This window comes from Pseudomonas sp. FW305-28, from assembly GCF_017351395.1.
Lineage (GTDB): Bacteria > Pseudomonadota > Gammaproteobacteria > Pseudomonadales > Pseudomonadaceae > Aquipseudomonas > Aquipseudomonas fluorescens_AA.
Map to the genome: position 1 here is coordinate 1 of NZ_JACNDD010000026.1, position 52,714 is coordinate 52,714.

At 61.4% G+C, this 52,714-nt stretch carries 55 protein-coding genes; 51 read left to right on the forward strand and 4 right to left on the reverse strand.

What is annotated here, in order from left to right; all coding sequences use genetic code 11:
- The 15 genes from bamA to ispD form a co-directional block, all read left to right on the forward strand.
- Positions 1 to 1,100: outer membrane protein assembly factor BamA (gene bamA / locus J4E53_RS08645; RefSeq protein WP_207268125.1), on the forward strand; the 1,100-nt coding region annotated here is incomplete at its 5' end.
- Positions 1,101 to 1,145: 45 nt separating this feature from the next.
- Positions 1,146 to 1,649: an OmpH family outer membrane protein gene (locus J4E53_RS08650; protein WP_003184901.1), complete on the forward strand. Its 504-nt coding sequence runs from the start codon at positions 1,146 to 1,148 to the stop codon at positions 1,647 to 1,649.
- A 3-nt stretch (positions 1,650 to 1,652) separates the two neighbouring features.
- Positions 1,653 to 2,708, forward strand: coding sequence for a UDP-3-O-(3-hydroxymyristoyl)glucosamine N-acyltransferase (gene lpxD, locus J4E53_RS08655; protein ID WP_060738995.1), 1,056 nt, complete (start codon positions 1,653 to 1,655; stop codon positions 2,706 to 2,708).
- A gap of 105 nt (positions 2,709 to 2,813) precedes the next feature.
- Positions 2,814 to 3,254 (forward strand): 3-hydroxyacyl-ACP dehydratase FabZ, encoded by a 441-nt coding sequence (gene fabZ, locus J4E53_RS08660; protein WP_003184897.1) that lies wholly within the window; start codon positions 2,814 to 2,816, stop codon positions 3,252 to 3,254.
- The gene (lpxA, locus tag J4E53_RS08665) at positions 3,251 to 4,027 is read left to right on the forward strand and encodes an acyl-ACP--UDP-N-acetylglucosamine O-acyltransferase (RefSeq protein WP_053118863.1); all 777 of its coding nucleotides are present in this window, start codon (positions 3,251 to 3,253) and stop codon (positions 4,025 to 4,027) included. The genes fabZ and lpxA overlap by 4 nt, the downstream gene beginning before the upstream one ends.
- A 2-nt stretch (positions 4,028 to 4,029) precedes the next feature.
- The gene (gene lpxB / locus J4E53_RS08670) at positions 4,030 to 5,160 is read left to right on the forward strand and encodes a lipid-A-disaccharide synthase (protein WP_060738994.1); all 1,131 of its coding nucleotides are present in this window, start codon (positions 4,030 to 4,032) and stop codon (positions 5,158 to 5,160) included.
- Positions 5,157 to 5,810 (forward strand): ribonuclease HII, encoded by a 654-nt coding sequence (gene rnhB / locus J4E53_RS08675; protein ID WP_060738993.1) that lies wholly within the window; start codon positions 5,157 to 5,159, stop codon positions 5,808 to 5,810. Before lpxB ends, rnhB begins: the two co-directional genes overlap by 4 nt.
- A 201-nt stretch (positions 5,811 to 6,011) precedes the next feature.
- Positions 6,012 to 9,533, forward strand: coding sequence for a DNA polymerase III subunit alpha (gene dnaE / locus J4E53_RS08680; RefSeq protein ID WP_060738992.1), 3,522 nt, complete (start codon positions 6,012 to 6,014; stop codon positions 9,531 to 9,533).
- A 149-nt stretch (positions 9,534 to 9,682) separates the two neighbouring features.
- Positions 9,683 to 10,630, forward strand: a complete 948-nt coding sequence (locus J4E53_RS08685; RefSeq protein ID WP_060738991.1) for an acetyl-CoA carboxylase carboxyltransferase subunit alpha — start codon at positions 9,683 to 9,685, stop codon at positions 10,628 to 10,630.
- A 135-nt stretch (positions 10,631 to 10,765) separates the two neighbouring features.
- Positions 10,766 to 12,094 carry a tRNA lysidine(34) synthetase TilS gene (gene tilS, locus J4E53_RS08690; RefSeq protein ID WP_060738990.1) on the forward strand — a complete coding sequence of 443 codons (1,329 nt, stop codon included), beginning with the start codon at positions 10,766 to 10,768 and terminating at the stop codon, positions 12,092 to 12,094.
- Between the two features lie 274 nt (positions 12,095 to 12,368).
- Positions 12,369 to 14,000, forward strand: a complete 1,632-nt coding sequence (locus J4E53_RS08695; RefSeq protein ID WP_003184880.1) for a CTP synthase — start codon at positions 12,369 to 12,371, stop codon at positions 13,998 to 14,000.
- A gap of 4 nt (positions 14,001 to 14,004) precedes the next feature.
- On the forward strand, positions 14,005 to 14,850 hold the full coding sequence (gene kdsA / locus J4E53_RS08700) for a 3-deoxy-8-phosphooctulonate synthase (protein ID WP_060738989.1): 846 nt from the start codon (positions 14,005 to 14,007) through the stop codon (positions 14,848 to 14,850).
- A gap of 246 nt (positions 14,851 to 15,096) precedes the next feature.
- Positions 15,097 to 16,386, forward strand: a complete 1,290-nt coding sequence (gene eno / locus J4E53_RS08705; RefSeq protein ID WP_072408299.1) for a phosphopyruvate hydratase — start codon at positions 15,097 to 15,099, stop codon at positions 16,384 to 16,386.
- A gap of 171 nt (positions 16,387 to 16,557) precedes the next feature.
- Positions 16,558 to 16,836, forward strand: coding sequence for a cell division protein FtsB (gene ftsB / locus J4E53_RS08710; protein WP_003184873.1), 279 nt, complete (start codon positions 16,558 to 16,560; stop codon positions 16,834 to 16,836).
- Entirely contained in the window at positions 16,833 to 17,540 is a 708-nt protein-coding gene (gene ispD / locus J4E53_RS08715; protein ID WP_103308753.1) for a 2-C-methyl-D-erythritol 4-phosphate cytidylyltransferase, read from the forward strand. The genes ftsB and ispD overlap by 4 nt, the downstream gene beginning before the upstream one ends.
- A gap of 161 nt (positions 17,541 to 17,701) precedes the next feature.
- Here the strand turns inward: ispD and J4E53_RS08720 are convergent, their stop codons facing one another.
- Positions 17,702 to 18,598 (reverse strand): LysR substrate-binding domain-containing protein, encoded by an 897-nt coding sequence (locus J4E53_RS08720; protein WP_060738986.1) that lies wholly within the window; start codon positions 18,596 to 18,598, stop codon positions 17,702 to 17,704.
- A 107-nt stretch (positions 18,599 to 18,705) separates the two neighbouring features.
- On the opposite strand from J4E53_RS08720, the gene J4E53_RS08725 reads away from it, so the two are divergent.
- The 8 genes from J4E53_RS08725 to rpoS all read left to right on the forward strand — a co-directional run bounded on the left by J4E53_RS08725 (position 18,706) and on the right by rpoS (position 25,829).
- Entirely contained in the window at positions 18,706 to 19,818 is a 1,113-nt protein-coding gene (locus J4E53_RS08725) for an S-(hydroxymethyl)glutathione dehydrogenase/class III alcohol dehydrogenase (RefSeq protein WP_060738985.1), read from the forward strand.
- A gap of 8 nt (positions 19,819 to 19,826) precedes the next feature.
- The gene (gene fghA, locus J4E53_RS08730) at positions 19,827 to 20,672 is read left to right on the forward strand and encodes an S-formylglutathione hydrolase (protein WP_060738984.1); all 846 of its coding nucleotides are present in this window, start codon (positions 19,827 to 19,829) and stop codon (positions 20,670 to 20,672) included.
- A 43-nt stretch (positions 20,673 to 20,715) separates the two neighbouring features.
- Positions 20,716 to 21,189 (forward strand): 2-C-methyl-D-erythritol 2,4-cyclodiphosphate synthase, encoded by a 474-nt coding sequence (gene ispF / locus J4E53_RS08735; protein WP_003184863.1) that lies wholly within the window; start codon positions 20,716 to 20,718, stop codon positions 21,187 to 21,189.
- The gene (gene truD / locus J4E53_RS08740) at positions 21,186 to 22,244 is read left to right on the forward strand and encodes a tRNA pseudouridine(13) synthase TruD (protein ID WP_103308750.1); all 1,059 of its coding nucleotides are present in this window, start codon (positions 21,186 to 21,188) and stop codon (positions 22,242 to 22,244) included. The genes ispF and truD overlap by 4 nt, the downstream gene beginning before the upstream one ends.
- The gene (surE, locus tag J4E53_RS08745) at positions 22,232 to 22,981 is read left to right on the forward strand and encodes a 5'/3'-nucleotidase SurE (RefSeq protein ID WP_103308749.1); all 750 of its coding nucleotides are present in this window, start codon (positions 22,232 to 22,234) and stop codon (positions 22,979 to 22,981) included. The genes truD and surE overlap by 13 nt, the downstream gene beginning before the upstream one ends.
- 41 nt (positions 22,982 to 23,022) lie before the next feature.
- Positions 23,023 to 23,658 carry a protein-L-isoaspartate(D-aspartate) O-methyltransferase gene (locus J4E53_RS08750; RefSeq protein ID WP_161796107.1) on the forward strand — a complete coding sequence of 212 codons (636 nt, stop codon included), beginning with the start codon at positions 23,023 to 23,025 and terminating at the stop codon, positions 23,656 to 23,658.
- A 211-nt stretch (positions 23,659 to 23,869) separates the two neighbouring features.
- Positions 23,870 to 24,715 carry a peptidoglycan DD-metalloendopeptidase family protein gene (locus J4E53_RS08755; RefSeq protein WP_060738980.1) on the forward strand — a complete coding sequence of 282 codons (846 nt, stop codon included), beginning with the start codon at positions 23,870 to 23,872 and terminating at the stop codon, positions 24,713 to 24,715.
- Positions 24,716 to 24,821: 106 nt separating this feature from the next.
- The gene (rpoS, locus tag J4E53_RS08760; RefSeq protein WP_047227588.1) at positions 24,822 to 25,829 is read left to right on the forward strand and encodes an RNA polymerase sigma factor RpoS; all 1,008 of its coding nucleotides are present in this window, start codon (positions 24,822 to 24,824) and stop codon (positions 25,827 to 25,829) included.
- Positions 25,830 to 26,319: 490 nt separating this feature from the next.
- On the opposite strand, the gene fdxA is transcribed toward rpoS, so the two are convergent.
- The 3 genes from fdxA to J4E53_RS08775 form a co-directional block, all read right to left on the reverse strand.
- A complete protein-coding gene (fdxA, locus tag J4E53_RS08765) occupies positions 26,320 to 26,643 on the reverse strand; it encodes a ferredoxin FdxA (protein WP_030139464.1) in 324 nt (107 codons plus the stop codon).
- 142 nt (positions 26,644 to 26,785) lie between these two features.
- Entirely contained in the window at positions 26,786 to 29,353 is a 2,568-nt protein-coding gene (mutS, locus tag J4E53_RS08770; protein WP_175459538.1) for a DNA mismatch repair protein MutS, read from the reverse strand.
- A 714-nt stretch (positions 29,354 to 30,067) separates the two neighbouring features.
- Complete coding sequence (locus tag J4E53_RS08775; protein ID WP_060738978.1) at positions 30,068 to 30,409, reverse strand: DUF6124 family protein; 342 nt, start codon at positions 30,407 to 30,409, stop codon at positions 30,068 to 30,070.
- A gap of 536 nt (positions 30,410 to 30,945) precedes the next feature.
- Here J4E53_RS08775 and J4E53_RS08780 point away from each other — a divergent pair.
- The 28 genes from J4E53_RS08780 (at position 30,946) to J4E53_RS08910 (ending at position 52,607) form a co-directional block, all read left to right on the forward strand.
- Positions 30,946 to 31,680 (forward strand): XRE family transcriptional regulator, encoded by a 735-nt coding sequence (locus J4E53_RS08780; protein WP_003198297.1) that lies wholly within the window; start codon positions 30,946 to 30,948, stop codon positions 31,678 to 31,680.
- 466 nt (positions 31,681 to 32,146) lie between these two features.
- Complete coding sequence (locus J4E53_RS08785) at positions 32,147 to 32,329, forward strand: Com family DNA-binding transcriptional regulator (protein WP_081015322.1); 183 nt, start codon at positions 32,147 to 32,149, stop codon at positions 32,327 to 32,329.
- A 125-nt stretch (positions 32,330 to 32,454) separates the two neighbouring features.
- Positions 32,455 to 32,994: a hypothetical protein gene (locus J4E53_RS08790; protein ID WP_237140803.1), complete on the forward strand. Its 540-nt coding sequence runs from the start codon at positions 32,455 to 32,457 to the stop codon at positions 32,992 to 32,994.
- 50 nt (positions 32,995 to 33,044) lie between these two features.
- Positions 33,045 to 33,395, forward strand: a complete 351-nt coding sequence (locus tag J4E53_RS08795; protein ID WP_025212143.1) for a phage holin family protein — start codon at positions 33,045 to 33,047, stop codon at positions 33,393 to 33,395.
- Positions 33,396 to 33,431: 36 nt separating this feature from the next.
- The gene (locus J4E53_RS08800) at positions 33,432 to 33,944 is read left to right on the forward strand and encodes a hypothetical protein (protein ID WP_103308747.1); all 513 of its coding nucleotides are present in this window, start codon (positions 33,432 to 33,434) and stop codon (positions 33,942 to 33,944) included.
- Between the two features lie 3 nt (positions 33,945 to 33,947).
- Positions 33,948 to 34,559 carry a phage baseplate assembly protein V gene (locus J4E53_RS08805; protein WP_060738975.1) on the forward strand — a complete coding sequence of 204 codons (612 nt, stop codon included), beginning with the start codon at positions 33,948 to 33,950 and terminating at the stop codon, positions 34,557 to 34,559.
- Positions 34,560 to 34,570: 11 nt separating this feature from the next.
- Entirely contained in the window at positions 34,571 to 34,903 is a 333-nt protein-coding gene (locus J4E53_RS08810) for a phage baseplate protein (protein WP_103308746.1), read from the forward strand.
- On the forward strand, positions 34,900 to 35,895 hold the full coding sequence (locus J4E53_RS08815; RefSeq protein WP_060738974.1) for a baseplate J/gp47 family protein: 996 nt from the start codon (positions 34,900 to 34,902) through the stop codon (positions 35,893 to 35,895). The genes J4E53_RS08810 and J4E53_RS08815 overlap by 4 nt, the downstream gene beginning before the upstream one ends.
- Positions 35,892 to 36,527, forward strand: a complete 636-nt coding sequence (locus J4E53_RS08820) for a phage tail protein I (RefSeq protein WP_103308745.1) — start codon at positions 35,892 to 35,894, stop codon at positions 36,525 to 36,527. The genes J4E53_RS08815 and J4E53_RS08820 overlap by 4 nt, the downstream gene beginning before the upstream one ends.
- A complete protein-coding gene (locus J4E53_RS08825; protein ID WP_103308744.1) occupies positions 36,528 to 38,474 on the forward strand; it encodes a phage tail protein in 1,947 nt (648 codons plus the stop codon). It abuts the gene before it with no gap.
- Between the two features lie 7 nt (positions 38,475 to 38,481).
- On the forward strand, positions 38,482 to 38,901 hold the full coding sequence (locus J4E53_RS08830; RefSeq protein WP_060738971.1) for a phage tail assembly chaperone: 420 nt from the start codon (positions 38,482 to 38,484) through the stop codon (positions 38,899 to 38,901).
- 100 nt (positions 38,902 to 39,001) lie between these two features.
- Complete coding sequence (locus tag J4E53_RS08835) at positions 39,002 to 39,211, forward strand: hypothetical protein (RefSeq protein WP_060738970.1); 210 nt, start codon at positions 39,002 to 39,004, stop codon at positions 39,209 to 39,211.
- Between the two features lie 2 nt (positions 39,212 to 39,213).
- On the forward strand, positions 39,214 to 40,380 hold the full coding sequence (locus J4E53_RS08840; protein WP_060738969.1) for a hypothetical protein: 1,167 nt from the start codon (positions 39,214 to 39,216) through the stop codon (positions 40,378 to 40,380).
- On the forward strand, positions 40,380 to 40,886 hold the full coding sequence (locus tag J4E53_RS08845; RefSeq protein ID WP_060738968.1) for a phage major tail tube protein: 507 nt from the start codon (positions 40,380 to 40,382) through the stop codon (positions 40,884 to 40,886). The genes J4E53_RS08840 and J4E53_RS08845 overlap by 1 nt, the downstream gene beginning before the upstream one ends.
- Before the next feature lie 152 nt (positions 40,887 to 41,038).
- The gene (locus J4E53_RS08850) at positions 41,039 to 41,614 is read left to right on the forward strand and encodes a phage tail assembly protein (RefSeq protein ID WP_103308743.1); all 576 of its coding nucleotides are present in this window, start codon (positions 41,039 to 41,041) and stop codon (positions 41,612 to 41,614) included.
- Positions 41,611 to 41,736 (forward strand): hypothetical protein, encoded by a 126-nt coding sequence (locus J4E53_RS30745; protein WP_256573040.1) that lies wholly within the window; start codon positions 41,611 to 41,613, stop codon positions 41,734 to 41,736. The genes J4E53_RS08850 and J4E53_RS30745 overlap by 4 nt, the downstream gene beginning before the upstream one ends.
- Positions 41,737 to 41,742: 6 nt before the next feature.
- Entirely contained in the window at positions 41,743 to 43,923 is a 2,181-nt protein-coding gene (locus J4E53_RS08855) for a phage tail tape measure protein (RefSeq protein ID WP_103308742.1), read from the forward strand.
- Positions 43,923 to 44,306, forward strand: coding sequence for a phage tail protein (locus J4E53_RS08860; RefSeq protein WP_060738965.1), 384 nt, complete (start codon positions 43,923 to 43,925; stop codon positions 44,304 to 44,306). Before J4E53_RS08855 ends, J4E53_RS08860 begins: the two co-directional genes overlap by 1 nt.
- Complete coding sequence (locus tag J4E53_RS08865; protein WP_058542798.1) at positions 44,299 to 44,511, forward strand: tail protein X; 213 nt, start codon at positions 44,299 to 44,301, stop codon at positions 44,509 to 44,511. The genes J4E53_RS08860 and J4E53_RS08865 overlap by 8 nt, the downstream gene beginning before the upstream one ends.
- Positions 44,512 to 44,520: 9 nt before the next feature.
- Positions 44,521 to 45,537, forward strand: a complete 1,017-nt coding sequence (locus J4E53_RS08870; protein ID WP_060738964.1) for a contractile injection system protein, VgrG/Pvc8 family — start codon at positions 44,521 to 44,523, stop codon at positions 45,535 to 45,537.
- Between the two features lie 128 nt (positions 45,538 to 45,665).
- Positions 45,666 to 46,250 carry a hypothetical protein gene (locus J4E53_RS08875; RefSeq protein ID WP_060738963.1) on the forward strand — a complete coding sequence of 195 codons (585 nt, stop codon included), beginning with the start codon at positions 45,666 to 45,668 and terminating at the stop codon, positions 46,248 to 46,250.
- Complete coding sequence (locus tag J4E53_RS08880) at positions 46,247 to 46,429, forward strand: DUF2635 domain-containing protein (RefSeq protein WP_003198311.1); 183 nt, start codon at positions 46,247 to 46,249, stop codon at positions 46,427 to 46,429. Before J4E53_RS08875 ends, J4E53_RS08880 begins: the two co-directional genes overlap by 4 nt.
- Positions 46,429 to 47,925 carry a phage tail sheath subtilisin-like domain-containing protein gene (locus tag J4E53_RS08885; RefSeq protein WP_060738962.1) on the forward strand — a complete coding sequence of 499 codons (1,497 nt, stop codon included), beginning with the start codon at positions 46,429 to 46,431 and terminating at the stop codon, positions 47,923 to 47,925. Before J4E53_RS08880 ends, J4E53_RS08885 begins: the two co-directional genes overlap by 1 nt.
- A gap of 67 nt (positions 47,926 to 47,992) precedes the next feature.
- The gene (locus J4E53_RS08890) at positions 47,993 to 48,340 is read left to right on the forward strand and encodes a phage tail tube protein (RefSeq protein WP_003198314.1); all 348 of its coding nucleotides are present in this window, start codon (positions 47,993 to 47,995) and stop codon (positions 48,338 to 48,340) included.
- On the forward strand, positions 48,337 to 48,633 hold the full coding sequence (locus J4E53_RS08895) for a phage tail assembly protein (RefSeq protein ID WP_092165897.1): 297 nt from the start codon (positions 48,337 to 48,339) through the stop codon (positions 48,631 to 48,633). The genes J4E53_RS08890 and J4E53_RS08895 overlap by 4 nt, the downstream gene beginning before the upstream one ends.
- Before the next feature lie 130 nt (positions 48,634 to 48,763).
- Positions 48,764 to 50,338 (forward strand): phage tail protein, encoded by a 1,575-nt coding sequence (locus J4E53_RS08900; RefSeq protein ID WP_103308741.1) that lies wholly within the window; start codon positions 48,764 to 48,766, stop codon positions 50,336 to 50,338.
- Positions 50,325 to 51,563, forward strand: a complete 1,239-nt coding sequence (locus J4E53_RS08905; RefSeq protein ID WP_060738960.1) for a DNA circularization protein — start codon at positions 50,325 to 50,327, stop codon at positions 51,561 to 51,563. Before J4E53_RS08900 ends, J4E53_RS08905 begins: the two co-directional genes overlap by 14 nt.
- Positions 51,564 to 51,566: 3 nt before the next feature.
- Positions 51,567 to 52,607, forward strand: coding sequence for a phage baseplate assembly protein (locus J4E53_RS08910; RefSeq protein ID WP_060738959.1), 1,041 nt, complete (start codon positions 51,567 to 51,569; stop codon positions 52,605 to 52,607).
- Positions 52,608 to 52,714 lie beyond the last annotated feature (107 nt).

Below are 52,714 nucleotides of genomic sequence, written 5' to 3' on the forward strand. Positions count from 1 at the left end.
CCGCCAGCGTCGGTTTTGCCCAGAGCGCCGGCCTGATCCTCGGTGGCTCGATCACCCAGAACAACTTCCTGGGTACCGGTAACAAGGTCAGCATCGGCTTGACCCGTAGCGAATACCAGACCCGCTATAACTTCGGTTTCGTGGACCCCTACTGGACCGCTGACGGCGTGAGCCTGGGCTACAACGCCTTCTACCGCACCACCGACTACGACGAGCTGGACTCTGACATCTCCAGCTATGCGGTGGACAGCTACGGTGTCGGCGCCAACATCGGCTACCCGATCAGCGAGACCTCGCGCCTGACCTTCGGCCTCACCGCCCAGCAGGACAAGATCAACACCGGTCGCTACACCGTCGACGAGATCTTCGACTTCGTTAACAAGGAAGGCGACAGCTACCTGAACTTCAAGGCGTCCGCCGGCTGGTCCGAGTCGACCCTGAACAAGGGCGTGCTGGCGACCCGTGGCCATTCCCAGAGCCTGGTGTTCGAAACCACCACCCCTGGCAGTGACCTGTCGTTCTTCAAGCTCGACTACCGTGGCCAGTTGTTCCAGCCGCTGTCTGACAACTACACCATGCGCCTGCACACCGAGCTGGGCTATGGTGACGGCTACGGCTCGACCGATGGCCTGCCGTTCTACGAGAACTACTACGCCGGTGGTTTCAACTCGGTACGTGGCTTCAAGGACAGTACCCTGGGCCCGCGCAGTACGCCGAGTCAGGGCAATAACCCGGGCACCATTAGAGACCCGGACCAGGATCCACTGCCGTTCGGTGGCAATGTCCTTATCCAGGGTGGCCTTGAGGTGCTGTTCCCAATGCCGTTCGTCAAAGATCAACGCTCCCTGCGTACCTCGGTATTCTGGGACGTGGGTAACGTTTTCGATTCAAGTTGCAGTGACACCACCAACGCCAACGGCACCAAGTCCGACACAAAGTGCAACGACATCAGCCTGAGCAACCTGGCCAGTTCCGTCGGTGTGGGCGTGACCTGGGTCACCGCGCTGGGTCCTTTGAGTTTCGCACTGGCGATGCCGATCAAGAAGCCGGATGACGCTGAAACCCAAGTGTTCCAATTCTCCCTCGGCCAGACGTTCTAAGCGTCTGACCCATGACAACGACAATGGATTTTGTAGGAGTGCATCGTGCGTAAGTTGACTCAATTGGTTCTCCTGGCGACCGTACTGGTCGCCGGTCCGGCTTTTGCCGACATGAAGATTGCCGTGCTGAATTATCAGATGGCCCTGCTGGAATCCGACGCGGCGAAGAAGTACGCCGTGGATGCGGAGAAAAAATTCGGCCCGCAACTGACCAAGCTCAAAGGCCTGGAAAGCAGCGCCAAGGGCATTCAGGATCGTCTGGTCGCCGGTGGCGACAAGATGGCCCAGGGCGAGCGCGAGCGTCTGGAGCTTGAATTCAAGCAAAAGGCCCGTGACTTCCAGTTCCAGTCCAAGGAGCTGAACGAAGCGAAAGCCGTTGCCGACCGCGAAATGCTCAAGCAACTCAAGCCGAAGCTCGACAGCGCCGTGGAAGAAGTCATCAAGAAAGGTGGTTTTGACCTGGTGTTCGAGCGTGGCGCAGTGATCGATGTCAAGCCTCAATACGACATCACGCGCCAGGTTATCGAGCGCATGAATCAGCTGAAGTAATCCATGACAGCGACCATCAAGCTTGGCCAGTTGGCCGAGTTCCTCGGCGCCACCCTGCGTGGCGACCCGGAGAAGGCAATTACTGGGCTAGCCACTTTGCAAGAGGCTGGCCCAGCTCAGTTGAGCTTCCTGGCAAATCCTCAGTATCGCAAGTATCTGGCCGATAGCCGGGCCGCCGCGCTGTTGCTCAAGGCTGCCGATGCCGAAGGGTTTGCCGGCGACGCCCTGATCGTGCCCGATCCGTACCTGGCGTATGCGCGAATTTCCCATCTGTTCGATCCCAAGCCCAAGTCGGCTGCTGGTATTCATCCCAGCGCGGTGATCGCGGCGGATGCCGTGGTCGATCCCACGGCCAGCGTCGGTCCGTTCGTGGTCATCGAAAGCGCGGCCCGCATTGGTGCGGGTGTCACGCTGGGTGCCCATTGCGTCATTGGCGCACGCAGCGAGATCGGCGAAGGTGGCTGGCTGGCCCCACGGGTCACCCTGTACCACGATGTGCGCATCGGCAAGCGGGTGGTAATCCAGTCCGGCGCCGTGCTGGGTGGCGAAGGGTTCGGTTTTGCCAACGAGAAAGGCATCTGGCAGAAGATCGCCCAGATCGGTGGCGTCACCATTGGCGATGACGTGGAGATCGGCGTCAACACCGCGATCGACCGCGGTGCCCTGGCCGACACGGTCATCGGCAATGGCGTCAAGCTCGACAACCAGATCCAGATCGCCCACAACGTCCAGGTCGGTGACCACACCGCCATGGCCGCCTGCGTGGGCATCTCCGGCAGCACCAAGATCGGCAAGCACTGCATGCTCGCCGGTGGCGTGGGCCTGGTGGGCCATATCGACATCTGTGACAACGTGTTCCTGACCGGGATGACCATGGTGACCCACTCGATTACCGAGCCGGGTGCCTATTCTTCCGGCACAGCCATGCAACCGGCAGCCGAATGGCGCAAGAGCGCGGCGCGTATCCGCCAGCTCGACGACATCGCGCGGCGCCTCAAGCAGGTGGAAAAGCGTGTAGGGGACGTGACCCCTGGCGGCAATGCTTCATCAGATGGCTGATACCATTTCCATATCAAGTGTGCACAGCCGTTAGGGCATCTTGATTTGCTAGCGGAGTGCGCGTCACTCGTGCGCTCCCAATCTTTACATAGGCTTCCCCCCGAAATGATGGACATCAACGAGATTCGCGAATACCTGCCTCACCGTTACCCGTTCCTGCTGGTGGATCGGGTGGTGGACCTGGACGTTGAAGGCAAGCGCATTCGCGCCTATAAGAATGTCAGCATCAACGAGCCGTTCTTCAATGGTCACTTCCCCGCGCATCCAATCATGCCGGGCGTCCTGATCATCGAGGCGATGGCCCAGGCTGCCGGGATCCTTGGTTTCAAAATGCTCGACGTCAAGCCTGCCGACGGCACGCTCTATTACTTCGTCGGTTCCGACAAGCTGCGCTTCCGCCAGCCGGTCACCCCGGGCGACCAGTTGATCCTCGAAGCCAAGTTCATCAGTTGCAAGCGCCAGATCTGGAAATTCGAATGCCAGGCTTCGGTCGACGGCAAGCCAGTCTGCTCCGCTGAAATCATCTGTGCGGAACGCAAACTATGAGTTTGATCGACCCTCGCGCAATCATCGATCCGACGGCCGTCCTGGCCGCCGATGTCGAGGTCGGCCCGTGGTCGATTGTCGGCGCAGGTGTGGAAATCGGCGAGGGTACGGTGATCGGTCCCCACGTAATTCTCAAGGGGCCGACCCGGATTGGTCGGCACAACCGCATCTACCAGTTTTCTTCGGTAGGCGAGGACACGCCCGATCTCAAGTACAAAGGTGAAGAAACCCGTCTGGTCATCGGCGATCACAACGTGATCCGCGAAGGCGTGACGATTCACCGTGGCACCGTCCAGGATCGTTCCGAAACGACCCTGGGCGACCACAACCTGATCATGGCTTACGCACACATCGGCCATGACAGCGTGATTGGCAACCACTGCATCCTGGTCAACAACACCGCGTTGGCCGGCCATGTACACGTGGACGATTGGGCGATCCTGTCCGGGTTCACCCTGGTGCACCAGTATTGCCATATCGGCGCCCACAGCTTCTCTGGCATGGGCACCGCCATCGGCAAGGACGTCCCGGCCTATGTCACGGTGTTCGGCAACCCGGCTGAAGCCCGCAGCATGAACTTCGAAGGCATGCGCCGTCGTGGTTTCAGCGAAGAGGCGATTACAGCCCTGCGTCGCGCCTACAAGGTGGTGTACCGCCAGGGCCTGACCGTCGAACAGGCGCTCGCCGAACTGGCCGAGGCGTCGGCGCAATACCCGGAAGTCGCGATCTTCCGCGACTCCATCCAGTCTTCGACCCGCGGCATCACTCGCTGACCATGGCTAACGTGCGCGTTGCACTGGTGGCGGGAGAGGCTTCCGGTGACATTCTGGGCGCGGGTCTGATGCGAGCGCTCAAGGCGCAGCACCCCGCGGTTGAGTTCATCGGGGTCGGTGGGCCGTTGATGCAGGCCGAAGGCCTGACCTCCTATTTTCCGATGGAACGCCTGTCAGTGATGGGGCTGGTGGAAGTGCTCGGTCGCTTGCGCGAGCTGCTGGCACGGCGCAAGAAACTGATCCAGACCCTGATCGAAGAAAAACCGGATGTGTTCATCGGCATCGATGCGCCGGATTTCACCCTCACTATCGAACTCAAATTGCGTCAGGCCGGGATCAAGACCGTGCACTACGTCAGCCCGTCGGTCTGGGCCTGGCGGCAGAAGCGGGTGCTGAAGATCCGCGAAGGCTGCGACCTGATGCTGACGCTGCTGCCGTTCGAGGCCAGGTTCTACGAAGAGAAGGGCGTGCCGGTGCGGTTTGTCGGGCACACCCTGGCCGATACCATTCCCCTGGAAGCCGACCGCGAGGCCGCCCGCCAGGCGTTGGGCTTGCCCGACGGGCCGCTGGTGGCCTTGATGCCCGGCAGCCGGGGCGGCGAAGTGAGTCGCCTGGGTGGCCTTTTTTTCGACGCCGCCGAACGCCTTCTGGCGCTGCGCCCTGGTGTGCGTTTTGTCCTGCCGTGTGCCAGCCCGCAGCGTCGCGTCCAGCTGGAAGCCCTGCTGGTCGGTCGCGATTTGCCGGTGACGTTGCTCGACGGCCGTTCCCACGACGCGTTGGCGGCCTGTGATGCGGTGTTGATTGCCTCCGGCACTGCTACCCTTGAGGCGTTGTTGTACAAACGCCCGATGGTGGTCGCCTATCGCCTGGCGCCGCTGACGTTCTGGATTCTCAAGCGCATGGTCAAGAGCCCCTACGTGTCCTTGCCGAACCTGCTGGCCCAACGCCTGTTGGTGCCGGAGCTGCTGCAGGACGATGCGACCGCCGAGGCGCTGGCCAGCACGCTCTCGCCCTTGATCGACGGCGGCGAGGAACAGACTCGCGGCTTTGACGAAATTCACCGTACCCTGCGTCGCGATGCCTCCAACCAGGCGGCTGACGCGGTACTGACCCTGATTGGCGCAAAACCATGAGCAACGTAAAGCTACAGATGGGCTTGGACTTCAACCTGGTTGCCGAAGTGGAAGAACTGGTGGCCGGTGTCGATGAAGTGGGGCGCGGCCCATTGTGCGGCGCGGTGGTGACGGCGGCGGTGATTCTCGACCCGAACCGGCCGATCCTGGGGCTCAATGATTCGAAGAAGCTCACCGAAGCCCGTCGCGAAAAACTCTACGACGAAATCTGCGAGAAAGCCCTGAGCTGGTGCATCGCCCGGGCCGAAGTCGAAGAGATCGATGAACTCAATATCCTCCACGCCACCATGCTCGCCATGCAGCGTGCGGTGCAGGGCCTGCACATCACGCCGAAGCTGGCGATGATCGATGGCAATCGCTGCCCGAAACTGTCGATGCGCGCCGAAGCGGTCATCCAGGGCGACGGCAAGGTGCCGGCCATCGCGGCGGCCTCGATCCTGGCGAAGGTCAGTCGTGACCGGGAAATGGCGGCTTTCGAATTGATCTACCCAGGCTACGGCATCGGCAGCCACAAGGGCTACCCGACCCCCGTTCATCTGGAAGCCCTGGCGCGCCTGGGGCCGACGCCGATCCACCGGCGCTCGTTCGCCCCGGTGCGGCTGGCTTATGAAGCCCGTGATGGCTTGATCGAAAGCGAGAGATTCGCCTGACTCATTGTGGCGAGGGAGCTTGCTCCCGCTTGGGTGCGAAGCGCCCATAAGAAGGGGGCAGCTGCGCAGCCCAGCGGGAGCAAGCTCCCTCGCCACGGATTCAATCGCTTCAAAGAGCGGTATGGGTTGCAGGCTGATGTTTTACCCAAGGCCCGGTACAATCCGGGCCTTGTTGTTTTCATGACTTAACGCAGGATCACTATGCCGGCTTCATTCGTTCATCTACGCCTGCACACTGAATACTCCCTGGTCGACGGTCTGGTGCGGATCAAGCCCCTGGTCAAGACCCTGGTGGGCATGAACATGCCTGCCGTGGCGGTTACCGACCAGAACAACATGTGCTCGCTGGTCAAGTTCTACAAGGCCGCCATGGGCGCCGGGATCAAGCCGATCTGTGGCGCCGACCTGTGGTTGTCGAACAAGGACCCGGACGCGCCGCTGAGCCGTATCAGCCTGTTGGCGATGAACGCCGTGGGGTATCGCAACCTCACCGAGCTGATCTCCCGCGGTTTTATCGATGGCCAGCGCAACGGCTCGATCATCATCGAGCGCGAGTGGGTGGCCGAGGCCAGCGAAGGGCTGATCATGCTGTCGGCAGCCAAGGAAGGTGAAATCGGCCTGGCCCTGCTCAGTGGCAATCCCGACGAAGCCGAGACCCTGGCCCGTGACTGGATGGCGGTGTTCCCGGACCGCTTCTACATCGAGGTGCAACGCACCAACCGTCCCAATGACGAAGAGCACCTGCATGCCGCCGTGGCCCTGGCGGACAGGATCGGCGCGCCGCTGGTGGCGACCAACGACGTGCGGTTCATCAAGCGGGAAGATTTCGAAGCCCACGAAACACGGGTCTGCATCGGTGAGGGCCGCGCCCTCGACGACCCGCGTCGGTCGAAGAACTACAGCGACCAGCAATACCTCAAGAGCGCCGAGGAAATGGCCGAGTTGTTCAGCGACTTGCCCGAGGCGCTGGAAAACACCGTCGAGATCGCCAAGCGCTGCAACATCGAAGTGAAGCTGGGCAAGCACTTCCTGCCCAACTTCCCGATTCCCGATGGCATGACCATCGACGAATATTTCCGCAAAGTCTCCTTCGACGGCCTCGACGAACGCCTCCGTGTCCTGTTGCCCAAGGACACCACCGAAGATTACGAAGCCAAGCGCCAGGTCTATGTCGATCGGTTGAATTTCGAGCTGGATATCATCATCCAGATGGGTTTTCCCGGTTACTTCCTGATCGTGATGGACTTCATCCAGTGGGCCAAGAGCAACGGCGTGCCGGTGGGCCCTGGCCGTGGATCGGGTGCCGGGTCGCTGGTGGCCTACGTGCAGAAGATCACCGACCTCGACCCACTGGAATATGACCTGCTGTTCGAACGTTTCCTCAACCCGGAACGGGTATCCATGCCCGACTTCGACGTCGACTTCTGCATGGACGGCCGCGACCGGGTCATCGACTACGTGGCCGAGAAATATGGCCGCAACGCGGTAAGCCAGATCATCACCTTCGGTTCCATGGCCGCCAAGGCGGTGGTGCGTGACGTGGCGCGGGTGCAGGGCAAGTCCTACGGTCTGGCGGATCGCCTGTCGAAGATGATTCCCTTCGAAGTCGGCATGACCCTGGAGAAGGCCTATGAGCAGGAAGAAATCCTGCGGGACTTCATCAAGGTCGACGAAGAGGCCGCGGAAATCTGGGAGATGGCCCGCAAGCTCGAAGGCGTGGTGCGTAACGTCGGCAAGCACGCCGGGGGCGTGGTCATCGCGCCGACCAAGCTGACGGACTTCTCGCCGATCTATTGCGATGAAGAAGGCGACGGCCTGGTAACCCAGTTCGACAAGGACGACGTCGAGGCGGCGGGCCTGGTGAAGTTCGACTTCCTCGGCCTGCGGACCCTGACGATCATCGACTGGGCGTTGAAAACCATCAACCGCGACCGGGCCAAGGTCGGCGAAGAGCCGCTGGACATTGCCTTCATCCCGCTGGACGACAAGCCGACCTACAGCCTGTTGCAAAAAGCTGAAACCACGGCGGTGTTCCAGCTTGAATCCCGGGGCATGAAGGAGCTGATCAAGAAGCTCAAGCCCGACTGCCTGGAAGACCTGATCGCACTGGTGGCCCTGTTCCGTCCGGGGCCCCTGCAATCGGGCATGGTGGATGACTTCATCAACCGTAAGCACGGTCGCGCCGAGCTGGCGTACCCGCACCCGGATTATCAGTACGACGGCCTCAAGCCGGTGCTGGCCCCGACCTACGGCATCATCCTGTACCAGGAACAGGTGATGCAGATTGCCCAGGTGATGGCCGGCTACACCCTCGGCGGCGCGGACATGCTGCGTCGAGCCATGGGTAAGAAAAAGCCCGAGGAAATGGCCAAGCAGCGCGGTGGTTTCATCGAAGGTTGCGCGAACAACGGCATCGATGCGGACCTGGCGGGCAACATCTTCGACCTGGTGGAAAAATTCGCCGGCTACGGCTTCAACAAATCCCACTCCGCTGCCTATGGCCTGGTGTCGTACCAGACGGCATGGTTGAAGGCCCATTACCCGGCGCCATTCATGGCCGCGGTACTGTCGGCGGATATGCACAACACCGACAAGGTCGTGACCTTGATCGAAGAAGTGCGGACCATGAAGCTGCGCCTCGACGCACCGGACGTGAACGCTTCGGAGTTCAAGTTCACGGTGAACGACGAAGGCCGCATCATCTATGGCCTCGGCGCGATCAAGGGCGTGGGCGAGGGGCCGGTGGAAGCCATCACCGAAGCGCGCCAGGACGGGCCGTTCAAGGACCTGTTCGATTTCTGCGCGCGGGTTGACCTCAAGCGCATCAACAAGCGCACCCTTGACGGTTTGATCCGCAGTGGCGCCCTGGACCGGCTCGGGCCTTACTTCCAGGATGAGCCCAAGGCCTACCAGGCCAACATCGACCGCAACCGCGCGGTGTTGCTGGCGGCGATGGAGGAGGCGATCAAGGCCGCCGAACAGACCGCCCGTACCCACGACAGCGGCCACGCCGACCTGTTTGGCGGGCTGTTCGTCGAGGAGGACGCCGATGTCTACGGCAACCATCGCAAGGCCAAGGAGCTGACCCTCAAGGAACGCCTCAAGGGTGAAAAAGACACCCTGGGCCTGTACCTCACCGGTCACCCGATCGACGAATACGAAGGCGAGATCCGCCGCTTCGCCCGCCAGCGCATCATTGACCTCAAGCCGGCGCGCGACACCCAGACGGTCGCCGGCATGATCATCGCCCTGCGGGTGATGAAGAACAAAAAGGGCGACAAGATGGGCTTCATCACCCTCGACGACCGCTCCGGGCGCATCGAGGCGTCACTTTTCGCCGATGCGTTCCATTCGGCGCAGTCGCTGTTGCAGACCGACGCGATGGTGGTGGTGGAAGGCGAAGTCAGCAACGATGACTTCTCCGGTGGCCTGCGGTTGCGGGTCAAGCGGGTGATGAGCATGGAAGATGCCCGTACCAACCTGGCCGAGAGCCTGCGCCTGAAGTTGCAGACCCAGGACCTCAAGGGCGATCAGCTACGCTGGTTGGGCGAATTGTTCAAGCGCCATCGCGGTGCCTGCCCGATCACCATGGAGTACGTACGCCCCGATGCCAAGGCCGTGCTGCAGTTCGGCGAAGGCTGGCGGATCGATCCGGCGGATGCGTTGATTCAAGCCTTGCGTGACCAGTTCGGCAAAGACAACGTCTTCCTCCAATACCGTTGACGGCCAGGGGCCACTGTTGAAACCGGAATGCCCCTGATCTCGACCTGAATTTTTAATCTCGACCTGAACGCGCCTCTCCCTTAAGGTAGGCGCGAATAGACAACCGGCCGGCCCAAGCTCTCTTGGACGTCGACCCAAGACGGACGCCTATGAACCCGAATTTTCTAGATTTCGAACAGCCGATCGCCGACCTGCAAGCCAAGATCGAAGAGTTGCGCTTGGTCGGTAATGACAATTCGCTGAATATCGGCGATGAAATCTCTCGTCTGCAGGACAAAAGCCGCACGCTGACCGAAGACATCTTCGGCAAGCTCACCAGCTGGCAGATCGCTCGCCTGGCACGTCACCCGCGTCGTCCCTACACCCTGGACTACATCGACCACATCTTTACCGAGTTCGATGAGCTGCATGGCGACCGTCACTTCTCCGACGACGCCGCGATCGTCGGCGGCGTTGCCCGCCTGGACGAGCAGCCAGTGATGGTGATCGGTCACCAGAAAGGCCGCGAAGTCCGCGAGAAGGTGCGCCGCAACTTCGGCATGCCGCGTCCGGAAGGCTACCGCAAGGCGTGCCGCCTGATGGAGATGGCCGAGCGCTTCAAGATGCCGATCCTGACCTTCATCGACACCCCGGGCGCCTACCCGGGCATCGACGCCGAAGAGCGCAACCAGAGCGAAGCGATTGCCTGGAACCTGCGCGTCATGGCACGCCTGAAAACCCCGATCATCGCCACCGTGATTGGCGAGGGTGGTTCCGGCGGTGCGTTGGCCATCGGTGTCTGCGACCAGTTGAACATGCTGCAATATTCCACTTATGCGGTGATCTCGCCGGAAGGCTGCGCCTCGATCCTGTGGAAAACTGCCGAGAAGGCGCCGGATGCCGCCGAGGCCATGGGCATTACCGCCGAGCGTCTCAAAGGCCTCGGCATCGTCGACAAAGTGATCAACGAGCCCGTGGGCGGCGCCCACCGCGACCCGGCTGCGGCGGCGGCACTGATCCGCGCCGAGCTGAGTTCCCAGCTGTCGATGCTCAAGAAGTTCGACAACGACGCGCTGCTGGCCCGTCGCTACGAGCGGTTGATGAGCTACGGTCTCTGATCCAAGCGCTGTACCCCTGTGTGGGAGCGAGCTTGCTCGCGATAACGGTTTAACATTCAACAGATAAGTTGACTGATACACCGCCAATCGCGAGCAAGCTCGCTCCCACATTTGATTTGTGTGAGGCCAGTTTCTATGAATCAGCCCAGGATCGACCTGCCCACCCGGCTCCTCACACAGCTATCCCCCTGGCGCAACGCCGCCACCTGGCGCATCGCCTTCTCCGGCGGCCTCGACTCCACCGTCCTGTTGCACCTGCTCGCGACCCTTTCGCAACACCACGTCCTGCCCGCGTTGAGTGCTATCCATGTGCATCACGGCCTTCAGGCAGTGGCCGAGGCGTGGCCGGATCATTGCCGTTCGGTCTGTGCGGCTCTTGGCGTACCGCTGGACGTGGTGAATGTACAAGTGCGCCCTGGCGCCAGTATCGAGCGTGCTGCCCGGGAGGCGCGTTATGGCGCGTTCGTGGCGGCCCTCCATGGCAATGAAGTGCTGCTCACCGCCCAGCATCGTGATGACCAGGCCGAAACCTTGTTGTTTCGCCTGCTGCGGGGGGCAGGGGTGAGGGGTTTGGCGGCGATGCCACGGCAGCGACCTTTGGGTCTGGGGCATCTGCTGCGGCCGTTGCTCGAGGTGTCCCGTGCCGAGCTGCAAGCCTATGCGACGCAACAGGGCTTGAGCTGGATCGACGACCCGTCCAACGATGATCACCGGTACGCGCGCAACTACCTGCGCCAGCGGGTTTTTCCAGTGCTGGCCGCACACTGGCCGCAAGCCTCGGCGACCCTGGCCCGAAGTGCTGCACACATGGGTGAAGGCCAAGGCTTGCTGGACGACTTGGCGCGGATCGACTTGGCCCAGGTCGTGACGCCAGATGCGTTCGACTGGCTTGGGCTGCCATCGCTGGTGCTGGCGCCGTTGCGGGCGTTGTCGCCGGCCCGTCAGCGCAACGCGTTGAGCCACTGGCTGGCACCCCTGACCCTGCTGCCCGACAGCGATCACTGGGTGGGCTGGGACTCGTTGCGCGATGCCGCGGACGATGCCCGGCCCATCTGGCGCCTGGCCGGCGGCGAGCTGCACCGGGCCGCCGGGCGGGTCTGGTGGTTATCCGACCACTGGCTATGTTCGCTGCCAGGCCCCGTCGACTGGGCAGATCCGGCGCTGCCGCTGCCCTTGCCGGGCAACGGTCAGGTGGTGCTTATCGGCCAGCCGCCTGCGGGGCGGGTTAGCGTGCGCTATCGTCAAGGCGGCGAGGTGCTGGCGTTAGCGAGTCGTGGTCATCGTGATCTCAAGCGTTTGCTCAATGAAAAGGGCGTGCCGGCGTTCGTTCGCGGCCGATTGCCGCTGCTCTATCAAGGCGAGCAATTGCTGGCGGTGGCCAACCTGGCCGGGCTCGACACACCCGCTGATGGCAGTTGGCAATTGATCTGGACGCCAGGAAACCAAGATCTGGGTTTGAGCTGAAAGGGGCTTTCCGGTAGACTACGCTCCCTTCTTGATACAACTTCTGTGGATTCGCCTGAATTGCAGGAGTTGCCGATTACCAAGCAGTCTTTGCTGGGCGATTCCAAAAAATGTGTAGCGAGCAACGTACCGGTGATTTCACTTCCGGTCTGTCCCAACGCGGCGGTTTTTTTGAAAGGTGCACTGTGATTAATGCAGGTGATCGGGGGCTTCGGCCTTCCTTCGCTTTCCCCGGCGGCTCGGACCGCTTTAACGCAGACTTCTAGGGTTTTTCATGACGCGCTACATATTCGTCACGGGCGGTGTTGTTTCTTCATTGGGGAAAGGCATTGCCTCGGCTTCATTGGCGGCCATCCTGGAGGCGCGGGGACTTAAGGTCACCATGCTCAAGCTGGACCCGTACATCAACGTCGACCCGGGCACCATGAGCCCGTTCCAGCACGGTGAAGTGTTCGTCACCCACGACGGCGCCGAGACCGACCTGGACCTGGGCCACTACGAGCGGTTCATCCGCACGACCATGACCCAGAACAACAACTTCACCACCGGCCGTGTCTACGAGCACGTGCTGCGCAAGGAGCGTCGTGGTGACTACCTGGGCGCGACCATCCAGGTCATCCCGCACATCACCGACGAAATCAAGCGCCGCATCATCAAGGGTGCCGGCGACGCCGACGTGGCGATGGTCGAAATCGGCGGGACCGTGGGCGATATCGAGTCCCAGCCGTTCCTCGAAGCCATCCGCCAGCTGCGTTTCGAAATCGGCGCCAAGCGCGCGATGCTGATGCACCTGACCCTGGTCCCGTACATCGCCACTGCTGGCGAAACCAAGACCAAGCCGACCCAGCACTCGGTCAAGGAACTGCGTTCCATCGGCCTGCAGCCGGACGTGCTGATCTGCCGCTCCGATCACCCGATCGACATCTCGTCGCGTCGCAAGATCGCCCAGTTCACCAACGTTGAAGAGCGCGCGGTCATCGGCCTGGAAGACGCCGACACCATCTACAAGATCCCGGGCATCCTGCACTCCCAGGGCCTGGACGATTTCGTCGTCGAGCGCTTCGGCCTGCAGTGCGCCGGTGCCGACCTGTCCGAATGGGACGCCGTGGTCGATGCCAAGCTCAACCCGGAGCACGAAGTCACCATCGCCATGGTCGGCAAGTACATGGAGTTGCTGGACGCCTACAAGTCGCTGATCGAGGCGATGAGTCACGCCGGTATCAGCAACCGCACCAAGGTCAACCTGCGCTACATCGATTCCGAAGACATCGAGAACCAGGGCACCGGCCTGCTCGAAGGCGCCGATGCGATCCTCGTGCCGGGCGGTTTCGGCCTGCGGGGCGTGGAAGGCAAGATCACCGCCGTGCAATACGCTCGCGAAAACAAGGTGCCTTACCTGGGGATCTGCCTGGGCATGCAAGTGGCGGTCATCGAGTTCGCCCGTAACGTGCTGGGCTGGAAAGACGCCAACTCCACCGAGTTCGATCGCGCCAGCGGCCATCCGGTCGTGGGCCTGATCACCGAGTGGGAAGATGCCACCGGCGCTGTGGAAGTGCGCACCGAAAGCTCGGACCTGGGCGGCACCATGCGTCTGGGCGCTCAGGAATGCCTGCTCGAAGCCGGCTCCAAGGTGCACGATTGCTACGCCAAGGATGTGATCGTCGAGCGTCACCGTCATCGCTACGAAGTGAACAACAACCTGCTGCCGCAACTGATCGAGGCCGGCCTGAAGATCTCCGGTCGTTCCGGTGATGGCGCGCTGGTGGAAGTGGTCGAGTCCCCGGACCATCCGTGGTTCGTCGCCTGCCAGTTCCACCCTGAGTTCACCTCGACGCCACGGGACGGTCATCCGCTGTTCAGCGGTTTCGTGAAGGCCGCTTTGGCTCAACACCAGAAAAAGGCATAAGACGATGGCCCAGAAGATCATCCGCGTCGGCGACATCGAAATTGCCAATGACAAGCCCATGGTGCTGTTCGGCGGCATGAACGTGCTGGAAAGCCGCGACATGGCGATGCAGGTCTGCGAGGAATACGTGAAGGTGACCCAGAAACTGGGTATCCCTTACGTGTTCAAGGCCAGCTTCGACAAGGCCAACCGCTCGTCCGTGACGTCCTACCGTGGCCCGGGCCTGGAAGAAGGCATGCGGATCTTCCAGGACATCAAGCAAGCCTTTGGCGTGCCGATCATCACCGACGTCCACGAGCCGGCCCAGGCCGCGGTCGTCGCCGAGGTCTGCGACATCATCCAGTTGCCGGCCTTCCTGTCGCGCCAGACCGACCTGGTGGTGGCGATGGCCAAGACCGGTGCGGTGATCAACATCAAGAAAGCCCAGTTCCTCGCGCCCCAGGAAATGAAGCACATCCTGAGCAAGTGCGAAGAGGCCGGCAATGACCAGTTGATCCTCTGCGAGCGTGGCTCGAGCTTCGGCTATAACAACCTCGTAGTGGACATGCTCGGCTTCGGCATCATGAAGCAGTTCGAGTACCCGGTGTTCTTCGACGTGACTCACGCCTTGCAGATGCCCGGTGGTCGTTCCGACTCCGCTGGCGGTCGTCGCGCCCAGGTCACCGATCTGGCCAAGGCGGGCATAAGCCAGTCCCTGGCCGGCCTGTTCCTCGAAGCCCATCCCGATCCGGACAACGCCAAGTGCGACGGCCCTTGTGCCTTGCGCTTGAACAAGCTGGAACCTTTCCTGTCTCAGCTCAAGGCATTGGATGAGCTGGTCAAGGGTTTTCCGACGATAGAAACCGCGTAACGCGGTTTTCTCCGGTAAAGTACCGCTCGATTATCGCTCTGGCCTGCTGGCCGCACTGCTCTTGTGGGAGCATGGCCTGCGATGGTGTCCTTCAGGGCTCATCGTCGGCAAGCCTTGCTCTTTGTGGCGAGGGAGCTTGCTCCCGCTGGAGCGCGAAGCGCTCCCATCCAGGCGCTTGGCTGCTTCGCAGCTGAGCGCGAGCAAGTTTTCTGCAACGTTCTAGTCAACTTTGGAGTGTTTACAACAATGGCAAAAATCGTCGACATCAAAGGTCGTGAAGTTCTCGACTCCCGCGGCAACCCCACTGTTGAAGCGGACGTGCTTCTCGACAACGGTATCATCGGCAGCGCTTGCGCGCCGTCCGGTGCTTCCACTGGCTCGCGCGAAGCGCTGGAGCTGCGTGATGGCGACAAGAGCCGTTACCTGGGCAAGGGCGTGCTCAAAGCCGTCGCCAACATCAACGGTCCGATCCGTGAACTGTTGCTGGGCAAGGACCCTGCCGACCAGAAAGCCCTCGATCACGCGATGATCAAGCTCGACGGTACCGAGAACAAAGCCACCCTGGGCGCCAACGCGATCCTCGCCGTGTCCCTGGCCGCTGCCAAGGCCGCTGCCCAGGATCAGGACCTGCCGCTGTACGCGCACATCGCCAACCTCAACGGTACCCCGGGTGTCTACTCGATGCCGGTGCCGATGATGAACATCATCAACGGCGGCGAGCACGCCGATAACAACGTCGACATCCAGGAATTCATGGTGCAGCCGGTTGGCGCCAAGACCTTCTCCGAAGGCCTGCGCATGGGTACCGAGATTTTCCATCACCTCAAGGCCGTGCTGAAGGCCCGTGGCCTGAGCACCGCGGTTGGCGACGAAGGCGGTTTCGCACCGAACCTGGCGTCCAACGAAGACGCGCTGAAAGTGATCTCCGAAGCCGTGGCCAACGCTGGCTACAAACTGGGTACCGACGTGACCCTGGCCCTGGACTGCGCCGCCAGCGAGTTCTTCGAAGACGGCAAGTACAACCTGTCCGGCGAAGGCCAGGTGTTCACCGCTGAAGGTTTCGCCGACTACCTCAAGGGCCTGACCGAACGTTATCCGATCATCTCCATCGAAGACGGTCTGGACGAGTCCGACTGGGCTGGCTGGAAAATCCTCACCGACAAGATCGGCGAGAAGACCCAACTGGTGGGTGACGACCTGTTCGTGACCAACACCAAGATCCTGAAAGAAGGCATCGACAAGAAGATCGCCAACTCGATCCTGATCAAGTTCAACCAGATCGGCACCCTGACCGAAACCCTGGAAGCCATCCAGATGGCCAAGGCCGCCGGCTATACCGCCGTGATCTCCCACCGCTCCGGCGAAACCGAAGACTCGACCATTGCCGACCTGGCCGTGGGCACTGCGGCAGGCCAGATCAAGACCGGTTCGCTGTGCCGTTCCGACCGCGTTTCCAAGTACAACCAACTGCTGCGTATCGAAGAGCAATTGAATGGCAAGGCCAAGTACAACGGTCGCGCCGAGTTTCGCGGCTAAGCGGTAAATGGTAAAAAGACAGCGGGTTTGGTCGCAAAGTCGCCCATGGTGGCGGTTTTGCCTCTAATCTGATGCCTTATCAAGCACAAGCCTGGTTCTTCCAGGCTTCGTGCTATCAGACGCTTCAAAGTTTGGCATGGCGGTCTTTTTTCACTGGATACCTGATATTCGATGCGCAGTCCCAATTGGTTGTTTCTTGTCTTGCTCCTGTTGCTGGCCGGCCTGCAGTACCGCCTGTGGGTGGGCAATGGCAGCTTGGCGCAAGTGGCCGACCTGACTCAGCAAATTGCCGACCAACACGCCGAAAACGAGGCGCTGCTGGAGCGTAATCGGGTGATGGACGCCGAAGTGACAGAGTTGAAAAAAGGCATGGAGACCGTTGAAGAGCGGGCTCGACATGAACTGGGCATGGTCAAGGAGGGCGAAACCCTCTACCAGTTGGCCCAATGAGTATGCGTTTGCCGGCCTTCTGGGCCGTGATTCCTGCCGCGGGCGTTGGCGCCCGAATGGCCGCCGACCGTCCCAAGCAATACCTGCAACTGGGCGGACGTACAATTCTCGAACACAGCCTCGGCTGTTTCCTCGACCATCCCACCGTCAAGGGTGTGGTGGTCAGCCTTGCACACGATGATCCTTACTGGCCGACCCTGGCCTGCGCCAGCGACACACGTATCCAGCGTGTCGACGGTGGCGAGCAACGTTCGGATTCGGTGCTCAATGCCTTGCTGTATCTGCACGGGCAGGGCGCCGACGACCACGATTGGGTGCTGGTGCACGACGCTGCCCGGCCCAACCTGGCTCGGGCCGACCTGGACACACTGCTCAGCGAGTTGGCGAACGACCCGGTCGGCGGTCTGCTGGCCGTTCCGGCGCGCGACACCCTCAAGCGCGTCGACAAGCATGGCCGCGTACTGGAAACCGTTGATCGCAGCGTGATCTGGCAAGCCTACACGCCGCAGATGTTCCGCCTCGGTGCCTTGCACCGAGCCCTGGCTGACAGCCTGGTGGCGGATGCGGTGATTACCGACGAAGCATCCGCCATGGAATGGGCAGGGCAGGCGCCTCGGTTGATTGAAGGGCGTTCGGATAACATCAAGGTCACCCGGCCGGAAGATTTGGAGTGGTTGCGCCAGCGGTGGGCGAATCGGCATTGAGCGGGACCTGTCCCCTCGTTAGATCTTCAGCATCTGGGCCGGCGCCATCGCGAGCAAGCTCGCTCCCACAATGGGGACCGGTGCCCATCATTCGACGATAAACCCCTGTGGGAGCGAGCTTGCTCGCGATAGCAATCGTTCAGGCAACATAAAATTCACTGTCATCCCCGATACTCCGGCCGCTGCGCCAACCCCTCCTTCAAATACTCCACCAACTTGCGCACCTTCGGCGACAGATGCCGCTGCTGTGGATACAACGCCCACACCGCCGTATTCGGCGGCTGATGGGCTTCCAACAGCGAGATCAACGCACCACTGTGCAGATGCTCCAGCACGTAATAATCCGGCAACTGACACAACCCCACCCCTTGCAACGCCGCATCGAGCACCGCTTGCCCACTGTTGCAGCGCCAGTTTCCCTGCACTCGTTGGGAAAATTCCCGCCCGTTCTGCTCCAGTTGCCAGATGTCGGAGCTGCCGATCAGGCAATTGTGGCGGCTCAGTTCCGACACGCTGTGGGGCCGGCCATAGCGTTCCAGGTAAGAGGGTGAGGCGCACACGTACATGCGCCGGGGCGCCAGGCGCGTGGCGACCAGGCGGGAGTCCTGCAAGCGACCCAGGCGAATCGCCAGGTCCAGGCTCTCATGCACCAGGTCCAGCGGGCGATTGCTCAGCTCGACGTCGACCCGCAACTGTGGGTAGAGCCCCATGAACCGCGTCACCAGTGGCACGATAAACCGTTCGCCATAGGCCACGGCACAGGTCATGCGGAGCATGCCCTTGGGTTCACTGGTCAGGTCGCCGACGGCTCGCAGTGCTTCTTCGCGTCCATCCTGCAGGCGCTGGCAATGCTGCAAAAAAGTTTGTCCGGCTTCGGTCAGGGTCACCCGGCGGGTGCTGCGGTACAGCAAACGTGTCTGTAGACGCTCTTCGAGCCGTACGATTTGTCGACTGATATGGGAGGACGAAACCCCGAGACGCTCGGCCGCAGCGGTGAATTGGCTGCATTCGGCCACGGCCACGAATTCGTCGATGCCTTCCCAGCGGTTATCGGACATGGAGGATTATCCCTGTACAGCAATAATGTTTTGCTTTTGGCTGGATTATTCATTGTCCGGCGGAGGATTACACTCCCGGTCCTGTATTTATTTGCTGGAGAACCCGGATGATCAAGTCGCGCGCTGCCGTTGCCTTCGAGGCCAAGAAACCCCTGGAAATCGTTGAAGTCGACGTCGCCATGCCCAAGGCGGGCGAGGTGCTGTTGCGCGTGGTGGCTTCCGGTGTCTGCCACACCGACGCCTATACCCTGTCGGGCGCCGACCCGGAAGGGATCTTCCCGTCGATCCTGGGTCATGAAGGCGGTGCCATTGTCGAAGCCATCGGCGAAGGCGTGACTTCGGTGGCGGTGGGTGATCATGTGATCCCGCTGTACACGCCGGAGTGCGGCCAGTGCAAATTCTGTAAGTCGGGCAAGACCAACCTCTGCCAGGCGATTCGCGCCACCCAGGGCAAAGGCCTGATGCCGGATGGCACTTCGCGTTTTTCCTACAAGGGCGAGACGATTTTCCACTACATGGGCACGTCGACGTTCTCCGAGTACACCGTGCTGCCGGAAATTTCCGTGGCGAAGATTCCAAAAGAAGCGCCGCTGGAAAAAGTCTGCCTGCTGGGTTGCGGCGTCACCACTGGCATCGGCGCGGTGCTCAACACCGCCAAGGTCAAGCCGGGTGACACCGTGGCGATCTTCGGCCTGGGCGGCATCGGCCTGTCGGCCGTGATCGGCGCCGTGAAGGCCAAGGCCGCGCGGATCATCGCCATCGACATCAACCCGGCCAAGTTCGAAATCGCCAAGCAACTGGGCGCCACCGATTGCGTCAACCCGAAAGACTTCGACCGTCCGATCCAGGAAGTCATCGTCGACATGACTGACGGCGGCGTGGACTTTTCCTTCGAGTGCATCGGCAATGTCCAGTTGATGCGCGCCGCGCTGGAATGCTGCCACAAGGGCTGGGGCGAGTCGGTGATCATCGGCGTGGCCGGCGCCGGCCAGGAAATCGCTACCCGTCCATTCCAGTTGGTGACCGGGCGCGTCTGGCGCGGTTCGGCCTTTGGCGGCGTGCGCGGGCGCAGCGAATTGCCAAGCTACGTGGAAATGGCCGAGAAGGGCGAGATCCCGCTGGATACCTTCATCACCCACACCATGGGCCTGGAAGATATCAACAAGGCGTTCGACCTGATGCATGAAGGCAAGAGCATCCGCACCGTTATCCATTTCTGAGGTCGGTCATGAGTCTGGAAAACATTTCCTGCCAGAAAAGCTTTGGCGGCTGGCACAAGCGCTACCGGCACCGTTCCGACGTGCTGGGTTGTGACATGGTGTTTGCCGTGTACCTGCCACCGCAAGCCGAGCAGGGCGGCAAGTTGCCGGTGCTGTATTGGTTGTCCGGGCTGACCTGCACCGACGAGAACTTCATGCAAAAGGCCGGCGCCCAGCGCATGGCCGCCGAGCTGGGCCTGATCATCGTCGCGCCGGACACCAGCCCTCGTGGTGCCGACGTGCCGGGCGATCCGGACAATGCCTGGGACTTCGGCCTGGGGGCGGGCTTTTATCTGAACGCCACGCAGGATCCGTGGGCGCGGCACTATCGGATGCATGACTACGTGGTGCAGGAATTGCCGGCGCTGGTCGAAGCGCATTTCCCGGCTTCGGACAAACGCGGCATCAGCGGCCACTCCATGGGCGGCCACGGTGCGCTGGTCTGCGCCTTGCGCAACCCGGGGCTTTACCGTTCGGTGTCGGCTTTTTCGCCGATCAACAATCCAATGGATTGCCCTTGGGGCCAGAAGGCGTTCTCCCGTTACTTGGGAGAGGACCGCTCGAAATGGCGGGAATGGGATGCCTGTGCATTGATTGCCGAGGCGCAGGAGAAGCTGCCATTGCTGGTGGACCAGGGCGATCGCGATGATTTCCTGGCCAACCAGCTCAAGCCCGAAGCCTTGCAACAGGCGGCCAAGTCCGCCGGCCATCCGTTGGAGTTGCGCCTGCAACCGGGCTACGACCACAGCTACTTCTTCATCGCCAGCTTCATTGACGACCACTTGCAGCATCATGCGCGCGCTCTAAACGCCTAATGCAGGTAGAATCACGCCCTGACAAAAATCGGGGCGTTTTTTTATGCGTATTGGCCACGGCTACGATGTTCACCGTTTCGCTGAAGGCGACTTCATTACTCTGGGCGGCGTGCGGATCGCACACGGCTTCGGGCTGCTCGCGCATTCTGACGGTGATGTCCTGCTGCATGCCTTGAGCGATGCCTTGCTCGGCGCCGCGGCGCTGGGTGACATCGGCAAGCACTTCCCCGACACCGACCCGCAATTCAAAGGCGCCGACAGCCGCGTGCTGCTGCGCCATGTGGTCTCGCTGATCCATGCCAAGGGCTGGAAAGTCGGCAATGTCGATAACACCATCGTTGCCCAGGCCCCCAAAATGGCTCCGCACATCGAAGCGATGCGCCAGTTGATCGCCGAGGATCTTCAAGTTGAGTTGGACCAAGTGAACGTGAAAGCCACCACCACCGAGAAGCTTGGTTTCGTCGGGCGCGAAGAAGGCATTGCCGTCCATTCCGTTGCCTTGTTGCTGCGCCCATGACCGAACTGGAACTGTTGGGGCCGCGTGCCTATGGCCCATCGCTGGGCAGCGCGGTCCTCAAGGCCACCGCTGAAGATTTCCAGGTCGACGAAGTGCTCGATATCCCGTTGACGGGCGATGGCGAGCATTTGTGGATCTGGGTGGAAAAGCGCGGCCTGAACACTGAAGAGGCCGCCCGGCGCATCGCCAAGGCCGCCGGCGTGCCGTTGCGCACCGTCAGCTACGCCGGGCTCAAGGATCGCCAGGCCCTGACCCGCCAGTGGTTCAGCGTCCAACTGCCGGGCAAGGCCGATCCGGATCTGTCGGCGGCACAGAACGACACGCTGAAGATCCTCAAGACTGGCCGGCATCGACGCAAGCTGCAACGCGGCGCGCACTCGGCCAATGGCTTCACCCTGCGCCTGACCCAGTTCAAGGGGGACGTGGCCGCCATCGAGGCGCGGCTGCAACAGATCATGCGCCAGGGTATCCCCAATTATTTCGGCGCCCAGCGCTTCGGCCATGACGGCGGTAATGTCGCCGACGCCCGTGCCTGGGCGGCGCGCAAGGCCTTGCCGGAACAGCGCAATGTACGCTCGCGACTGTTGTCCACCGCCCGCAGTTTCCTGTTCAACCGGGTGCTGGCGGCGCGGGTCGCCGATGGCACCTGGCAACAAGCGCAGGTCGGCGACTTGCTGGCTTTCACCGACAGCCGCAGTTTTTTCCCGGCCGGTGAGGCTGAGTGCAGCGATCCGCGCCTGGCGATCCTCGATCTGCATCCGACCGGGCCGCAGTGGGGCGAGGGACCATCGCCTGCCGCCGGCGCGACCTTTGAGTTGGAACAGGCCATCGCCGAGGGCGAGGCCGATCTGCGGGACTGGTTGATAAACGCGGGAATGAGTCACGAACGTCGCATCCTGCGACTGCCCATTGGCGGGCTGTCGTGGCATTATCCCCAGCCTGACATTCTGCAATTGGAATTCGTCCTGCCGGCCGGATGTTTCGCCACTGTCTTGGTGCGCGAACTCGTCGATCTGGTGCCGGTGGGGCAGACGGACAGCCCATGCGTATTCTGATTTCTAACGACGACGGGGTGACAGCACCCGGTCTTGCCGCGCTTTATGCTGCGCTGGCGGATTTTGCCGAGTGCGTGGTCATCGCTCCGGACCAGGACAAAAGCGGCGCCAGCAGCTCGCTGACGCTCGACCGTCCGTTGCACCCCTGCTATCTGGATAACGGTTTCATCAGCCTCAACGGCACCCCGACCGATTGCGTGCACCTGGGTATCAACGGGTTGCTGGAACGAGCACCGGACATGGTGGTGTCGGGCATCAACCTGGGCGCCAACCTGGGGGATGACGTGCTTTATTCCGGGACAGTCGCCGCTGCCCTGGAAGGTCGCTTCCTGGGAAACACGTCGTTCGCCTTTTCCTTTGTTTCACGCCAGGTCGACAACTTGCCGACCGCCGCCTACTTCGCCCGTAAATTGGTCGAAGCCCATGGTGCGCTGGACCTGCCGCCACGTACGGTGTTGAACGTGAATATCCCGAATCTGCCGCTCGATCATATCCGTGGCATCCAGCTCACGCGCCTGGGCCACCGCGCCCGCGCTGCCAGGCCCACGCACGTGGTCGACCCACGCGGCAAGGCCGGCTACTGGATCGCCGCCGCCGGGGATGCCGAGGACGGCGGGCCGGGCACCGATTTCCATGCAGTGATGCAAGGTTATGTCTCGATCACGCCGTTGCAGTTGGACCGCACCTTCAATGACGCCTTTCGAAGTCTCGATGGCTGGCTGGAGGGGCTGCGCTGATGGCTCGTGAGCAAGACGATATGATGCGCCGCGGGATTGGCATGACCTCCCAACGCACCCGTGAACGACTGATCCAGCGTCTCTACGAAGAAGGCCTGTCCAACGCCCAGGTGTTGGAGGTGATTCGCCGCACACCGCGCCATCTGTTCGTCGATGAAGCCCTGGCCCATCGCGCCTACGAAGACACGGCGTTGCCCATCGGCCACAACCAGACCATTTCCCAGCCGTACATGGTGGCCCGCATGAGCGAGTTGCTGCTGGAGGCCGGGCCGCTGGACAAGGTGCTGGAGATCGGTACCGGTTCGGGTTACCAGACGGCGGTGTTGTCGCAGCTGGTCGAGCGGGTGTTTTCCGTCGAGCGGATCAAGGTGCTGCAGGATCGTGCCAAGGAACGCCTGGTGGAGCTGAACCTGCGCAACGTGGTGTTTCGTTGGGGCGATGGCTGGGAAGGGTGGCCGGCCTTGGCGCCCTACAACGGCATCATCGTGACCGCGGTGGCCACCGACGTGCCCCAGGCCCTGCTGGACCAGCTCGCCCCTGGTGGACGGCTGGTCATTCCCGTGGGCGCCGGTGAAGTCCAGCAACTGATGCTGATCGTGCGCGAAGAACACGGTTTTTCGCGACACGTCCTGGGAGCGGTGCGGTTCGTGCCGTTGCTCAATGGACCGTTGGCCTGAGCATTTATAAACAGGCGCTGAATTCCGTGGCCACGCCTGTGTCTTACAGCGGCACCGATTCGCTGAACAGAGCCCAATGGCGTCGAGCAAACGTGTGCGGCGGCGCGTTGCGCTTCATTAATAGAGGCGCAGTGGTTGCCAGCTATATTTGTATGAACGCTGCCTGGACAGGCAGCCTCCAATTTTTCAGCCACCACAAAGGGAGCGGCGGGTGAGTCTCACAGTCATTGCGCAGCGTATGGGTATCACGAGCTTTCAGCGCCTGGTGACTGGCCTTGTCTTGAGCACTTTGCTGGTCGGTTGTTCCAGTACGCCGTCGAGCAATGTCCGGGTTGTCGATCGCAACAGCGCAACACCTCAACGTCCTACGGTAACGACCGGCCAATATGTAGTCCGTCGCGGCGATACGCTGTTTTCCATCGCTTTTCGCTACGGCTGGGACTACAAGGCCCTCGCGGCACGCAACAACATTCCTGCGCCTTATACGATTCACCCCGGTCAGACGATTCGCTTCGATGGCCGTAGCGGTTCAACGCCTACCGCAGTGGTGACACAGTCCGGTTCGACGGCTTCGTCGTCGAGCAAAACCACGGTCATTCGCCGGCCGGCGGGGTCTGGGACAGCGGTAATACCGTCCGTCGCGAGCAAACCAGCCCCTGCTCCGATGCCTCCTGCGGGTCCCGCCCCGACTGGCTGGGGATGGCCTTCTAATGGCGTTCTCATTGGAAAATTCTCTTCAAACGGTAGTTTGAATAAAGGAATTGATATCGCCGGGGATTTGGGACAGCCTGTTTTAGCCGCGTCTGATGGCACGGTTGTGTACGCCGGGAGTGGTTTGAGGGGCTACGGCGAACTCGTGATCATCAAACACAGCGATACCTACGTCAGTGCCTACGGTCACAACCGCAGGCTGTTGGTTCGGGAGGGGCAGCAGGTCAAGGTCGGACAGACAATTGCCGAAATGGGATCAACGGGAACGGACCGGGTGAAACTGCACTTTGAGATTCGCCGACAAGGTAAACCAGTCGATCCGCTGCAATTCCTGCCACGTCGTTGATTTGATTGTCAGCCTGTTCCGTCACGTAGAGGGAACAGGCTCCAGCGTTGCCAAGGATAAAGGCGTCGCTTGAGCTTGAGGTCGAACTCACCAAAGGACTATAACAATGGCTCTCAGTAAAGAAGTGCCGGAGTTTGACATCGACGATGAGGTTCTCCTTATGGAGACCGGCATCGCTATGGATTCGATGTCGAATGATGAAGGGGCGACTCCACCTTCCGTTCGTGCCAAATCCAGACACTCCGCTTCACTTAAACAACATAAGTACATCGATTACACGCGGGCGCTCGACGCTACCCAGTTGTACCTCAATGAAATCGGTTTCTCGCCACTGCTCTCCCCCGAGGAAGAAGTTCATTTTGCGCGGCTGTCGCAAAGTGGCGACCCGGCCGGTCGAAAACGCATGATCGAAAGCAACTTGCGCCTGGTGGTGAAAATCGCCCGACGCTACGTCAATCGTGGGCTTTCGCTGCTGGACCTGATCGAAGAGGGCAACCTGGGCCTGATTCGCGCCGTCGAGAAATTCGATCCCGAGCGCGGCTTCCGCTTCTCGACCTACGCGACCTGGTGGATCCGCCAGACCATCGAACGGGCGATCATGAATCAGACCCGGACGATCCGGTTGCCGATTCATGTGGTCAAGGAACTGAACGTCTACCTGCGGGCCGCCCGCGAGTTGACCCAGAAACTCGACCATGAACCGTCACCCGAGGAAATCGCCAACCTGCTGGAAAAACCGGTGGGTGAGGTCAAGCGCATGCTTGGGCTCAACGAGCGGGTCTCCTCGGTGGACGTTTCCCTGGGGCCGGACTCGGATAAAACCTTGCTGGACACCCTCACCGATGATCGACCTACCGATCCATGCGAGCTGTTGCAGGACGATGACCTGTCCCAGAGCATCGACCAGTGGCTTTCGGAGCTGACCGACAAGCAACGGGAAGTGGTGATCCGCCGCTTCGGCTTGCGGGGGCATGAAAGCAGCACCCTTGAAGATGTAGGCCTGGAGATTGGTTTGACCCGTGAACGGGTCAGGCAGATCCAGGTGGAAGGCCTCAAGCGTCTCCGGGAGATCCTGGAGAAGAATGGCCTGTCGAGTGAGTCGCTGTTTCAATAACCCGAGTGCGGCGCAGCAAGAAAAGCCCCGACTGGTTCGGGGCTTTTCCGTTTCCGAAGGGATGTTTTTCCAGGGCCGCTCTATTTGTAGGTTCGACTTGTAAGCCTTTGCCTAGTGTTGCGTAAGCGATCGGTTTCTCATTGGCGGGACAGACAGCTATAAGTGTCGTGATTTTTCTGTACTTATATGATTTATAAGGACTTTTATTTTGTGAATGTGGCGTGACAGAACAAGCCACCTGTATCAGCCGCGTTGCACTCGCCTGGGAAAATACTAATATCAGTCCTGTGTCGACGGACAGACACACCCGTCAAGGATGATGGGAAGGAAGGACATCGCAGGACGCGATTCATCAGGACGATGAATAGGATTAAAGGGATTAGGGAAAAAATGTGGGCGGGTCAAACCGCCCCTTTTTTTTGCCTGCGATTTCTTGAATCCGGAAAAGCAAAAAGGCCCGCAAGGGGCCTTTTCAGCGAACGATGGGTAATCAGCGTTCCAGGTCTGCGATCTTGCCAGTCTTGCCATCCCACTCTTCGGCGTCGGGCAGAGCGTCTTTCTTCTCGGTGATGTTCGGCCAGATGTCCGCCAGTTCGGCGTTCAGCTCGATGAAGTTCTCCATGCCGGCCGGCACTTCGTCTTCCGAAAAGATGGCGTTCGCCGGGCATTCCGGTTCACACAGGGCGCAGTCGATGCACTCGTCCGGGTGAATGACCAGGAAGTTCGGGCCTTCGTAGAAGCAGTCCACCGGACAGACTTCTACACAATCGGTGTACTTGCACTTGATGCAGTTGTCGGTGACGACGAAGGTCATTTCTAATTCTCTCCTCAGGCGGCGGCAGCGAAGACCCTTCACGGTGGGCTCGCAAGGTTTGGGAGCGATAGTCTGCGAACCAGGCTAAAAGCCCGCAGCATCCCAAACCGCGCGAGATTCTAACAGCTTGAAAGCCTGTGCGTTAGATCCGTGTCTTCAATGTATAGAGTAAATCGAGCGCCCGGCGTGGGGTCAGGTCGTCCAGATCGAGTTTGGCCAGCTCGTCGAGCACCGGATGTGGCAGGCTGGCGAACAGATCGCTTTGCTGCGGTGCGGCCGGTTTGCCCTTGGTCGGGCGTGGCGCTTCGTGGGGCAGGCTGGTGGTTTCCAGGCGGCTCAGGTGCTCACGGGCACGGCTGATCACTTCGCTCGGCACGCCGGCCAATTGTGCCACTGCCAGGCCGTAGCTCTGGCTGGCCGGGCCGGGCAGCACATGGTGCAGGAACACGATACGCTCGTTGTGCTCGGTGGCGTTGAGGTGCACGTTGGCCACCAGCGGCTGGCTTTCCGGCAATACGGTGAGTTCGAAGTAGTGAGTGGCGAACAACGTGTAGGCCCGCAGGTGCGCGAGGCGTTCGGCTGCTGCCCAGGCCAGGGACAAGCCGTCAAAGGTACTGGTGCCACGTCCGACTTCGTCCATCAGCACCAGGCTGCGTTCGGTGGCGTTGTGCAGGATATTCGCGGTTTCGCTCATCTCTACCATGAAGGTCGAACGCCCACCGGCCAGGTCGTCGCTGGAACCGATCCGGGTGAAAATCCGGTCCACCAGGGACAATTCGCAACTGGCCGCCGGGACGAAACTACCGATGTGGGCCAGCAGCACGATCAACGCGGTCTGGCGCATGTAGGTGGATTTACCGCCCATGTTCGGACCGGTGATCACCAGCATGCGGGTGTTGTCGTCCAGGCTCAGGTCGTTGGCCACGAACGGCGTGGTCAGCACTTGCTCGACCACCGGGTGACGACCCTGGCTGATGCGCATGCACGGCTCGCTGACGAAGCGCGGGCAATTCAGGTCCAGGTTCAGCGCGCGTTCGGCCAGGTTGCTCAGCACATCCAGTTCCGCCAAGGCACCGGCGGTGTCCTGCAACGGCGGCAGTTGGCTGATCAGGTCCTCGAGCAGTGCTTCATAGAGCATCTTTTCCCGGGCCAGGGCGCGGCTCTTGGCGGACAGCGCCTTGTCTTCGAACGCCTTGAGTTCCGGGGTGATGAAGCGCTCGGCGCCCTTGAGGGTCTGGCGGCGAACATAATCGGCGGGGGCTTGCTCGGCCTGCTTGCTCGGCAGCTCGATGAAGTAGCCGTGGATGCGGTTGTAGCCGACCTTGAGGTTAGCCAGGCCGGTGCGGGCTTTTTCCCGGGCTTCGAGGTCGATCAGGAACTGACCGGCGTTTTCGCTCAGCGCTTGCAACTCGTCGAGTTCGGCGTCGTAGCCGGTTTTCAGTACGCCACCGTCGCGGATCACCGCCGGTGGGTTGTCGATAATGGCTTTTTCCAGCAGCGCGGCCAGTTCCGGGTAGGTGCTGGTGGTGCGCGCCAGTTGTTGCAGGTGCGGCGCTTCGAGGTCGGTCATCGCCACTTGCAGTTCGGGCAAGGCGCCGAGGGCATCGCGCAGGCGCGCCAGGTCACGGGGACGGGCGTTGCGCAGGCCGATACGGGCGAGGATTCGCTCGATGTCACCGATTTCCTTGAGCTGCGGTTGCAACTGCTCGAAGCGATAGCGATCCAGCAGGCAGGTAATGGAGGATTGACGCGCCAGCAGCACAGTCAGGTCCCGCAGCGGCCGATTCAACCAGCGGGTCAGCAGGCGGCTACCCATGGCGGTCTGGCAGCGATCGACCACCGATTGCAACGTGTTGTCGCGCCCGCCGGCCAGGTTGGTGTCCAGTTCCAGGTTGCGGCGGCTCGCGCCGTCCAGCACCACGGTGTCATCCAGGCGTTCGTGACGCAGGCTGCGCAAGTGGGGCAGGGCGGTGCGCTGGGTTTCCTTGGCGTAGGCCAGCAGGCAACCGGCTGCGCCGATGGCCAGGGTCAGGTTTTCGCAGCCGAAGCCCTTGAGGTCCTGGGTGGAAAACTGCTGGCAGAGACTTTTCAGCGCCGAATCACGCTCGAAATCCCACGGCGCCCGACGACGCACGCCACGGCGTTTTTCTGCCGGCAGGTCTTTGGGCCAGTCGTCCGGGATCAACAGTTCTACCGGATTGACCCGTTCCAGCTCCGCCAGCAGGTTTTCCCAGCCCTTGATTTCCAGCACCGAGAAATTGCCGCTGGTGATGTCCAGCACCGCCAGGCCGAACAGGCGTTCATCCCCCAGCACCGCGGCGATCAGGTTGTCCCGGCGTTCATCCAGCAAGGCCTCGTCACTGACCGTACCCGGGGTGATGATCCGCACGACTTGGCGTTCCACGGGGCCCTTGCTGGTGGCCGGGTCGCCGACTTGCTCGCAGATCACAACGGATTCGCCGAGCTTGACCAGCTTCGCCAGGTAACCTTCCGCCGCGTGGTAAGGAATCCCACACATCGGAATCGCCATGCCCGCCGATTGCCCACGCGCCGTCAGGGTGATGTCCAACAGTTTGGCGGCCTTCTTCGCGTCCTCGTAGAAGATCTCGTAGAAGTCGCCCATGCGGTAGAACATCAGCTGGTCGGGGTGCTGGTTCTTCAGGCGCCAGTATTGCTGCATCATGGGCGTGTGGGAGGACAGGTCGTTCACGGCTGTATTCATGGGTGTCAGGGAAGCTCGTTGAAAGGTGTGGGGCAAAAGGAGGGGCATTGGCCCGGCTTTTCCGCGATGGGCGCAAGGTTAACATGGGCGGTCTGGTGCTACCCAGCGTTTGGGATTGTGTGCATATCCGTTGCTGCGGTAACGGCTACTTATGGTTCCGCCCTTACGGCGGCTCACTTTCGAAGAGCGCGAAAGTAAGCAAAGCGCTTTTGCCCCACCACTCGGTGCCTCGCCTAGGCTCGGCATGCCTGAACGAAGGCATTGTTCCGTGGGCCGCCGCGAAGGGCCATCCATGGCCCAGCGCGGCTAACCCGGCATCCATGCCGGGTTGCCCACTGCGCAATACCTTCGTTCAGCCAGCGTGGTTAATGGGGCGCCGAGATCAACGTCCACCGCGAGGCGGCCTGATAGCCGACCTGGTTCTTGGTGGGACCGCGTCTCCCCTGTGGGAGCGGGCTTGCTCGCGAAGGCGGCCTGACAGCCGACCTGATTCTTGGTGGGACCGCGTTTCCCCTGTGGGAGCGGGCTTGCTCGCGAAGGCGGCCTGATAGCCGACCTGTTTCTCCGGTTGTACCCCGATCCAACTGTGGGAGCGAGCTTGCTCGCGATGAAGGCTGCCAATACAACTGGGTGGTAACTGGACTACCGCTATCGCGAGCAAGCTCGCTCCCACAGTGATTACTCGGGTTTCTCTTAAAAGGCCTACCTCACTTCAACCACATCCAACGCCCGATTCGCCAGCAATTGGCCCAGCTCAATCATCTGCTGGACCCCCAACGCGATATGTCGTCGTGAGCCCTCCAGGTCGAACGCCAGATCACTGACCATCGCATTGGCCGAGGCCAGGGTTTCGCTGAGGTTGGCGAGCAGGCATTCGGCGTCGATGTCGGGGGCGATGATGAAAAGGGTATCGGGTGTGTCGCAGGTTTCTTTGTCGGCTTTCGGCTTGAGGTAATAGTCCAGGGCGCGGGTGGCCGCGTCATCGAGTTTCTTGGTGTTGCGGGAGACGTGATCGTCTGGGGGATTTGGAGTGTTCTTCGGCATTCTATGGATCCTTGAAGTTGAGCCACCACTCACTCGCGACTAAACGAGGGGCGGCAGCTGTACGCAGGTTAGTCGACCGGGGATCCAAGAAACCGGCGCGCCCGAAGGCGCCCTGCGCACAGCTACCATCAAGTGCAGGAATAGAAGTACCTGACTGAATGGAGCAATGAGCACCTTGGAATACCGAGCGACTAAACCCGATCACTGATGGGCAGTGACGAGACCAAAGTACCGATGGGATCCAAGGTGGACAAGCCGGCGGATTCTGGCGCAGTTGTAGGCAGAGGCGCAAGGCGATGTAGCCTGGTGTCGCACATTTGAAGGACGGGGGCGGAGCCTTTTCCTAAGGGAGTGTAGGGCGATTCCGTGGCGAGGGAGCTTGCTCCCGCTGGGCTGCGCAGCAGACCCTTTTTGTGGGCGCTTCGCACCCAAGCGGGAGCAAGCTCCCTCGCCACAATGAATTCAAAAGGCCTGCATTGCCTATTTATGCAAAACAGCATTTGTCTTCTGCGAAAAGAACAAGCATTATGCGCGTTATGCAAAAACGCAACGTTTCTACCGTATTAAGAGCATTGCTCGATCAGCACGGGATCTCCCCCACGGAGCTTCACCGGCGTACCGGCGTGCCTCAGTCCACTCTCTCGCGGATCCTCAGCGGCAAGATCGTCGATCCTTCGGATAAACACATCTCGAAGATCGCCGAATATTTTGCCGTGAGCACCGACCAGTTGCGCGGGCGCGCGGACGTTGTGCCCGCCGGCAATGCTCGCCGCGATGAGCCGCATTCCGAACTCAAGGACATAAGCCTGTGGGACGACGAAACACCCGTCGAAGAAGACGAAGTGTCGGTCCCTTTTCTGCGCGAGGTTGAATTGGCTGCTGGATCAGGAAGATTCGTCATCGAGGAAAGCGAGCGCTCAAGCCTGCGCTTCGGCAAGCGCAGCCTGCGCCATAACGGCGTGCAGTTCGACCAGGCCAAGTGCGTGACGGTGCGCGGCAACAGCATGTTGCCGGTGCTGCGCGACGGTGCCACGGTCGGGGTGAACGCAGGCAAATGCGGGATCGGCGACATCGTCGACGGTGACCTCTACGCCATCAATCACAACGGCCAACTGCGGGTGAAGCAGCTTTATCGCCTGCCCACCGGCATCCGCCTGCGCAGCTTCAATCGCGACGAACATCCGGATGAGGACTACACGTTCCAGGAAATGCAGGACGAGCAAATCGTCATCCTCGGTCACGTCTTCTGGTGGGGCATGTACGCCCGTTAACCCCTCCGCTGTCAGATAAAACCCGCCGCCGTGCGGGTTTTTTTTCGTCTCCCGAAAACCTTCAACCCCGTATTTGCAAGGGTTCCATGCGTTTACGCATTCTTAATGCATAAATAAATGCATTCACGCATTGACTGTATATGCATCCATGCATATTCTGTGTCCAAGCCGCTCGACAAAGTGGCTGGCAACGAAGCTCTTTAGTTCCTCCAACAGGCAGCGATGAACCGGCCTTAACGGTTCAGAGGGTTGGCAACTGACCCGGGTGTGCAGCGTAAAGCACCAGAAGCAGTTATCCGGCGGGCAGGGACCGCGGCCGGAGGAACAATTTGAATGGATCCGTACCGCGCCAGTCGCGCCGAAAGATCAAGCGCATTACTGAAAAGCCTGGGCAACCGGGCTTTTTGGAATGCCTGCACCGTGAGGTGCGTTCAACCACATCACCGCCGCCAATGGAGGGCTTTCAATGCTGAAGGATTTCAGATGCGGTCACTGCAAACGACTTCTGGCCCGCGTGGGCGAGAACACCGAACTCCAGATCAAATGTTCCCGGTGTGGGACGTTGAATCATGTGAAGGCCGTTGAGCCTCGAGTGAACGCCGGCGAGCGAACAGCGTGCGGAATAGACCCTGCACTCCGTACTCAATGACATCCATCGAGGTAAGAAAAATTAAATTACTCAAAAGAATCCTACTGGCGACTGCGTTTCTGTCGTCCTTCGTATCCCTGAACACTTGGGCTGATACGGCCATGTCGTGGAACTTGGCCCGGGACATGTACCTGATGATCGAAGCCGCACCGGCCGGTTCGCCATGGTCACTCATGCAAAACAAATCGGGGGTGAATGTCTCGGCTAACTACACGCTCTTTCCTACGTTCAAGGCGGGGACATGCAATGGCCAGCCAACCACCTGCTGGCGGGACGATGCTACGGGAGCCTGGATTTCCATTCCCAACGCAAATTTCACCTTCACGGGTTCAGGCACCAGTTTCGTATTCAAGCAGGGCGACGTAGCTACACATCCCGGCACCAACAGCCAGAGCATCTTCCGCTGGGCCAGTCCTGTCACCGGCAACATCAACGTGCTGGGGCGGGTCAACGACCTGCATAACGCCTGCGGGGATGGGATTGGCTGGTCGCTCAACCTGGGCGACACCGTGCTCCAGTCCGGAAGCCTGGCAAACGGCGGCAGCACTACGTTTATGTTGAGTAGCGTAGCGGTTACGCCGACGTCTTCGCTTTATCTGGTCATCGACCGGAAGGCCAACAACTCCTGCGACGCGACCAGCATCGACATGCTCATCACTCGATAAGCGCGATTGGGCCCCTTAACTTCAAACCCTTACTCCCCAGGAAACGAGACATGACAAACGAGCAACAAGCGTTGCTGGACATGCCGATCTGGCTGGTCATCGTGCTCGCCCTGGTGGGCGGGGTGTCCGGCGAGATGTGGCGCGCTGACAAGGAGGGCGCCCGTGGCTGGCCGTTGCTGCGCCGCGTGGTGCTGCGCTCCGGTGCCTGCGTGGTCTGCGGGGTTTCGGCAACCATGCTGTTGTATGCCCTCGGCATGTCGATCTGGAGCGCCTGCGCCCTGGGTTGCCTGACCGCCATGGCCGGTGCCGATGTGGCGATCGGTCTTTACGAGCGCTGGGTCGCCAAGCGGATCGGCGTATGCGAAGTGCCACCGCGGGACCTGCCGCCCGACCAGCCGTGAACCCACATCGCTGATCCATACACAAGGAGGCGATCAATGCCTGCCCTTATCGAAAAACCGTCGCAGTTGTTCTCGGCCATTGCCCAGACGCTGCGCGCCATTTATCCCGCTTTGAAAGTCGGCAGCCCTCAGGAGTTCGATGGCACCGACGACCAACCCTGGGTGCTGATTGCCATTGAACGCGATGCGTCAGGCAACCGCGCCAATGACGGGCGTATCGCCCATGTCCTGACGGTTTCCCTGCAAGTGGTCATGGCCGTTCCAGGCTGGGAGGCCTGTGATCTGGCCGGTGAATTGAAACACCTGGTCGTGGATAACCGCTGGGGCCTGTCGGGTGATCAATGCGATCTGCCCACGGAGATCGATGGCCTCGCATCCACGTTCATCCACGAAGCGCGGGTGTACAGCGCCTGGACCCTTTCCTTCAACCAAACCCTGTACCTCGGCCCGACGCTGCTGGAGGACCCGTTGGGCATTCCGAAATTTGCCCGTACCTGGGAAGTGTCGAACATCGACGACCCGGATCAATACACCGCACTCGAGGGCTGAGCCATGTTCGATGGGCTGTTACGGATGCATCTGGGGCCGATCATCGAGCGTCTGGCACAGATGGAAACCGAGCTGGAAGACCTGCATCGACGTGCGGAGAGTTTCTGCCGCATCGGCGTTTGCCAGGAAGTCGATGCGGCCAGCAACACCTGCAAGGTCAGCCATGGTGGGTTGCTGACACCGGCGATCCGCTTTTTCAACCCGAGCGCCGGCGCCCAGAGCGAGTCGCGGATTCCGTCCGTGGGCGAGCAATGCCTGTTGCTGAACCATGGCGGCGGCGAGAGCGGCGGGCAGGCGGTGGCGTTGTTCGGCCTCAACGGCGGTCAGTTCCCGCCCGTCTCGACCCAGGCCTCGCTGACGCGTCGTCTCTATCAGGACGGTACGGAAAACGGCTACGACCACGCCAGCCATGTCCTGCACTGGCAAAACGGCCCGGCGGCGTTCAGCGGTTCCCGTGAAGCCCTCCAACTGAGCATCGGCCCGTCGCGGTTGGCGATGACAGCCGAGGCCATCGAATTGCAAGTCGGCGCCGTCGGCATTCGGCTCGACGCTTCCGGTGTGCACCTGAGCGGCCCGGTGGTGGATCACCAGGGGCGCGTCATCAGTACCGCATAAGAGATTTCCTCATGATTGGAATCGATCGAAATACCGGCGCCACGGTCGACGACTGGCTGCAGTTCGTGCAGCGCGCCACCCGTGTATTGACCACGCCGTTGGGCACTCGCCAGAAGCGTCCGTTGTATGGCTGTGCACTCACGCAGTTGCTGGGGCAGAACCTCGGCGACGACCTGCTGATCCTCGCCCAGAGCCACGCGGCCCAAGCGTTCTACAACCCGGACAACGGCATCGATGATTTCGAGCCGCAGGTCATTGTCGCCAGTCGGCAGGGTGCCGGATTGCTGCTGCGTTTCGCTGGCACCTGGAAAAACCGTAAACAGACTTTCGAGGTGGTGACATGAGCATGTTGATACCCGGCCAGAACCAATTGGCCGAACCGGCCATCGTCACCGTCGACGCGTTCGAGGATTTGCTCGCGGAGTTCAAGACCTTCGTGGTCGAGTACGTCGCCGCACGCTCTCCCGCCAGCGCGGCGAAGCTGGTGGACAGCCTCGAAAACGAAAGCGAACTGCTGACCCTGGCCCTGGAGGCGTTCTGTGTCCGGCTGCAAACCCACGAACGCAAATACAACGCTCGCATCAAGCAGATGCTGGCGTGGTGGGCCACCGGAACCAACCTCGATGCCCGCCTTGCGGACATGGGCTTGGAGCGGCAGTTGCTAGACCCGGGCGACCCGGCGGCCTTCCCGCCCATCCCCCCGGTCTACGAGAGCGACGATGACGCTCGGTTGCGTTATTACCTGGCGCCCCACGCCCCGGCAGCCGGCTCGCGCATGCAGTATCGGCGGGAGATTTTTACCTTGGGGGAGCGGCCCGTCGTGAAGGTGGAAAGCGCCTCGGCCGGTGTGGTGACAGTCACCTACACCTTCGACCCGGACGGTCGTGCGGCGCAGGTCAAGGACGGTAACGCACGCCGGACGGCGCCGGGCCAGGTCACGGTCACGGTGTTGTCCCGTGAGGGTGATGGGACGCCATCCGAAACGCTGCTCGACGGTGTTCGCCAGCATTTCGCTCGGCCTGATGTGCGACCGGAAACGGACCTCGTTATTGTCCAGGGCGCGCAGATCAAACCCTACAAAATCCGCGTCGTGGCGAAGATCAATGCCGGCCCGGATTCGGGCTTGACCCAGGTTGCCGCCGAACAGCAATTGCGGGAATACGCTGAGGCGTGTCATCGATTGGAAGGTCGAGTGGACCCGAGCTGGATCGACTACACGCTGCACAGTGCCGGCGCGGTTCAGCTCCAGATTCTCGAACCGCTCCAGCCGATCGTGACGACGGCTTTTCAAGCCCCGTATTGCACAGGCGTCGAGGTCGAGGTGGACACGTTATGAGTGACGACACACCACGCCTGAGCCTGCTGCCGATCAACAGTTCGCCACTGGAACGGGCGCTGGATCTCGGTTTCGCCCGGCTGCTCGAACGCATCGATCCGCCGTTTCCCGAGCTGATGAACCCGGCGGCCACGCCCTTGGCGTTCCTGCCATATCTCGCAGCAGACCGCGGGGTCAGTGAATGGAGTTCCGCGGCGCCCGCAGTTGAAAAGCGCCTGACCGTTGAGCTCGCCTGGCCCACCGCGCGGCAGGCCGGGACGCGAAAGGCGCTGGAAAATGCCGCCAAGGGTTTGCAGCTGATGCCTGAAGTGCGCGCCTGGTATGAGCAAACGCCACCGGGCCCGCCCTACAGTTTTTCCGTCAGGGCGTTTACCGAGCAGCCCTACAGCGAAGCTATCGATGCCCGTCTCGACCGTCGCCTGGCCGGTGCCAAGAGCGAACGCGACACCTTGACGGTGTCTGTCGGCTTGAGGGCCTTAGGCAGGCATGTCATCGGCGCCGCGACGCTGTGCGGCGAACTGACCACGGTTTATCCGGTTGTCATCGAAGGGCTCGAAGCCTCGGGCCAGGCCTTCATGGCCGCCGGGCTCTACAGCGTCGAAACCTCCACTATTTATCCACAGGGGTCCTAAATGGCCGACTACTACACCCTGCTCACCGATGCGGGGATCGCCTACGAAACCGCCTGCAAGGCGGCGGGCACACCGATCAAGCTGTCGCAGATTTCCGTTGGTGACGGCGGCGGCGCGGAATACAACCCGGCCGCAACGGCGACGGCACTCAAGCGCGAAGTCTGGCGTGGGCCGCTCAATGCGCTGTTCCAGGATGAAGCCAACCCGAGCTGGCTGCTGGCCGAGGTCACCATCCCGTCCGATGTGGGCGGCTGGTATGTGCGTGAGGCCGGGATCTGGACCGATACCGGCATCCTCTATGCGATCGTCAAATATCCAGAGTCGTTCAAACCGGTGTTGGCGACGTCTGGTTCGGGCAAAGAGTTCTACATTCGGTCGATTTTCGAGACCAGCAATGCCGAGCTGGTGACGTTGCTGATCGACGACACGGTGGTCAAGGCGACGCGGGCCTGGGTGGCCGGCTATGTGGCCGACGAACTCGCCAAACTCGACAGGAAGCAGTCGGTGCGGGTGGCGACAACGGCCAACATTGCCTTGAGTGGCGCGCAAGCCATCGATGGTGTTGCGGTGATCGCTGGGAATCGGGTCCTGGTCAAGTCCCAGACCTTGGCGAAAGACAACGGTATCTACGTGGTTGCGAACGGCGCTTGGGTTCGGGCAAAGGATGCCGATGCGAGCGTCGACGTGACTTCGGGGTTGATTGTCTCGGTGGAGGAGGGCGCGACGCTTGCCAACACGATCTGGCAGTTGATTACCGACGGTACGATTGTACTGGGCACTACGGCGTTGACGTTTCAGAACATCACTCAAGGATTTGCGCCGCTCAATTCGCCGGTGCTGGTTAATCCGACGGCAAATACGCCGCCGCTATTCGACAACACGAAGTCGATCGCGACGACTGAATACGTTATGCGTGCCAGCGGTAACTATCGCGGCTTTACCAGCTTGACGTCGGCCACCACATTGACAGCAGCAGCGGTCGGCACTCTAGTTTCGGTGATCGGGACGTTCACGCTTACCTTGCCGACGGCCAACGCCCTACCATCGGGTGGTTCGATCCACTTCCGGAACATTGGCGGCGGCATTGTCACCGTGGCCTGTGTGGGGGCTGATCTAATCAACGCCGGGAACTTCAATCAGCCCAACAGTATTGCATTGCAGCCGGGTACCACCTTGGTGTTGAGCAGTAATGGTGTGACTGCCTGGTGGGCGGAAGGATCTGCACAGTTGCAGTTTTCCAAGGTGTTTGGTGACACCCCGGCGCAATTCGATAGCAGTAAGTTGCTGGCAACTACTGAGTTTGTGAAGAGAATGGGGGTCGAGTGGTCGAGCCTCACCTCGGTCAGCGCCAACACCGTTCTGGGGAATTCAAGCGCTGGCGGCATCGTTACTGCGTCAGCGTCGACGGCGATCAACGTTACTTTGCCGCCCACCGCGCCAGTAGGGCCAGGAGCCATGATCATGGTTCTGAGTGGCGGGGCAGGTGCTGTCACGCTGCTGGCTTCGAATGGCGAGCAGATTACTAATTCGAGCGGAAGCGCAATAGCACTTGTTTTGGGACAGGGTGATTTTGCGATATTGACCAGACTAACCGGCGAGTGGCGATTGGTCGGCGGTACCGCTGCGTTGAAGTTCTCCAATGCATTTGCCGCAATTTTTGGAAATACCGCCAATCAGGTATTACCAAGCGGCTGGATATTCAAAATCGGACACGCTTCAACGGATGTCGCGACAGGAACAGTGCCGGTAACGTTTCCTGTCGCATTCCCTACAGCCTGTATGTACGTAGGGGCGATCTATTCCGGGGCTACTTCCGCGACGAATCCATCCGTTTGTCAATCCGGGATACCGACCCGTACAGGTTTTACGGGCTACATCACTAATGTGGCTGGCAATAACTCTGCTGTCACTGTGGGTGGTTACAACTGGCTAGCCATCGGCTACTGAGGCGACTATGTACGCAAAATGGATTGAAGAAGACGGTCGATTTGCCTTCGAGCTAATTGATAACGGGGGCATTGAGATATCTGATGAGGATCATGCGGCGCTCTTTGAGCCGCGACAGGGGGGGAAGATCATCGGCAGGGGGCCTGATGGTTTTCCACAATTGCAAGACCCGTCATTGCCGACGCTAGCAGAGCTATCGCTCGTTGAGCGTGCATGGCGGAATAGGCAGCTTTCACTTACTGATGGGATGGTAACGCGTCATCGAGATGAGCTGGAAGATGGGACCGAAACCACGCTTTCGGTTGAGCAATACGCTGAGCTGCAAGCGTATCGCCGGATTCTACGTAATTGGCCTGAGGCCGGGGAGTTCCCGCTGAAGGAGCATCGTCCGCTCGCACCGTCTTGGCTAGCCGAGCAATCCCAGTAACCGCCCCGTAACTACGGGGCGTTTTCTTTTCCGCCAAAACAACTGACAACATCCGACAGCCCCTTCCTCAAGGGGCTTTTTCATATCTGGAGAAACCTAAATGGCACCACGCCAAACCTACACCGTGCTCCTCCCATTCCCCATCGGCGGTGGTCACTGGTCGACCGCCGGCCAGGAACTCGACCTGCTCGACGTCGAGGCCAATGCCTTGCGCAGCGCCGGTCGCCTGGAGCTGAAAAAAACCGAGGCTGGTGAACCGGTCTCTGCATCCACCCCGGCCAAAAAGGCCGCCACCAAGAAGGCTGAATAACCATGGCTGAGGTTTTGAACTTCGAGCACAACGGCATTACCGTCAATGCCACTGAATCTCCCGAGGCCATGGGTGGCCTGGGTGACAACGTCATCGGGCTGGTCGGCACCGCGCCGAATGCCAACCCGCTGATTCCGAAAAACACCCCGTTCCGCATCAACAGCTTCACCACTCAGGCCCAGTTGGACCCGACCGGTGCCGAAGCGGGGACGTTGTTCCACGCCGTCTACCAGATCCTCAAAGTGGTCAAGGTGCCGGTGTACGTGGTCATTGTCGAAGAGGGCGCCACGCTGGCCGACACGCAGAACAACGTGATCGGCGGTATCGAGGCGCAGACCGGGCGCAAGTTGGGCTTGGCCGCGTTGAGTGGGGTCGCTGAAGACCTGACCATCATCGGCGCGCCAGGCTTCACCGGCACCAAGGCCGTCGCCAGCGAGTTCGCCTCGTTCGGCAAGCGCATCAAGGCCCGTGTGGTGCTCGATGGCAAGGACGTCGCGGTCGCCGACCAGGTGACCTACAGCCAGGAACTGGGCGGCGCGGACCTTGGTTTCGACCGTTGCCTGGTGGTGCACAACATGCCGGCGGTGTATTCCAAGGCCGCGAAGAAAAACGTCTTCCTGGCCCCGTCGAGCCTGGCCATCGCCGCCCTCGCCAAGGTCAAGCAATGGGAGAGCCCGGGCAACCAGGTCACCTACGCCGAAGACGTTTCCCGCACCGTCGAATACAACATCCTCGACACCTCCACCGAAGGCGATCTGCTCAACCGCTACGGCGTCAGCTACTACGCCCGGACCATCCTCGGCGGCTTCTCGCTGCTGGGCAACCGTTCCATCACCGGCAAGTTCATCAGCTACGTCGGCCTGGAAGATGCCATCAGCCGCAAGCTGGTGAAAGCCGGCCAGAAAGCCATGGCGAAGAACCTGACCAAGTCGTTCATGGACCAGGAAGTCAAGCGCATCAACGACTGGCTGCAAACCCTGGTCGCCGACGAAACCATCCCGGGCGGCAGCGTGTACCTGCACCCGGAATTGAACAGCGTCGAGAAGTACAAGAACGGCACCTGGTACGTGGTCATCGACTACGGCCGCTACGCGCCGAACGAACACATGATTTATCAACTCAATGCCCGCGATGAAATCATCGAGCAGTTCCTGGAGGACGTTCTCTAATGTTTACCAACCGCGTAAGACAGGCCATCGCGGCCACCCTGCAGGGCCTGCCGTTGTCGGCGACCGTGGAAGAGTTCACCCCGCCGAAGATCGAATTCGAGATGGAAGAGATGCGTGGCGGCCGTTTCATTGGCGAGGAGATGGCCAAGGCCGGCAAAGCGCTGACGGCCAAGCTGACGCTGCAAGGCCTCGGTCCGGAAGTCATGCTGGCGCTGGGCGTGAGTGTGGGCGACGACATTCTGCTGAATGTGCGTGAAGCCGGCCAGGATCAGGACGGCAACACCTGGTTCACCTACCACACGGTGGGCGGCAAGTTGAAGTCCCTTGAGGAAACGACGCTGAAAATGAACGAGAAGCCCAAGACCATCCTTGATCTGTCCTGCCGCACCTACAACCGCCTGGAAAACGGCGTCCCGGTGATCGACATCGACGTGCGCACCCAGAAGTTCGTGCTCAACGGCGTCGACATCCTCGGCGATGCTCGCCGTGCGGTGTTGTTGCCGTAAACGAACGCCCGTCAGTTGAACCCAATCCCTGTGGGAGCGAGCTTGCTCGCGATAGCGGTGTGTCAGCCAACATCGATGCTGACTGATCCGACGTCATCGCGAGCAAGCTCACTCCCACAGGTTGTCCTCTGATTTATCAAGGAACCGATTCCATGTCCTGGACGCCTCCCGTTCACGTCTTGCTGTCGCCGATCGCCGGTGACGACGAAACGCAGATCGAGCAACTCCCCCTCAAGCCGCTGTACTACGCCGCGCAAAAAGACGCCCTGGCCCGCGCCGGCGATGACGAAGACGATCAGTTTTTCGAGTTGGCCAAACTGGCCACCGGGCTGTCGGTCAAGGAACTCGACCAGCTCAAGCGCCCGGACTACGTGAGCATTGCGCAGTACGTGCATGAAATGTCCACCCGTCCGACGTTCCACTTCCTGGAACAGGTGGCCGGCGCACCCGCCGACCCTGACCAGGTACAGCTGCTGCAACCGCTCGACGTCGCGGGCCGCAGCATGACTTCGCTGACCCTGGAAATGCCGGTGCTGCGGGCCACCAAGGCGATGAAGAAACTGAAGACGGCCAAGGAACGCGCGGAGTTCATCACCGCCCATTGCACTGGCCTGATGATTCCCGATCTCGATCGGCTGACCGTGCCCGACTGGACCCAGTTGCAGGTGCGCATCGACGATTTTTTAAACAAACCGGCGGACTTCTTTCGGAGCGCGACATCGAAGTGATCCTCGATGTGGTGCCGCTCATTTACTCGGTAAGTGAGGCGGAAATCCTGGAGTGGGACGCCGGCAAGGCCTTGCGCCGCTACGACATCGCGATCGCTCGCCTTGGCGTGAAACAGGAGTAGAGCGGAATGGCGGACGATAGATATTCGCTCAAATACGCAGCCTTCAACGAGAGTGGGTTGGCGTTCGGTAATACCAGCCTCACCAGTGGCGTGTCGGCGCAAGGCGCGTTCGCCAGGGACCAACTGGCGAGCCTCGATCTGGCGCTGGAAACACTCGGGCTCAAGCTCGGCCTGCTGACCACGGCAATCGAGTCGCTGACCGTGAAGCTGTCGGCGCAACGATTGTTCTCCCAAACGATGGGCGCCGACGCCAAGGGCGAGTCGGCCAGTGAGCCAAAGGGCAAGCCGAGTGGCGGTATCGAACCACCGGCGCTGCTCAAGCCCGCAATCGCGATGGATTCGGCCATGGCCGATCTGAAAAAGGCCACCCAAATCGGGCCGCGCCAGATTCAACAGGTGGCTGAGTCAACCCAGCAGATCGCCACCGCACCGTTGGTGGCGGCCAGGGGCACCACGGCGGTTGAAGTGGTGAGGATGCAAAGCCTGGCGGCGGGGAAGGGCATCGGTAGCGATGTGCTCGATGCCTCTGACCGACAGTTGGCGCTGTCACGTTTTGCCTCGGATGCTGGCGTCACTGCGACGGCGTTCGAGATGCCGGCCATGAAGGCCGCCGAAATGCTGGCCGACTGGCGCATCTCCATGAAGCTCAACGGCGCCGAAGCCTTTGACCTGGCGGATGCCGCCAACCAGTTGGGCAAGCTACCCAATGGTGCGAAACCGGCTGAGATTGGTGCGGTCTTGCAGCGTGACGGTGCAGCGGCGACGACGGCAGGCCTGGCCCCTGCACAAGCCGCAGCGTTGACGGCGGCGTTGCTCAATACCGGTACCCAACAAGCTGAAGCCGGCGTGGCGCTGGATGGTTTCACGACGGCCCTGGGCAAGGCTGACCAGACCTCTGCCACCGAGCAAATGGCCTGGAAACAGCTGGGCCTGGAGCCCAAGGCGGTGGCGAGCGGTTTGCGTGACAAGGACACCGCGCCTGGCACGGTGATGACGGTGCTGGCGGCCTTGAACGCGCAACCGGCCGAAAATCGCTCGACTCTTGCCGCCACGCTATTCGGCAATGGCGATGAGGCGGTGCTGCGCATGGCGCAGAAGCTGCCCGATGTGAACGCCGCCTTCTTGCAGGTGAAAGACCCAGGCCAATACGCCACGTCGCAATTGGGCAACGACGGCTCGGTGCGGCAGGACGCGTTGGCGCTGTCGAACACTCGGCAAGGCCAGTTGAACATCCTCAACGCCCGCAACGAGCGTTTGTCGATGGCCACGGGAAACGCCCTGATGCCTGTGGCGGATAATTCGTTTCAGTGGCTGGGTTCGTTGACCGATGGCATGAGTGAGTTGGCTGAGTCCTCCCCTAAAGCCACCGCGGCCATCGTGCTGCTGGGGGCGGCGATCAAACCGCTGGTGGGGGCGCTGCTCAAAGCCGTAGCGGATGAGATGTCCAATCAGGTGGCCAAGCGGGTGTTGGGCAAGGCCGCTCCGCACCTTCCCGGCCGACTGGGCGAGGTGATCTCCGAGGATTTCAGGAAAAATCCTCCTGGGGACAAGCTGGATACAAGCAATGCCAGCCAGCGTCCCGAATCCACGAGAGGACCGAAGATACGCGTCAGTACGCGAGGCTCGCGGGGGACCGCAGGGCGTTTTTCACTCGGGCCAACGGCCTCATTACGCTCGATGACGCGCAAGGCGCCCGGCCCATTGAAAGTGGTCGGTGCCGTCGCTGATGTGGCCGAGGGTGTGCTGACCGGCGACAAACGGATGATGGGCGCAGGCCTGGGAGCCGCGGGTGGCGGCTGGGCAGGCGCGGCTGCGGGGTCTGCGGCCGGTGCCGCTTTGGGCAGTGTCGTTCCGGTGATCGGCACTGCCATTGGGGGGCTGGTTGGCGGACTGCTGGGCGGCTGGTTGGGGAGTGATGCAGGCGCGTCCCTGGGTGAAAAACTCGTCGCCCCCGCCGACAGGCTCGCTGCTCCAGACCAGGTCAGCAAAGACCTGGCCAGCACCCAGACAACCACACAGCAGAACACCATGACCGCGAACATCTACATCAACGGCCAAGACCAGGCCAGTGCCAGTCAGTTGGCCAACCTGGTCGTGCAGCAGCTCTCGGGCCAATTCGGCTTGACGACCATGCCCAGCTCACTGGCCATGCGCAGTGATGCCGCCCTGACCGACGGAGGTACGTGATGCGTCAACAAATGGCACTCGGCAGTTTCATCTTTGGGCTGTCGAGAAAGTTTGCGTACCACCAGCTGGTACACACGTCGGAGGGTGGCTGGAAAAGCATCGACATTCTCACCAGCAAACCCAAGTCCAGCCAGATCGGCCAGGGGCTGCAAGGGCTGACGATCACGGGCAAGTCGATGTACGCGACCGCCATGGATCGTCTCGATGAGCTGCGCGCATTGCAGGCGCAGCGCATCCCCCTGCCGTTGGTCGATGGCATCGGCCGCAACTGGGGCCTGTGGCAGATCAACAAGGTCACGGAAACCCAGACCGAAATCATCGATGACGGCACGGCGATGGTGGTCGGCTGGGTGGTTGAATTGATGGAGTTCGCCAATGCGTAGGGTTCGAAGTATCGCCGGTGATTCGGTGAATCTGCTGCTGTACCGCGAGCTGGAGCGTTGTGACGATATCGTCGAGGAGGCGCTCTGGTTGCTCAATCCGGGGTTGGCTGAATGGGGCCCGGTATTGCCGGCGGGCGTATGGGTTGTCTTGCCGGAAGTGGACCTCAAGCCCGTGGCAACCCCACCGGTTTCGGCCTGGGATTAAGGAGGCGACATGTCATTGGGTTTCACGCCTGCGGTGGAAATTTATGGTGCGAACGCCGCGCTGCTCAACGAACGCCTGCTCAAGTGGGTGCATGTCGACGCGGCGGGTATCGAGTCCGATCAATTGACCCTCACCATCAGCCTGGACGGGCTCGAAGGGTTGCCCAGCCTGGGCGGCAAGATTGGCCTGCGGGTCGGCTATCTGGAGTCGGGTCTGGTGGACAAAGGCGAGTTCGTCATCACCCGGCGCACGCCGCTCCTGTTTCCCCTGCAACTCGTGCTGGTGGCCATGGCAGCGCCGTTCAGCGCGGCGGACCAGACCGGGTTCAAGCAACGCCGATCCGTCAGCCATGGCCCGACGACCCTGGGGGCGCTGTTTCGTCAGTTGACCTCCAGGCACGGGTTTTCCCCGCGAGTGGCGCCGGACCTGTCGCTGATCAAGATCGAGCACATCGACCAGTGCAATGAAACCGACATGGGTTTCCTCACGCGTCTGGCCCACCGGTATGACGCCGTCGCCAAGCCGGTCAACGAACTGTATGTGCTGGCCCGGCGCGGCCAGGCGAAGTCGTTGTCGGGCAAAGTTTTGCCCGACATGAAACTGTCGGTGACGACCAACAACCGCCCAGGCGACCACGCCTTCATTTCGGCCAAGCTGGATGAAGGCGCCCGGGCCAAGTACCAAGGCTGCAAGACCCGTTGGTGGGATGCGGCAGCGGGCAAGCTGCAGGTCGAGGAGAGCGGCATCGCGCCGTTCAAGACCCTGCGCCAGCGCTTCCAGAGCGCCGACGATGCCCGCGCCGCCGGTGAAGGCGAGGTACGTCGGATGCTGCGCGAAGCGCTCAAGGTGACGATCGAGTGCCCGGGTAACCCGGGGCTGTCTGCCGAGGGCATCGTCCTGCTGGATCCCTCCTGGCCGGATTTCATGCGCGGTCGCTGGTCGATCGACAAGGTCACCGCCAGTGGCGACCGGGAAAAAAGCTATCGCTGCTTGATTGATGCAACCTGCCTGGATGCCAAGGCCTGATCCCCCTGTGGGAGCGAGCTTGCTCGCGATAGCGCCCCGACATTCAACATTTGCACTGACTGACACGCCGCCATCGCGAGCTAGCTCCCACAGGGGAGGCTCGCACCTTCAGATACTGGAGTCTCCCCATGAAGATCACACCGATCCTCACGCAATTGCGTGAGCAATGTCCGACGCTTGCCCAGCGTGTGGCCGCAGGTTTTGACCTCGCCACGCTGCAAGCCGAGACCCCGCTGCAAACCCCCTGCGCCTATGTATTGCCCACCGCCGACATCGCCAGCAAGAACGCGGCTCAGAACGTCACGCTGCAAGCGGTGCGTGATCGCTTCGATGCCGTGCTGGTGCTCGACGCCACTGACGCGACAAAAGCGCTGGATCTGTTGCACGACCTGCGGGCCGAACTGTGGCGTGCGCTGGTGGGGTTCAAGCCGGGCGCTGAGTACACCGGCGTCGAATATGACGGCAGCGAACTGGTTTCCACCAACAGCAGCCGGGTGTCGTACCGGCTGCGCTTTTTCGCCGAGTTCCAGCTGGGCCGCAATCTGGCGAGCCAGCCTGCCGAAAGCTGGCACGAGCGTGAACTGGACGGCTTGTCGTCCTTTACCGGGGCCACCGTGCGGGTCGATGCCATCGACCCGGCGGACCCCAACCTGAAACGTCCCGGCCCCGACGGGCGCGTGGAACTGACTTTCTCTGGAGACGTAACCCCATGAGCAAACGCATCACCGTGCTGCCGGCCCCGGGCCGTGCCGTACCGGACCCGGAAGCGGGCGATCTGTTGCCCCTCGAGGGCCGTGAAGTGCCGGACAACGCCTGGTGGCGTCGACGTCTGGCCGATGGCGATATCACTACCAAAGCCGTGAAAGCGGCCAAACCACAGGGAGCCAAATAATGGCGATCGGATTCAGCAACATTCCCGCGGACATTCGTGTTCCGCTGTTCTACGCCGAAATGGACAACTCGGCCGCCAATAGCGCGTCATCGGCCATGCGCCGGTTGATCGTCGCCCAGGTCAACGACAATGTCGCCCCGGCCGATGTCGGCAAACTGGTGCTGGTGTCCAGCGTCGCCCTGGCCAAGAACATCGGCGGGCAAGGCTCGATGCTAGCCTCGATGTACGAAACCTGGCGCAAGACCGACCCGCTCGGCGAAATCTGGTGCCTGCCGCTGCACCATGTCGAAGGCGCCATCGCCAAGGGCGTGCTGACCTTCACCGGCACCGCGACTGAAAGCGGTGTGCTCAACCTGTACGTCGGCGGTGTGCGCGTCCAGGCCGCCATCGTCAACGGTGCCACGGCGGCCCAGGCCGCCACTGCGCTGGCCTTGAAAATCAACGCCGCCGCCGACCTGCCGGTGACCGCTGCGGCCGCCGAAGGCGTCGTGACCCTCAGCGCCAAATGGACCGGCGACAGTGGCAACGACATCAGCCTGCAGTTCAATCGCCTGGGCAAGAGCAATGGCGAAGACACCCCGGCGGGACTGACCACCGCCATCACCGCGATGACCGGTGGTGCCGGCGTGCCGGACCAGACCGCTGCCGTCGCGGCCCTGGGCGACGAGCCTTTCGAATTCATCGCTATGCCCTGGTCCGACGTGGCGAGCCTCAACACCTGGCAAGCGGTCATGGACGACAACACCGGCCGCTGGTCCTGGGCCAAGCAGTTGTTCGGCCATGTCTACAGCGCCAAGCGCGGCACCATTGGCACCCTGGTCGCCGCCGGACAGGCGCGCAACGACCAGCACATGACCCTCCAGGCGCTGGAGCTGGGCGTGCCGCAACCGTTCTGGGTCCAGGCCGCTGCCTTGGCGGCTCGCACGGCGGTGTTCATCTCCGCCGACGCCAGCCGTCCGACCCAGAGCGGCAGCCTGCCAGGCTTGGACCCGGCACCGGCCAGCGAGCGTTTCACCCTGACCGAGCGCCAGTCGCTGCTCAACTACGGCATCGCGACGGCGTATTACGAAGGTGGCTACGTACGCATCCAGCGTTCCATCACCACGTATCAGAAGAATGCCTTCGGCCAGGCTGACAACTCCTACCTGGACAGCGAAACCATGCACCAGTCGGCGTTCATCGTCCGCCGCCTGCAAAGCGTGATCACCAGCAAGTACGGTCGCCACAAACTGGCCTCCGACGGCACCCGTTTCGGCGCCGGCCAGCCCATCGTGACCCCGAGCACCATCCGCGGCGAACTGATCGCGCAATACGCCAAGCTCGAACTGGAAGGCCACGTGGAAAACGCCGAGCTGTTCGCCGAACACCTGGTTGTCGAGCGTGACAGCCAGGACCCGAGTCGGGTCAATGTGCTGTTCCCACCGGACTACATCAACGGCCTGCGGGTGTTCGCGCTGCTCAACCAATTCCGCCTGCAATACGACGCCGCCGCCTGACGGTAGCACTCGGTCGCATGCATTCAGCCCACCTTGCGTGGGCTTTTTATTTGAAGGGAGAAACACCATGGGTCAACTGATTGCGGGCACCTGCTACGTCAAAGTGGACGGCGCTCAACTGACCATCAATGGCGGCTGCGAAGCGCCACTGATGTTCACCAAACGCGAAACCGTCGTACCGGGTTTCTACAAGGAAACCGACATCGCCCCGTCCTTCAAGGTGACGGCCCTGCACACCGCGGACTTCCCGCTCAAGCAGCTGGTCGCCGGCACTGATATGACCGTCACTTGCGAATTCAACAACGGCAAGGTCTACGTGCTGGCTGGCGCCTACCTGGTGGAAGAGCCGGTGTCGAAGGGCGACGACGCCACCATCGAGCTGAAATTCGAAGGCATCAAGGGGACCTGGCAATGACCGATCTCGTGACGCTGCGCGTGGCCATTGAGGCCCACGGCGAGCCCCTGAGCGAACTGACCCTGCGCCGTCCGACGGTGCAAGAGGTCCGGGCGATCAAGGCGCTGCCCTACAAGATCGACAAGAGCGAGGAGGTGAGCCTGGACATGGACGTCGCGGCCAAATACATCGCGGTGTGCGCCGGTATCCCGCCGTCGTCGGTCAACCAGTTGGACCTGGCTGACCTCAACGCCCTGAGCTGGGCCGTCGCGAGTTTTTTCATGAGTGCGGCGTCGCAGCCATCGGCGACCTGATCGCCGCCGCCTATGACCTGGCCTGGTTCTGGAAGGTTGACCCCGAACAGATGATGGCCAGGCCACTGGATGTGCTCCGCGAATCCTTGGAGCACGCGCAACGGATCAATGCGATGCAGCAGGTGCAGTGATGGCAGACACACAAAAGGTAGAGAGAAAGGCGGTGCTGCTGACAGGCATCGACGAGCTGTCACCCAAGCTCGCCGGCCTTCGTGCGAAGGTCGCGAGTTTCAAGCAGAACCTCGACGCCACGGGCCTGGGCAGCCTGGATATTTCCGGTCTGCTGCCCAGCGGCGGCCTGGCCCAGCCCTTTATGGACGGGCTCAAGTCGGCGCTGGCCTTCAAGGACGAGGCGGGCGCCGCGAGCGCGGCGGCCAGCGCCGTCCAGGCCCCTGAAGCGCCCCGTATGGCGGCACAGAACCTGGATGGATTGAAGACTTCCATCAGTAACGTGTCGGTGCAGTTCGGCTCGGCCTTGGGACCTGCGGTCAACGCGGTGGCGGTGAGTTTGCAGCCCATGGTCAGCGGCGTGGCCCAGGTGCTGCAGGACAACCCGCAACTGGTACAGGGCCTGGCGAATGGTGTCGTGGCGTTCAACGCGATTCAGATGGCGGTCAGCGGCGCGAGCCAGGCGTTCGAAGTGGTGAACCTGGCCTTGAAGATGAACCCCATCGGTTTGATTGCCATGGGCATCGCCTTGGCGGCAGGGATGATCATCGCCCACTGGACGCCGATTTCAGCGTTCTTCGCCGGACTCTGGCAGAGGCTTGCGCCGATCGTCCTGCCGATGGTCGAGTTCTTCAAGACGATGTTCGCCTTTACCCCGATGGGGCAGGTGATCAGCAACTGGGGGCCGATCAGCAGCTTTTTTGGCGTCCTCTGGAATGTGATCGTGGCGGCGGCAGCGCCGGTCATCGGTTTCATGCAGACGCTGTTCGCCTGGTCACCCCTAGGCTTGATCGTTGCCAATTGGGCGCCCCTGACCGGGTTGTTCGCGGCGATCTGGGACCTGCTCAGGGCCTTGACCGTGCCGGTGATGGACGCCTTGAAAGGCCTGTTCGACTGGACGCCGTTGGGGCTGATCATGGCCAACTGGGGCACGATCGGTGAAGTCTTCGCCGGGATCTGGGAGGGCGTGCGCAACCAGGTGTCAATCATGCTGGCGGTGTTCAGCGGCCTGTTCGACTGGTCACCCATCGAGGGTCTCGTCAAGCAGTGGGGGCCGGTGGGCGAGTGGTTCAGCCAGTGGTGGAACGAGTTGCAGGCGGTGATCGCGCCGATCAAGGCATTTTTCAACGGCGGCTTCGGCGAGATGATCACCTCGTTCACCGCTAAGGTCGAGGGTTTGACCGAGGCGCAGCGCGCCACCAACGCCGAAGGCAAAGGTGAGCTGGCGCCGGCGTTTTTTGGCGCGGCCAGCGAGCAGCCTCCGGGCCTGTCGTCCAGCCTGGCGCCAGCCTCCGCCAACGGTCCGGCGAAGACCTCGCTGGCGCCGGGTACGTTGCCACAAACCTCCAGCGCCCTGGTGCAACAAAGCGCCGCCAATAACCGCACGCAACTCGAAGGCGGCCTGACCGTGCGCTTCGAAAATGCGCCGGCCGGGTTGCGCGCCGACCCGCCCCAGACCAATCAACCGGCCCTGGCGGTGAGTTCGCGCATCGGCTATCGCTCACTGTCCACAGGAGGCTCCAATGAGCTGGCGTGATCGTTTGTTGCCGGCGTCGTTTCGTGGCGTCGGGTTCTGGGTCGACCAGGCGAAAACCCCGGTCGGCCACAAAGGCCAGCTGCATGAATATCCCCAGCGTGACCAGCCGTTTTTCGAGGGGCTCGGCCAGCAGGCGAAGATTCATGAGCTGACTGCGTTCATCGTCGGCCCCGATTGCCTGGAGCAGCGCGACAAGCTGCTCAAGGCCTTGGAGCAGGGCAGCGGTGAACTGGTGCACCCGTGGCTGGGGCGCCTGCAGGTCAAGGTCGGCGAGTGCGACATGACCCAGACCCGTCAGGACGGCGGGTTGGTGACGTTCGCCCTGAAGTTCTACCCCGACCAGCCGCTGCAATTCCCTTCGGCGACGATCAACAGCCAGAAACTGCTGCTGGTCTCGGCCGACAGCTTCCTCGGTTCGGCGGTGCGGCGCTTCGAAGACGCCATGACCTTGATCAAGGCCGCACGGATCGGTATCGCTGACCTGCGCAACAGCCTCAAGGAGATCTACGGCGTGATCGAGCAGGAGCTCAAGCCGTTGATCGAGACCTATCGGCAACTCAGCGATCTGGTCAAGGCGGTGAAAGCGTTGCCCAAGGAGGTGGTGGCCGAGTTCAAGGGGTTGCTGGGCGATATTCGGGAACTGAAGGACTTTGCCCGTGACGGCTATCGCGGCGTGATTGCCAGCGTGTCGCAACAGGTGGAGGCCATTGGCAAGGCCGACGCGCCCAAACTCACGACGGGCAAGGACACCACGGCGGCGGCCCAGGCTGTGGCCGACCTGGTGCAGGACACCCTGCTGGTGCAGGCCGCGCAATGGATTGCGGCGATGCCGGTAGCAGCGCCTGCGGTCAAGTTGGGCGCCACGCCATCGGTGGCGCAACAGGCCGTGCAACCGGTCCAGCGCCGGGACGTGCCGGTGGCCGACGATGTGCTGGCTCTGCGCGATGCCCTCAACGATGTCATCTGGCAGGCCTCCCTCAAGGCTGATCCGGAGCACTACCAGGCGATGAACAACCTGCGCCAGCAAATGGCCGCGCACCTGACGGCGGTGGCGTCTTCGGGTGTCAGGCTGATCAACCTGTCGTTCAAGCAAAGCCTGCCGGCGCTGGTGGTGGCGTATCAGCAATTCGCCGATGCCACCCGGGTGACGGAGGTGACCCAGCGTAACGGCGTCGCCCATCCTGGTTTCCTGCCGCCCAATGACCTGAAAGTCTCGGGGGAATAAGCCATGAACGAGCTCGACAACGCTGTCTCGCTTACTGTCGGCGGGTTGGATTACGGCGGCTGGAAAAGCGTGGAAATCAGTGCGGACCTGGAGCGCCAGTTTCGCACCTTCAAACTCGACATCACTTGGCAATGGCCGGGGCAGACCCAAGCCGTGCCGATCCGTCCGGGCGATGAATGCCAGGTGCGCATTGGTGCCGATCTGGTCCTCAGCGGTTATGTGTTCAAGGCACCGGTCAGCTATGACGGTCGACAGATCAGCCTGAGCATCGAAGGTGGCTCCAAGACCCAGGACCTGGTGGACTGCGCCGCGATCAACCGCCCGACCCAATGGCGCGGGCAAACGCTGCTGAGCATCGTCCAGGCCCTGGCATCGCAATACGGCGTGGGGGTCGTCAGCGAGATCCCTGAAACCGCGCGGTTGAGCGAACACAGCATCGTGCCGGGGGAAACGGTCTTTCAATCCATCGACCGTTTGCTGACGTTGTTCCGAGTGTTCTCCACCGACGACGCACAAGGACGTGTGTTGCTGGCCAAACCCGGCAGCGGTGGGCGGGCCAGTGATGTATTGGAGCTGGGCAAGAACATTCTGTCGGGCAACGCACCGATGGACTACAGCCAGGTGTTCTCCGAATACCGGGTCATCGGCCAGCACAAGGGCAATGATCAACAGAGCGGGGCGGCGGTGAGCGAAGTCTCTGGCACCGCCACCGATCTGGGCTTCAAGCGCAAGCGGGTGACGGTGATCAGCGAGAGTGCGCAATTGACCTTCGAACTGGCCCAGCAACGGGCCGATTGGGAAAGCGCCATCCGCACCGGCAAGGCCCTGACCACCACCTACCGTGTGCAAGGCTGGCGCCAGGCCAATGGTGACTTGTGGCGGCACAACACTTTGGTACGGGTGATCGACCCGGTGCTGGGGTTCGACGGTGACATGTTGATTTCCAAAGTGACGTACTCGCTCTCGGCACAAGGCTCCGTCACCACCCTGCAAGTCGCGCCGCCGCATACCTTCGACGCCAACCCGGTGCCGCCAAAACCCTGAGCCCCGGCCCACCACAGATCCCCTGTGGGAGCGAGCTTGCTCGCGATGGCGGTGGGTCAGCTTGCATGGATGTCGGATGTGCTGCCGCTATCGCGAGCCAGCAAGCT

Coding starts and splice junctions, on each gene's coding strand:
- surE (WP_103308749.1), top strand. CDS start 22,232: ATGCGTATTCTGATTTCTAACGACGACGGGGTGACAGCACCCGGTCTT.
- fdxA (WP_030139464.1), bottom strand. CDS start 26,643: ATGACCTTCGTCGTCACCGACAACTGCATCAAGTGCAAGTACACCGAT.
- J4E53_RS08800 (WP_103308747.1), top strand. CDS start 33,432: ATGCCTGCCCTTATCGAAAAACCGTCGCAGTTGTTCTCGGCCATTGCC.
- rpoS (WP_047227588.1), top strand. CDS start 24,822: ATGGCTCTCAGTAAAGAAGTGCCGGAGTTTGACATCGACGATGAGGTT.
- J4E53_RS08905 (WP_060738960.1), top strand. CDS start 50,325: ATGAGCTGGCGTGATCGTTTGTTGCCGGCGTCGTTTCGTGGCGTCGGG.
- J4E53_RS08845 (WP_060738968.1), top strand. CDS start 40,380: ATGTTTACCAACCGCGTAAGACAGGCCATCGCGGCCACCCTGCAGGGC.
- J4E53_RS08870 (WP_060738964.1), top strand. CDS start 44,521: ATGTCATTGGGTTTCACGCCTGCGGTGGAAATTTATGGTGCGAACGCC.
- J4E53_RS08910 (WP_060738959.1), top strand. CDS start 51,567: ATGAACGAGCTCGACAACGCTGTCTCGCTTACTGTCGGCGGGTTGGAT.
- ispD (WP_103308753.1), top strand. CDS start 16,833: ATGAGTATGCGTTTGCCGGCCTTCTGGGCCGTGATTCCTGCCGCGGGC.
- J4E53_RS08695 (WP_003184880.1), top strand. CDS start 12,369: ATGACGCGCTACATATTCGTCACGGGCGGTGTTGTTTCTTCATTGGGG.
- eno (WP_072408299.1), top strand. CDS start 15,097: ATGGCAAAAATCGTCGACATCAAAGGTCGTGAAGTTCTCGACTCCCGC.
- rnhB (WP_060738993.1), top strand. CDS start 5,157: ATGAGCAACGTAAAGCTACAGATGGGCTTGGACTTCAACCTGGTTGCC.
- truD (WP_103308750.1), top strand. CDS start 21,186: ATGACCGAACTGGAACTGTTGGGGCCGCGTGCCTATGGCCCATCGCTG.
- J4E53_RS08875 (WP_060738963.1), top strand. CDS start 45,666: ATGAAGATCACACCGATCCTCACGCAATTGCGTGAGCAATGTCCGACG.
- kdsA (WP_060738989.1), top strand. CDS start 14,005: ATGGCCCAGAAGATCATCCGCGTCGGCGACATCGAAATTGCCAATGAC.
- lpxB (WP_060738994.1), top strand. CDS start 4,030: ATGGCTAACGTGCGCGTTGCACTGGTGGCGGGAGAGGCTTCCGGTGAC.
- J4E53_RS08795 (WP_025212143.1), top strand. CDS start 33,045: ATGACAAACGAGCAACAAGCGTTGCTGGACATGCCGATCTGGCTGGTC.
- tilS (WP_060738990.1), top strand. CDS start 10,766: ATGAATCAGCCCAGGATCGACCTGCCCACCCGGCTCCTCACACAGCTA.
- J4E53_RS08865 (WP_058542798.1), top strand. CDS start 44,299: ATGCGTAGGGTTCGAAGTATCGCCGGTGATTCGGTGAATCTGCTGCTG.
- J4E53_RS08720 (WP_060738986.1), bottom strand. CDS start 18,598: ATGTCCGATAACCGCTGGGAAGGCATCGACGAATTCGTGGCCGTGGCC.
- lpxD (WP_060738995.1), top strand. CDS start 1,653: ATGACAGCGACCATCAAGCTTGGCCAGTTGGCCGAGTTCCTCGGCGCC.
- J4E53_RS08785 (WP_081015322.1), top strand. CDS start 32,147: ATGCTGAAGGATTTCAGATGCGGTCACTGCAAACGACTTCTGGCCCGC.
- J4E53_RS08835 (WP_060738970.1), top strand. CDS start 39,002: ATGGCACCACGCCAAACCTACACCGTGCTCCTCCCATTCCCCATCGGC.
- J4E53_RS08885 (WP_060738962.1), top strand. CDS start 46,429: ATGGCGATCGGATTCAGCAACATTCCCGCGGACATTCGTGTTCCGCTG.
- J4E53_RS08790 (WP_237140803.1), top strand. CDS start 32,455: ATGTACCTGATGATCGAAGCCGCACCGGCCGGTTCGCCATGGTCACTC.
- J4E53_RS08805 (WP_060738975.1), top strand. CDS start 33,948: ATGTTCGATGGGCTGTTACGGATGCATCTGGGGCCGATCATCGAGCGT.
- J4E53_RS08820 (WP_103308745.1), top strand. CDS start 35,892: ATGAGTGACGACACACCACGCCTGAGCCTGCTGCCGATCAACAGTTCG.
- J4E53_RS08855 (WP_103308742.1), top strand. CDS start 41,743: ATGGCGGACGATAGATATTCGCTCAAATACGCAGCCTTCAACGAGAGT.
- J4E53_RS08900 (WP_103308741.1), top strand. CDS start 48,764: ATGGCAGACACACAAAAGGTAGAGAGAAAGGCGGTGCTGCTGACAGGC.
- J4E53_RS08750 (WP_161796107.1), top strand. CDS start 23,023: ATGACCTCCCAACGCACCCGTGAACGACTGATCCAGCGTCTCTACGAA.
- J4E53_RS08725 (WP_060738985.1), top strand. CDS start 18,706: ATGATCAAGTCGCGCGCTGCCGTTGCCTTCGAGGCCAAGAAACCCCTG.
- J4E53_RS08890 (WP_003198314.1), top strand. CDS start 47,993: ATGGGTCAACTGATTGCGGGCACCTGCTACGTCAAAGTGGACGGCGCT.
- ispF (WP_003184863.1), top strand. CDS start 20,716: ATGCGTATTGGCCACGGCTACGATGTTCACCGTTTCGCTGAAGGCGAC.
- lpxA (WP_053118863.1), top strand. CDS start 3,251: ATGAGTTTGATCGACCCTCGCGCAATCATCGATCCGACGGCCGTCCTG.
- J4E53_RS08775 (WP_060738978.1), bottom strand. CDS start 30,409: ATGCCGAAGAACACTCCAAATCCCCCAGACGATCACGTCTCCCGCAAC.
- J4E53_RS08825 (WP_103308744.1), top strand. CDS start 36,528: ATGGCCGACTACTACACCCTGCTCACCGATGCGGGGATCGCCTACGAA.
- J4E53_RS08815 (WP_060738974.1), top strand. CDS start 34,900: ATGAGCATGTTGATACCCGGCCAGAACCAATTGGCCGAACCGGCCATC.
- J4E53_RS08780 (WP_003198297.1), top strand. CDS start 30,946: ATGCAAAAACGCAACGTTTCTACCGTATTAAGAGCATTGCTCGATCAG.
- J4E53_RS08850 (WP_103308743.1), top strand. CDS start 41,039: ATGTCCTGGACGCCTCCCGTTCACGTCTTGCTGTCGCCGATCGCCGGT.
- ftsB (WP_003184873.1), top strand. CDS start 16,558: ATGCGCAGTCCCAATTGGTTGTTTCTTGTCTTGCTCCTGTTGCTGGCC.
- J4E53_RS08880 (WP_003198311.1), top strand. CDS start 46,247: ATGAGCAAACGCATCACCGTGCTGCCGGCCCCGGGCCGTGCCGTACCG.
- dnaE (WP_060738992.1), top strand. CDS start 6,012: ATGCCGGCTTCATTCGTTCATCTACGCCTGCACACTGAATACTCCCTG.
- J4E53_RS08860 (WP_060738965.1), top strand. CDS start 43,923: ATGCGTCAACAAATGGCACTCGGCAGTTTCATCTTTGGGCTGTCGAGA.
- J4E53_RS08830 (WP_060738971.1), top strand. CDS start 38,482: ATGTACGCAAAATGGATTGAAGAAGACGGTCGATTTGCCTTCGAGCTA.
- J4E53_RS08685 (WP_060738991.1), top strand. CDS start 9,683: ATGAACCCGAATTTTCTAGATTTCGAACAGCCGATCGCCGACCTGCAA.
- fabZ (WP_003184897.1), top strand. CDS start 2,814: ATGATGGACATCAACGAGATTCGCGAATACCTGCCTCACCGTTACCCG.
- J4E53_RS08895 (WP_092165897.1), top strand. CDS start 48,337: ATGACCGATCTCGTGACGCTGCGCGTGGCCATTGAGGCCCACGGCGAG.
- J4E53_RS08810 (WP_103308746.1), top strand. CDS start 34,571: ATGATTGGAATCGATCGAAATACCGGCGCCACGGTCGACGACTGGCTG.
- fghA (WP_060738984.1), top strand. CDS start 19,827: ATGAGTCTGGAAAACATTTCCTGCCAGAAAAGCTTTGGCGGCTGGCAC.
- J4E53_RS08840 (WP_060738969.1), top strand. CDS start 39,214: ATGGCTGAGGTTTTGAACTTCGAGCACAACGGCATTACCGTCAATGCC.